The following is a 55,881-nucleotide window of genomic DNA, read 5'->3' as shown; positions in this document are numbered from 1 at the left end:
TCCCGGAACGGGCCGAAGAAGGCCGAGGCGTACTTCGCGGCGTACGCCAGGATCGCGACGTCCTGGTGCCCGGCGGCGTCGAGCGCCCGGCGGACCACGCCGACCTGGCCGTCCATCATCCCGGACGGCCCGACCACGCCGACCCCGGCGGCGGCCTGGGCCACCGCCATCTCGGCGTACGCGGCCAGCGTGGCGTCGTTGTCCACCCCGCCGTCGGGGGTGAGCAGCCCGCAGTGCCCGTGCGAGGTGAACTCGTCCAGGCAGAGGTCGCTCATCACCACCGTGGCGTCGCCGACCTCGGCGACCACGTCGCGGATGGCGACGTTCAGGATGCCGTTCGGGTCGACGCCCCCGGAGCCGGTGGCGTCGCGCTCCGCCGGCACCCCGAAGAGCATGATCCCGCCGACCCCGGCCTGGACCGCCTCCACCGCCGCCTTGCGCAGCGACTCCCGGGAGTGCTGGAGCACCCCGGGCATGGAGGCGACCGGCCGGGGCTCGGTCAGGCCCTCCCGGACGAACATCGGCAGGACCAGGTCCGACGGTGCGACCCGGGTCTCGGCGACCAGCCGCCGCACGGCCGCGTTACGGCGCAGCCGGCGGGGGCGGATCTCGGGGAACGGCATGACGGCTGCCTCCTGTGGCTAGCGGAACCTCAGGGCGGTCGGTCCCTGCACCTTGGAGCCCCGGCGCTGCTTGGCCGGCATCGCGGCCAGCTTCTCCCGCAACTCCACGGCGTAGGCGGCGAGCGCCTCCACCAGGTCGGGCACCGAGGCGTGCGGCGGCTGCACGTCGACCCGGAGGCCGAACTCGGTCGCGGTCTCCGCCGTCTTGGGCCCGATGACAGCAACCACGGTACGCGCGTGCGGCTTGCCGGCGATACCGACGAGATTGCGCACCGTGGAGCTGGAGGTGAAGAGCACCGCGTCGAAGCCGCCCGACTTGATCGCGTCCCGGATCTCGGCGGGCGGCGGGGCGGCCCGGACCGTCCGGTAGGCGGTGACGTCGTCGACCTCCCAGCCCCGCTCGGTCAACCCGGCGGCGAGGGTCTCGGTGGCGATGTCGGCGCGCGGCAGCAGCACCCGGCCCACCGGGTCGAGGATCTCGTCGTGCGGCGAGAACTCGGCCAGCAGCCCCTCGGAGGACTGCTCCCCCGACGGGACCAGCTCCGGCTGGATGCCGAACGCGCGGACCGCGTCGGCGGTCGCCTCGCCGATACAGGCGATCTTGACGCCGCCGAAGTGCCGGGCGTCCAGGCCGTGCTCGGCGAACTTCTCCCAGACCGCCCGCACCGCGTTGACCGAGGTGAAGATCACCCAGGCGTACCGGCCGTCGACCAGGCCCTTGACCGCCCGCTCCATCTGGGCGGGGGTACGGGGCGGCTCGACCGCGATGGTCGGCACCTCGCACGGGATCGCCCCGTACGCCCGCAGCCGAGCGCTCATCACGCCGGCCTGCTCCTTGGTCCGGGGGACCAGCACCTTCCAGCCGTACAGCGGGCGGTTCTCCCACCAGCTCAGCTTGTCCCGCTGGCCGACGCCCTCCCCGACGGTGAGCACGACGCGGCCGGTGAAGCCGAGCGCGGCGGCGACGAACGAGTCGACGGTCGACGTGGTGGTGTACTGGGTCTCCCCGGTGCCGTCCCCGGTCACCCCGACGCCGGTGGTGCCGTCCACCCCGGCGGCGAGCAGTCCGTCGCGGATCGCGGCGAGGTCACCGGCGTCCACCGCCAGCGCCAGCGAACCCCGGCCGATGGCCGCGGCGAGCGCCTCGAAGTCCAGCGTCGCGACGTCCTCGACGTCGGCGGCGGTCCGGACGCCCGGCAGCGGCACCCCGGCGTAGGTGGCGACGCCCTCGGCCTGGCCGACGCCGGGCACCACCTCGAAGTGCGCGGCGGTACGTGCCACCGCCTGCACCTCCTTGACCACGGAGTCGTGCCCGAACGGGTCACCGGCGACCAGGTGCACCGCGTTCAGCCCGGATCGGGCCGCCGAGATGAGCACCTTCGCCACGTCACCCGGCGCCCCCTCGGCCGGAGTTAACTGGGCGTCGGGGCGGGCCTGGGCGCGGACGGCGTCGAGCAGCGACTCGGGTACGCCCCGGTCGTACACCACCTGGTCCGCGTCGACCAGGGCGTCGTGCGCCCGACGGGTCAGCAGGCCCGGGTCGCCGGGTCCGGCCCCGACGAACGCGATGTGGCCTACGGGCTTACGGGTGCGGGTCATTCTGTGCTCCCAAATTGCTGGGTCCCCGGGCCGGCGTGGTCTGGTTGGCCGAGGATCGAGTCGGCGCCACGGGCGAGGAGTTCGGCGGCGAGCGCCTTGCCGATCTCCGCCGCGTCGGCGGGCGTACCGGTGCGGGACAGCCGGATGTCTCGGGTGCCGTCCGGGCTGATCACCGCCCCGCGCAGGTAGATCTCATCACCGGTGTCGCCCTCGGCGACCTCGGCGTAGGCGGCGACCGGAGCGGAACATCCGGCCTCCAGGGTGGCCAGCAGCGCCCGTTCCGCGGTCACCGCGGCCCGGGACGGCGCATGGTCGAGCACGGCGAGCAGCTCGACCAGGTCCGAGTCGTCGGTCCGGCACTCCACGGCCAGCGCGCCCTGGGCGGGCGCGGGCAGCATGAGCATCGGGTCGAGCGTCTCGGTGATCTCGTCGGTCCGCCCCAGCCGGGCCAGCCCGGCGCGGGCGAGGACGACCGCGTCGAGATCGGCGTCGGGCCCGAGCACCCGGCCCAGGCGGGTGTCCACGTTGCCGCGGATCGGCACGACGGTCAGCTGCATCCCGAGTGCGTGCAGCTGGGCGACACGACGCAGCGCGCCGGTCCCGACGGTGGCCCCGGACGGCAGTTCGGCCAGCGTACGGCCGTCGCGGGCGACGAGCGCGTCCCGCGGGTCCTGCCGGGGCGGCACCGCCGCGATGTGTAGCCCACCGGGTTCGGCGGTGGGCAGGTCCTTGTACGAGTGCACGGCGAGGTCGATCTCGCCGGCGGTGAGCGCGTCGCGCAGCGCGGAGACGAAGACGCCGACCCCGAGCCGGTGCACCGGCGCGGAGGAGCGGTCACCGGCGGTGACGATCTCGACCAGTTCGACCGGCCGGCCGGTCGCGGCCGTGAGCGCGTCGGCGACGTGGCCGGACTGGGCCATCGCCAACGCGCTGCCCCGGGTGCCGAGGCGCAGGGGGGCGGTCATCGCTCTCCTTGGTCGGAAGTGATGTCGGGCACCGTGTCGACCGGGGAGGTCTGCGGCACCTGGAGGTCGAAGAGTTCCCGCAGCAGGGCGGCGTACTGGTCGCCGCCGGGTTCGGCGGCGAGCTGCCGGACCCGCACGGTGGGCTGGTGCAGCAGACGCTGCACCACCCGGTGGACCGTCCGGGCCACCTCGGCCCGCTGGTCGTCGGTGAGGTCCGGACGGCGTTGGGCCAGCCGGGCCAGTTCGGCGGCGACCACGTCGTCGGCGCGGCCACGCAGGGCGGCCACGGTCGGCGCGACGTCCGCCCCGCGCAGCCAGGTCAGGAAGGACTCGACCTCGCCGGTGACGATCCGGTCGACCGCCGCCGCGTCGGTGGCGGCCGGGCCGCCGGCCAGCACCGTGGCCATCCGGTCGATGTCGATCACCTCGACCCCGGGCAGCTCCGCGACCCCCGGCCCGACGTCCCGCGGGACGGCCAGGTCGAGCAGGACCAGCGGCCCCCGACCGGCACCCCGGCGGGCGAGCGCCTGCCGCACCACCGGTTCGGTGAGGACCGGTTCGGTGGCCGCCGTGGCGGCCACTACGATATCCACTGTGGAGAGCGCGTCGGCCAGCTCGGTCATCGGGACGGCGCTGGCCCCGTACGACTCGGCCAGCCGCTCGGCGCGGTCGGTGCCCCGGTTGGTGACGGTCAGCGGCCCGGCGCCGAGCCGGGAGAGGGTGGCCACGCCGAGCGCCCCCATCGCGCCGGCCCCCACGATCAGCGCCGGGCGACCCGCCAGGGTGCCGTCGAGCTGTTCCGCCGCCAGGTTCAACGCGGCACTGACCACGCTCTGGCCGGCCCGGTCGATCCCGGTCTCGGCGTGAGCACGCTTGCCCACCCGCAACGCCTGCTGCATCAGCTCGTGCAGCAGGCGTCCGGCCGAGTCGGCGCCGGCCGCCCAGTGGTAGGCGTCCCGGAGCTGGCCGAGGATCTGCGCCTCGCCGACGACCATGGAGTCCAGCCCGGCGGCGACCCGGAAGACGTGGTCGACCGCGGCGGCGTCGTAGTGCACGTAGAGGTGGTTGGCGAGGGTGGCGGGCGACGCGCCGGCCTGCTCGGCGAGGACGGCGCAGATGTCGCCGAGGCCACCGTGGAAGCCGGAGACGGCGGCGTACACCTCCACCCGGTTGCAGGTGGAGACGAGCACCGCCTCGCTGACGTACGGCTGGGCGACCAGACGGTCCAGGGTTCGGGTGAGTTCGGCCGGGGCCACCGCCAACTGCTCCAGGACAGCGACCGGAGCGGTGCGGTAGGACGCGCCGACGGCGAGCAGTTTCACGTGCCGATCGCCTCCTGGGGGTCGGTGGTGGGGGCGCCGCCGGCGAGGGTGGTGAGGGTGGACGGGCCGGTGCCCGGCAGGGCGGTGAGCGACGCCTTACGATGCTCGTGGAAGGACAGGATCTGCAACTCGATGGCGAGATCGACCTTGCGCACGTCGACCCCGTCGGGCACCGCCAGGACGCACGGCGCGAAGTTCAGGATGCTCGTCACACCGACCGCGACGAGCTGGTCGGCCACCGCCTGGGCGGCCCCGGCCGGGGTGGCGATGACCCCGATCGCGAGCTGTTCCTCGACCGCGATCCGGGGGAGCTCGTCGATGTGCCGCACGACCAGCCCGTTGATCTCCTCGCCCACCCGGGAGGGGTCGGCGTCGAAGAGTGCGGCGATCCGGAAGCTGCGGCTGGCGAAGCCGGCGTAGCCGGCCAGGGCGTGACCGAGATTACCGACGCCGACCAGGGCGACCGCCCGTCGCTGGGTGAGCCCGAGCACCGACTCGATCTGCTCGATCAGCAGCCCGACGTCGTAGCCGACCCCCCGGGTGCCGTACGAGCCGAGGTGGGACAGGTCCTTGCGGAGCTTGGCGGAGTTGACCCCGGCGGCGGCGGCGAGCCCCTCGCTGGACACCGTCTCGTGCCCGGTCTCGGCGAGGTGGTGGAGGGCGCGGAGGTACTCGGGGAGCCGCGCGACGGTCGCTTCCGGCAGGTCCGGAAGCGCCGGTACGGCACCGGCGCGGCTGGGCGCGCCTGGGTGACGGTGCTGACTCATGAGACTCCGTGCGGTGCGATCCTGGACCAGCTCCGGTCGCCGGCCGTTTCGGGACTCCCGCTGGCGACCGATCTTGCCGGCTGTGCTAGCAGGGCGCGTCGGAACTACACAGTAGGCGCTTGTGAAGACGTGCACAAATCGCGATCTTGCAAATGCACGACGCGACAACACCAGGCCCCTCCGTTTCGCACCCGCCATTGAGCGGGCACTGCGGCACCGCGTCGCGATTATTGCTTAATTCCGACTTCTCTGACCAATTGCGCTCAGGACCCGGTCGACGTGTCCTGCGAGGTAGGGCCAGCCCCACCCCCGGTTGGCCGGTGTACGGGATGGGTCGGCACCACCCGCCCTGCCTAGCCTCTAACCCATGACCTCGGCCAATCCCGCCGCCGGAGCGGCGGCCCGCGCACCGGGCCTTCCCCGACGCCTCCTCACCGATTCCGGATACGTCCTGCTCGGTCTGCCGCTGGCGCTGGCCAGCCTCGTGGTCCTGCTGGTGGGGCTGGCGTTGGGGCTGGGACTGGTGGTGCTGGTGGTCGGCCTGCCGGTCCTCACCGGGACCCTCTACGCCGCCCGGGGACTGGCCGACATCGAACGGCTGCGCCTGGCCGCCGTCCGCCGGCAACCCCGGATCCGACCGCGCTACCGACTCCCGGAACCCGGCGCGACCGCCTGGCGGCGGATCTTCCTGCCGATGCGCGACATCCAGTCCTGGCTCGACCTCGCCCACGGCATCTTCCGGCTGCCCGTGGCGATCGTCACCTTCGTGCTGACCATCACCTGGTGGGCGGTGGCCCTCACCGGCACCCTCTACCCCACGTACGACTGGGCGATCCCGCACCCTCCGGAGAACGTCGACCTCAACGAGCTGCTCGGGCTCGGCGACACCACCCGGGCCCGGGTCGGCGTGCACACCGCCATCGGGCTGTTCTTCCTGCTCACCCTGCCGATCGTGGTCCGGGGCTGCGCGCTGGTCCAGGCCGGCTTCGGTCGGGCGATGCTGACCGGGGTGGCCGAGATGCGCGACCGGATCACCGTGCTGGAGGAGCAGAAGCGGGCCGCGGTCTCCGCCGAGGCGTCGGCCCTGCGCCGGCTGGAACGGGACATCCACGACGGCCCCCAGCAGCGCCTGGTCCGGCTGGCCATGGACCTCGGCCGGGCCCGGCAGCAGCTCGCCAACGACCCGGAGGCGGCCGGCCGCACCCTGGACGAGGCGCTCGACCAGACCCGGGAGACCCTGGCCGAACTGCGTGGCCTCTCCCGGGGCATCGCCCCGCCGATCCTGGTGGACCGGGGCCTGCCCGGCGCCCTGGCCGCCCTGGCGGCGCGCGGGCTGATCCCGATCGAGCTGCGGGTCGACCCGGACCTCGGCTCCCCCGACGGCCGGCCCGAGGCGGCGGTGGAGCACGCCGCCTACTTCGTGGTCGCCGAGGCGCTGACCAACGTGGCCAAGCACGCCCGCGCCAGCGAGTGCCGGGTGACCGTCGACCGGCGGGACGGGCACCTGGAGATCAGCGTGGTCGACGACGGGCAGGGCGGCGCGCACCTGGCCAAGGGACACGGCCTGGCCGGCATCGCCGACCGGGTCCGGGCCGGCGGGGGCGTCCTGGAGGTGACCAGCCCCACCGGGGGCCCCACCGAGATCCGCGCTCTCCTGCCCGGCTGACGCCGCCGGGCGCTCCGGCGACCCCGACGTGGTAGACAACAGCCATGCGGGTGGTGATCGCCGACGACGCCGTACTGCTCCGGGAGGGGCTCATCCGGTTGGTGACCGAGAACGGCCACCAGGTGGTGGCCGCCGTCGGGGACGGCGACGCGCTGGTGGAGGCGGTGACGACGCACCGGCCCGACGTCTCGATCGTGGACGTCCGGATGCCGCCGTCCCACACCGACGAGGGGCTACGGGCAGCGGTGACCGCCCGCCGGCTGGTGCCGCGTACGCCGATCCTGGTGCTCTCCCAGTACGTCGAGGTGTCGTACGCCGACGATCTGCTCGCCACCACCGGCGGCGCCGGCGGCGGGATCGGCTACCTGCTCAAGGACCGGGTCGCCGCGATCGACGAGTTCCTGGACGCGCTCGCCCGGGTGGCCGCCGGTGGCACGGTGCTGGACCCGGAGGTGGTGGCGCAGTTGCTCGTCCGGCGGCGGCGCGACGACCCGCTGCGGGAGCTGACCCCCCGGGAACGCGAGGTGCTGGCCCTGATGGCCGAGGGGCGCTCGAACACCGCGATCGCCCGGACGCTGGTGGTCAGCGACGGCGCGGTGGAGAAGCACGTCCGCAACATCTTCACCAAGCTCGACCTTCCCCCGGACAGCCACCACCTGCACCGGCGGGTCCAGGCCGTCCTCACCTACCTCCGCACCTGACCCGCTCAGCGCAGGGTGGCGGCCAGCCCGACGGCCTCGGTGAGGGTCTCGGCCACCGGGTGGCGGGAGGACCGCAGGCGGGCGGCGTCGGTGAAGCCGCCGGTGTAGAGGACCGCCCGGCCGCCGACCGCCTCGGCCGCGTCGGCGTCGTCCAGCGAGTCCCCGATCAGCACCACCGAACCGCCGTCGACGCCCAGCTCGGCGAGGTGCTGCCGGAGGGACTCCGCCTTGCGGTCGCCGCCCACCTCGGCCCGCAGCCCGTCGACCCGGCTGAAGTGCCCGGTCAGCCCGTACGTGTGCACGGTCGGCACCAGCTCGTCGTGGAACCACATGGACAGCAGCGACTGGCTGCCGGACCAGGCCGCGATGGCCGAGCGGGCGTCCCCGGCCAGCTCGCAGGTGGTCAGGCCGACCCGGTACGCGTCGTGGAAGATCTTGTCCAGCCGGCCGAACGCCTCGTCGTCGACGGCCCGGCCGAGCACCTCGGCGTAGTAGTCGGCGATCGGGCGGCGGAACCGCACCCGGTGCTCGTCGGCGCTGACCGCCGGGCCGCCGACGCTGGCGAAGGCCGCGTTGGTGCAGGCCAGCACGAGGCTGAAGTCGTTGAGCAGGGTGCCGTTCCAGTCCCACACCAGGTGGGTGCGCGCAGGAGTCATCCGGTCACGATAGCCAGCGTCGCGCCGACGGTGGGCGGCCCGGCGGCGGTCAGAGCTGCGGGGTGGTGAGGTCGCGCAGCAGCCGCTCCTCCTCGACCCGCCAGTAGCCGTGCTCCCGACCGTCGAGGAGCACCACCGGCAGCCGGTCGCCGTACTCGCGCTCCAACTCCAGGTCCCCGGTGACGTCGCGTTCGGTCCACCGGTCGCCGGTGACCGCGACCACCCGGGCGAGCGCCTCCCGGGCGTCGTCGCAGAGGTGGCAGCCGGGCCGGGTGATCAACATGAGCCGGGCGTCAGTGGACATCGGAACCTCCGTGGGCGTCTCCGGCGGCGGGCGGCCGGAGCAGGGTCTTGCGCACCTTGCCGATCGCCGAGTGCGGCAACGCGTCGACGAACTCGACCGACGTCGGGCACTTGAACCGGGCCAGGTGCCGGGCGCAGTGGGAGAGCAGCTCCTCGGCACCCACCGTACCGGCCTCCGCCGGCACCACGTACGCCCGGACGGTTTCGCCGGTGCGCGGGTGCGGCACGCCCAGCACCGCCGACTCCGCCACCGCCGGATGCGCCTGGAGCACCAGCTCCACCTCGTGCGGGTAGACGTTGAACCCGTTGACCAGGATCACCTCGCGCAGCCGGTCCACCAGGAACAGGTCGCCGTCGGCGTCGGCGTAGGCGACGTCCCCGGTGGCCCACCAGCCGTCCGGACCCGGCCCGCCGCGTCCGTCCGGCCAGTAGCCGGCGAAGAGGTTCGCGCCCCGGACCACGATCTGCCCGGGGTCGGTGCCGGGCGAGGAGACGTCGAGGTCCATCTCGTCGGCGTCGTCCTCGGGCGTGGCCAGGCCGTCCCGCCACAGGTCGGTGCCGTCCGGCGCGACCAGGCGGAGCTCCACCCCGGGCAGCGCCCGCCCGATCGAGCCGGGCTTCGGTTCCCCGCCGACCAGCGTGGAGGTGAGCACCGGGGCGGTCTCGGTGAGGCCGTACCCGACGTGCACCGGGCGGCCGGCCACCGCCGCGAAGCGCGCCGCGACCGTCGGCTCCAGCGGCGCCGCGCCGCAGACCGCGGCCCGGACCGACGCCGTCGCCGCCGCGACCGCCTCGCCGGCCGCCGCCCAGGCCTGGAACATCGACGGTACGCCGACCAGCACGCTGACCCGGTGCCGGGCGATCTCGTCGAGCGCCCCGACGGTGGTGAACTCGTCGACGAGCACGCCGGTCGCCCCGTGGTGCACCACCGACCCGAGCCCGGTGTTCAGCCCGTACGCGTGGAACAGCGGCAGGGCCAGCAGCACCGTGTCGTCCGGCCCGACCACCGGCGGGGTGATCCGGTCGACCTGCTCGTGGTTGGCGGCCAGCGCGCGGTGCGACAGCATGGCCCCCTTGGGCTGCCCCTCGGTGCCGGAGGTGTAGAGCAGCACGGCGAGGTCCTCCCCGCCCCGCGTCGACGACACCGGTGCGCCCGGCTCGTCCGGCACGGTCGTGTGCACGGCGGTGAGGGCCGGCAGGTCCGTGGCGATCCCGGCGACCAGGTCGGCGACGGTCGGCGTGGCGATCAGCACGGCGGCGCCGGAGTCGGCCAGCACGTGCCGCAGTTCGGTGGCGGTGAGTCCGGGGTTGAGCGGCACGGCGACCAGCCCGGCACGGAGCGCGCCGAGGTAGCCGAGCACGAAGTCCGGGCAGTTGGGCAGCGCTACGGCGACCCGGGCCGGCGACCCGCCGGCGGTCGGGTCGGCCGCCGGGACGGCCCGGGTGAGGGCGCGGGCCACCCCGTCCACCGCCGCGTCCAGTTCGGACCAGGTCGTCGTCCGGTCGCGCCAGTGCAGTGCGACCCGGTCGGGACGACGTTCGGCCGCCCGGCGTACCCGGTCGGCGAGGTTCGGCGCTGAACTTCCCGCTGTCTGCTGCTGCACGGTCGCTGAGTCTGGCACAGTGGGCGGTCGACAGACCATGCCCGTCGATAGGTTGCGCGGCGGACGGGGCGCACGGACCCGCCCGACAGGCCCGCTACCTGCGGTTTCGCCCCTAACCACCTCCTCCGGCGAAAGTCAACCGGCGCCGACGGACAAACCGTCCGGCGACGGTGCGACACGGCGGTAAATACTTCGGCTCTGTGTAACGGACTTGCCACGCATGGGTGACGTTGGCCCTATCATCACTCGGGTCGACTCACCCCATTTGCCGTGAGTCGACACCCCTCAGCCCGAGGAGGCCGCCGTGCCTGTGACCGTATTGGACCAGCACCCCACCGGGGTCTGCCGTCAGCCGGCGGCCCCCGGAGCAGCACCGACCGTCCGGATCGGAGGCGAAACCGCCTCGATCGCCCGGCAGCGGGCCGACCGGACGGCGTCCCCCGGCTGGAGGGAGGCCCGGTGACCACTTTCGGTTACGCAGAGCAACCGACGGGACTGGCCCCGCTGCGCCAACTCGACGACACGTGGGGTCTCGGGGAGGGCGACGACGGGACGGCCAGACGAACGCGCAACCGGCCGCACCCGAACGAACCACCCCCCCGCCCGGTACCGCCCGGCGGCAACGCGAAGCCGGCCGGGGGCCGGGTCACCGTGCAGCCGGCCCGGCCGAGCATGCCGGCGCAGGGCCGCCGGCCCGGTGACGAGGCAGAGCCGGTCGACCCGGCGGCGGCCGAGACCGCGCTCCTGCCGGCGGTCCCGGCCGCCGCCGTGGAGCCCGAACCGCCGACCGTCCCGCCGAGCCGTCCGGACCCGTCCGACCCGGCGACCGAGGTGTGGTCGCTGGTGGAGCGCGCCAAGGCCGGCGAGTCGGAGGCGTTCGGCCTGCTCTACGACCGGTACGTCGACACCGTCTTCCGGTTCGTCTACTTCCGGGTCGGCAACCGCCAGCTCGCCGAGGACCTCACCTCCGACACCTTCCTGCGGGCGCTCAAGCGGATCGGCAGCTTCACCTGGCAGGGGCGGGACCTCGGCGCCTGGCTGGTGACGATCGCCCGCAACCTGGTCGCCGACCACTTCAAGTCCGGCCGGTACCGGCTGGAGGTGACCACCGGCGACGTCATGGACGCCGACCGCGAGGACCGGGGCCCCGAGGGGAGTCCGGAGGCGGCCGTGGTCGAACACATCACCAACGTGGCCCTGCTGACCGCCGTCAAGCAGCTCAACCCGGAGCAGCAGGAGTGCATCGTGCTCCGCTTCCTCCAGGGGTTCTCGGTCGCCGAGACGGCGAAGGCGATGGGCAAGAACGAGGGAGCGATCAAGGCCCTCCAGTACCGCGCGGTACGCGCCCTGGCCCGCCTGTTGCCGGACGGCTTCCAGCCCTGATCAGGTCGACGCGTCGACACCGACGGGTCACCCCTCCGGCAGGCAGTGATGGCCGTCACTTCCGCTCATTCTCGGCACTCCCGGCCCGTAACCACGGCCCGGCACCGACCGTTTCTCCGGGTGCAACCGGTGTTCGCCCGGAAAGCTCCCAGACCCGCGGCACGGGCGACCATGCCCCGCCACGACTCACGCCGACCGGCATCCCACCGGTTCCCGCCGCCGTCACCGGCGGCGGGAACCGCACAGCCGTCGTCGACGAGCCGGCCGCGCCGGTCCTTGGCACCGCCGAGAACCGGTCGGCCGACGGGTGACCAGAACGGCCGGACGACCGTGACCAGTGAGAGGAGATGCCTGCGGTGGACAGCAACCTCTTCTCCCGTCGGCGTGCCGAGCGTTTCGCGCAACTGCTCGACGAGGCCAACGGCGGCCGTCGGCACCACGTACGCTCCCGGGTCGACGACCGGCTCGGCGGCCTGGTCGGCCTCGGCCGGCAACTCGGTGCCGCCGCCCCGCCGGTCGAGGTCGACGCGGACTTCCGCACCGGCCTGCGGGCGATGCTGGTGGCCGCCGCCGAACGGGAGGGCGTCGGCGCGACGGCCACCCCGGCGGCCGGGGCCGAGCCGGCCGGTCGGCGGTCGTCCGCCGGGGCGTCCCCGCGCGGTCCGCTCGTGCCCTCGGTCACCGCCCGTCGGGCCCGCGCCCGGGGGGCCATCCTGGTCGGGGTCGCCGCCGGCGCGGTGGCCGTCTCCGGCATCTCGGCGGCGAGCGAGAACGCCGTCCCCGGCGACGCCCTGTACGGCATGAAACGCTCCACCGAACGCGCCCAGCTCGCCCTGGCCAACTCGAACCTGAGCCGGGGCCAGCTCTTCCTGGACTTCGCCCGGACCCGACTCGGCGAGGCGAGCGAGGTGCGGGGCGACCGGGCGGCCTTCGAGGCGATCCTCGACGACATGGACGAGGACACCCGGCAGGGGGTACGCCTGCTGACCTCCACGGCGGTGGAGCGCGCCGACGCCGCCGGCCTGGACGCCGTCGACACCTTCGTCACCGGGCAGCGCCGGGCGGTGGCCGCCCTGCTCGACGGGGCGTCCCGTGCCGAGCGGGACCGGGCCCGTGGCTCCCTGGCGCTGCTCGACGCGGCGCGGCAGCGTTCGGACGCGCTACGGGCGTCCCTGACCTGCGGTGCCCCGCAGGCGGGTGCGGCCGACCTCCTCGGCCCGACCGCCGGCCCGTGCCCCACCGTCCGCTGACCGCCACCGACGGCAAACGCCGCAGCACCGGTCGACCACGATCCTCCTTGGCTAGTCTCGCGGAGGGCAGACGTCGCACCGCTGGTGGTGGGCGTCGTGCCGGACCGGCCCGCCGCACCCCCTGCGGCCGGCACGTCGAGCGGAGGGAGTTCTGCGTGGCCCGGACCCGGAAGGTGACCGTCAGTACGGACGCCCACGGGCACACCGCAGGTTGGGCCCCCACCGAACTGGAGCCACCCGGCAGCCCCGCTCCCGATCCGACCGCCGCGGCCTTCTTCGACATCGACAACACGATGATGCAGGGCGCCTCGATCTACTGGTTCGCCCGGGGTCTCGCCGCCCGGAAGTACTTCACCACCGGCGACCTGGCCCGGTTCGCCTGGCAGCAGCTCCGGTTCCGGCTGCTCGCGACCGAGCACGCCGGGGACATGACGCACGCCAAGGAGGCCGCCCTCGCGTTCGTCGAGGGCTGGCGGGTGGACGACGTCGAACGGCTCACCGAGGAGATCTTCGACGAGCTGATGGCCCCACGGATCTGGGCCGGCACGCGCGAGATCGCCCTACGTCACCTCGCGGACGGGATGAAGGTCTGGCTGGTCAGCGCCGCGCCCGTGGAGATCGGCCGGGTGATCGCCGCCCGGCTCGGCCTGACCGGGGCGATCGGCACGGTCGCCGAGATCGTCGACGGCGCGTACACCGGACGGCTGGTCGGCGACCTGATGCACGGTCCGGCCAAGGCCGAGGCGGTCGCCCAACTCGCGGCGGTGGAGGGGCTGACCCTGTCGCGGTGTGTCGCCTACAGCGACTCCGCCAACGACCTGCCGATGCTCTCGACGGTCGGACGGGCGGTCGCGGTCAACCCGGACGGTGTGCTGCTGCGCACCGCGCGGGAGCGTGGCTGGGAGGTCCGGGACTTCCGTACCGGCCGCCGGGCGGCCCGGATCGCGGTGCCGTCGACGGCCGCCGCCGGGCTGCTGGCCGGGGCGGTCAGCGCCGGGGTGGCCCTGCACCGTCGACGGCGACTCCGGTGACCCAGCGCCGGTGGCCGGCGACGGCACGGCTTCCGGGCCCGGCCCGGCGGTACCGTCCCGGGCTGGCCGGGCTCGTCGTGGCGGTCGCCGCCGGCACCGCGCTGGTCACGTTGCCGCAGGCCGGCCCCCGGCCCGTCGAACCGGCGCCGCCACCGGCCCGGATCGAGCAGGAGTGGCCCGAAGCCGTACGGCGGGAGCTGCCGGCCCGGCTCGCCGACGGTACGGCGTACACCCCGGTCTGGTTCCTCGACCCGGACGTCTCGATCGGCACCGCGCCCAGCCCCGACGGACGTCACCTGCGGCTGGTGCGGCGCACCGCCGACGGCACCGTCCACCAGTTACGTCGGCTGCCCGCCGCCGGCAGCCCGCAGTACGCCGGGTTCACCGGCTCCGGCCCGGTGCTGGCGTGGGCGGAGACCACCACCGGCCCGGACGGTCGGGGGCGTACCGAGCTGTGGACGGTGGAACCGGGCGCGGACCGGCCGGCCCGACGGGTGGCCACGGACGGCGGTGACGTCCTCCTCGTCAACTCCCGACACGACCTGGTGATCGGCTCAGGTCGGCTGCACTGGGTCGCGGCGGCTCCCGGAAGGGCCGTGGCGACCGAGGTGCGCTCGGTGCCGCTGGGCGGGGGTCGGGTCACGGTCCGGACCGAGCCGGGGGCCTGGACGCTGTCGGCGTGGCCGTGGCTGGTCAGCGCGGCGACCGGAGGCACCGGCCCGGTGCGACTGCGCCACCTCGTCGACGGTACGGAACGTACGGTGCCCGCCGGCCGGGACGAGTTGCTCAGCTGCGGTCCGGTGTGGTGCCGGGCGCTGGTGCCGGCCGGGGCGGGACCGGGCCGGCTGGACCTGTTCCGCCCGGACGGCCGGGACCGGCACCGGGCGGCCGGCGGGGACGCCAGCGCCGCGCTGGTCGACGTGGCGGTGCGGGACCGGTTCGAGGTGCTCCTGGGCACCGGTCCGGCGGGCACGGTCGGCGACGGGGCCCAGCTGCGGCTCTACGACGTCGACCGGCGGCGGACGCTGGTGGCGGCGGACGGGGTGGGGCTGGTGCTCTGCCGGGGCGACGTGCTCTGGTGGTCCACCGGCGGGCGTGAGGTGACCGGCTGGCACGCCTTGGACCTGCGTTCCCTGACCTGAGCCGCACGGTGCCCTGCGCTGGTCAGACGTTCACGTGGAAGTGCACCGCGAAGTAGCCCGTGTTCGCCGTGACGTTGGACGCCTCCACGCCGACCCACCCGTGGAACGTCCCGGTGTCGCCGATCACCTGGAGCTGCGGCTTACGGTGCGATCCGCCGGTGTAGCAGGTGCTCGACGTCAGGCAGGTGCACCAGTGCTCGTAGAAGTTCCGCCGGCCCGCGCCCGCCAGGTAGTAGCGGATCGGCGAGGAGGTCGCGCCGTTCGGGCAGGACGAGCAGGTGGCGGTCGGCGGGCTGAGCCAGCTCAGGCAGTTGCCGTTGCACCGGGCGAACGACCGGAGGTCCATCCCGCTGGGGCCAGCGGCGCCGGTGCTTCCGCTGTAGCCGGCGTACCGGCCGGTGTACTGGGCCAGCGGGATGTCGCTGACCGGCGTGTACGCGTCGTTCGAGGCGGAACTGCCGAAGCCCCAACCGACCGTGACCCCGTAGTTGGAGCTGACGAAGTCGAGTCGGGCCAGGTCGCTGGCGGGCTCGCTGACCCGCCAGGTCTCCTGGACGCCCCCGCTCCAGGAGATGGTGATGCTGTCGCCGGAGTTGGTGTACGTGCCGCTCAGGGACTTCACGGTGCCACCGGGCTGGAACCCGGTGGCGGTACGCACCTCGCAGTCGTGGCCGGTGCAGCCGGTCGTCCGGACGCCCGTGCCGGCGGCCCCGACGGCGGTGGCCCGGTCCCAGTACCAGAAGCTCTCGGTGACCGTGCCGTTGCCGAAGAAGTAGTAGGTCGCCAGCCGCACCCAGACCGGACCGGTGGCGGGCGTGCCGGCGGCGGGGACGGCCCCGAGCGCGACGCTGTAGATACGTCGTCCGCCGGGATAGTCCACCGCCTGCGCGGGCGCCGGCGCGAGGACCGCGCCCATGGTCAGCGCCAGCAACGCGGCGGCGAGATGCCGCCAGGCGAACCTCCGTCGACCACCCATACGTCACTCCCCCTATGACCGATCAGCCGACATATCGTAACTGATCAATATCATCGGGCGCGGGACGCCACGTCGGGGGTCAGGGGCCGAACGGGTCGGGCCGGCGTTCCAGGAGCTGGTGCAGGGTCTGCTGGATGGTCTCCCGGACCTGGTCGGCGAGGTTGAACACGACCAGCGGGTCGTCGGCCGAGTCGGTCAGGTGCGCGGTGGGGATCGGCGGGCAGAACTCGATCAGCCACTTGCTCGGCAGCGGCACCAGGCCCAGCGGCCCGAGCCACGGGAACGTCGGGGTGATCGGGAAGTAGGGAAGCTTGAGCAGACGTGCGAGCGGCTTGATGTCGGCGAGCATCGGATAGGTCTCCTCGGCACCGACGATGGCCACCGGGACGATCGGGGTGCCGGTACGCAGCGCCGCCGAGACGAACCCGCCCCGACCGAACCGTTGCAGTTTGTACCGGTCGGAGTAGAGCTTGCCGATGCCCTTGAACCCCTCCGGGAAGACGCCGACCAGTTCGCCGTTGCGCAGCAGCCGCTCCGCGTCCGGGTTGCAGGCGACCGTACCGCCGGACTTGCGGGCCAGCTCGGAGACGACCGGCATCCGGAAGACCAGGTCGGCGCCGAGCAGCCGCAGGTAACGCTGGGCCGGGTGCTGGTCGTGCAGGGCCGCGGAGAGGATCAACGCGTCCAGCGCGACGGTGCCGGAGTGGTTGCCGACCACCAGGCCCGCCCCGTCGACGGGTACGTGCTCCAGACCGCCGACCTCGGTGCGGAACCAGTCCCGGTAGAGCAGGCGCAGCAACGGGTGGAGGACCGCCCCGGTCAGCTCCGGGTCGAAGCCGAACTCGTCGATCTCGTAGTCGCCGGCCAACCGGCGACGCAGGAACGCCAGGCCCTGGGCGACCCGGCGGTCCCACTGGTCGACCGGGCGGTCCGGCACGGCGGGGGGATCCGGGTGGTGGCCGTTGCGGCGGGCCGGTCGGGTCAGGTCGGCGGCGTCCGGTGGCTCGAACGGCCGACCCACCGGCACGTCCCGGTCGGTCCCGTCGGGCCGGCTCACGACTGCTCCCGCACGGCCGCCCGGACCTGTCGGATGCCGGCGAGAACGGCCTGCTCGGCGGCGGCGAGCTGGTCGCGGGTCACCACCACGCCACCGTGGTGGGCACGGAGGAAGTCGTCGAAGGCGGCGGCGGTGGAGCGCGGGGTGAAGCCGTACTCGGTGACCAGCCGACTGGTGTCGACCACCCGGCCGTGCACGAAGAGGTCGACCTGGTCGAGACCGAGTCGGCCGTATCCGAGCGTCCGGGCGAGCGCGACCGCTCCGGAGAGCCCCGGTTCCAGCACCGGCACCTCCAGCCGTCCGGCCCGGCGGATGGCCTGGGAGAGCGACAGCACGCCCGGACCGGCGACGTTGTAGGTGCCGGGATGGTCCTCGACGACCGAGCGGTGCAGCACCTCCAGGGCGTCGTCGAAGTGGAGGAACTGGAGGCGGGGGTCGCGGCCGAGGACGGTGGGCACCACCGGCTGGCGGAAGTACCGGGTCAGCGTGGTGTCGGCGGTGGAGCCGATGAACGGCGCGAAGCGCAGCACGGTGGCGGTGACGTCGGGGCGGCGACGACGGAAGCCGCGGACGTACCCCTCGATGTCGAGGATGTCGCGGCCGAACCCGCCGCGTGGCACCTCGCGCGGCTCGGTCTCCTCGGTGAAGACCGCCGGGTCGCGGAAGGAGACGCCGTAGGCGGCGGTCGACGACCGGACGACGACCTTGCGCAGCCGGGGCGCCCGCTGGCAGGCGGCGAGGAGCTGCATGGTGCCGATGACGTTCTGTTCCTTCATCGCCGCCCGGCCGCCCTGCTGCCGGTCCGGGGCGGTGACCAGGGCGAGGTGGGCGACCGCGTCGACCTCCAGGTCGGCGAGAAGGTCACCGAGCGAACCGACGTCGACGCGCACCCGCTCGACCCGGTCGAGCAGACCGGCCGGCTCCGCCGTGCCGGGCGGGTCGACGCCGATGACGCGGTCGATCCTCGGGTCGGCGGCGAGCCGGGCGGCGACGTGCGCGCCGAGGTAGCGACTGACCCCGGTCACGACGACGACCCCCGGAGCACCCGAGGTGCCACCGGGGGTCATGTCGCGCACCCTGACCGGCAGGCCGGATCATCGAGCCGGGACGTCCACGGCCTTCTCACCTGAGCCTCCGGGAGTCGACAGATGGCAAGTGGTACGCGGTGCCGGGTCGCGCCCGGCACCGGTCACTTGCCGAGACGGCGACGCTGGACGCGGGTCTTGCGCAGCAGCTTGCGGTGCTTCTTCTTAGCCATGCGCTTGCGGCGCTTCTTGACCACCGAGCCCATACGACAGCCTTTCGATGCAACGTGCGGGGCGGACCGGAGGCACCACGACATGGTGCTGGTACCGCTTGCGGACAACGGACCGGACCTGGTGGGTGGCATCGCGGCGCACCGCTGGGTGGTCACGGTCGGGATCCAGGGTAGCCGGAGAGCATCAGCAGGACCAACGCGCCCCCGTCGATGCCCGTCACGGCGTACCCCGGGAGGTACCCGGCGCACCCCGGCCGGTGGACCCGGCGGACGCCCGTCAGGCGGTCTCGGAGAACGCCCCGCGCAGGTACTCGTGCACCGCGTGTTCGGGCACCCGGAACGACCGTCCGACCCGGACGGCGGTGAGTTCACCGCTGTGCACGAGCCGGTAGACCGTCATCTTCGACACCCGCATGACCGCCGCCACCTCGGCGACGGTGAGGAACTTGACCTCCGACAGCCGTCCGTCGGACTGCGACCCGGCCATGGCTCACCGACCCATCCCATGCCCAGCGCGGCCTGCGACGGGTTCGTCCCGCCACGAGGGCAACGCGCGTGTTACCAGTACGGTAACGGGACGGCTGTGAACGGCGCGATCCCTTCGCGCATTTGATCTCGTCGGGAGTCCGCTTCCACACCGTTGAGCTGCGGCGGAAGGCGCCCGGTGGCTCCGGTGGCACCACCGGGGCCACCGGGCGGGCGCCCCGGGCCGATTGCGGACACGGTCCGGGGCTCCGCACTGGGAGCGCAGTCAGTGTCTCAGACCCCACCGGCCGCCCGGACGGCGGTCGATCATGGCGGCCCACCTCGGCGTGAGCTGTCGTCGGACACCCCACGGCGGGCGGACCGCGCCTACGCCACGAGGGGACGGAGCTGCCCGGGTCGGGCGCCCCGCACGCCCACCACGGGGCGGACCGGTCAACCGGCCACGCCGCGCACCTGGGCGACGCAGTCGTCGTGCAGCTTCGACCACGGCTCGCCGTAGATCTCCTGGGCAGCCTCGGCCACCGGCCGGCGGTCGTGCACCACCGCCGCGAAGAAGTCGAGCAGGCGCTGGGTGCCGTACCGGTCCACCAGGTGACGTACCGCCAGGTAGCCGACGCCGTAGCTGGCCGCGACCCGGTCGGCGGGAGCGTCGGCGGCGGGAGCGAGGGTGTCGAGTCGGCCGTCCCAGCCGCCGCCGGTCACCAGTCGCCGGACGTCGTCCAGCCCGGCGTACCGGCCCACCGGTCGGCCCGCCGCTCCGGCCAGCTCGGCCGTCCCCTCCACCAGCCACCAGGCGTGCCGGTCGGACCAGCCGCCGGCGGGCAGCGACGCGGCGTGGGTCAGCTCGTGCCGGAGCAGGTCGGCGACGCCGCCCGTGCGCAGCGCGTCCGCGTTCAGGACCACCTCGTGGTGTCCGCCGCCGACGGTCACCACGTATCCGCCGGTCCAGGCCGGGCGGCCGCCGCCGTACCAGCGCCGCCACCCGTCCCGGCCGGCGTAGAAGATCCGGTACCGGTCCGGCCGGACACCGTCCACGGCGTACCGGTCGGCGACCGCCGCCGCGGCCTCCGCCTCGGCGAGCAGGCCGGGGAGGCGGGACCGCAGGTCGGGCGTGGTGGCCACCACGGTGCGCGGACCGACGGCGGCCACCAGTTCGCTGACCTCCCACGGCCGGGTGCCGGTCTCGGCGGAGGCGGAGGGCTCGACGGCGACCAGGCGGGGCCCCTCGGGCGTCTCCCGCCACCGGGTGGCGGCCAGCACCGGACTGGGGGTGCAGTCAGGCTCGACGAGGCAGTACCGGTAGGTGACCGCCTGCCGCCACCGGCCCGGCTGGCCGGGCTCCGGGGTGGGCTGCCCGCTGGGCTCGGCCCGCCAGACCGCGATCCGCAACGCGCGCAGGGAGGTGAACCGCCGGGTGAGGTCGACGCGGGCAGTCGGCTCGGCGACCGCGAGGAAGGCGTCCCGGTCACCGCGCAGCAGTGCCCCGGCCTGTCGCCCGAGTGCGGTGTCGATCGCGGCGGCCAGCCGGGCGGCCGGCCCGCCGGGACGGGACGCCGGGTCACCGGTCGGGCGGCTCGCCGTCTCCCGCACCACCGCCGCCACCAACGCCGCCGGCAGGAGGCAGCCCACTGCCACGGCCACCACGGCGACGGCGGCCCAGAGAAGCCCGCGCCGCCTGCGCCGCGACCGGTGCCGCTCGTCCTCCACGGCGGGGAGAGTACGCCATTCGGCTGGCCAGACTGCCGTTTGCGCCGGCTGGTCGGGGCTTCCGGCTTACCTAGACTCCGGACATGGCGCGTACCGGCCCCCGGCTCACCCCGCAGACGGTCGAGGTTCTGCGGCTGCTCCTCGCCGCGCCGGACTGCCCCCGGTACGGCCGGGACATCGCCCGCCAGACGAAGCTGAAGACCGGCACCCTGCATCCGATCCTGGCCCGGCTGGAGCTGGCCGGCTGGGTGGAGAGCTTCTGGGAGGACCCGGCCGCGCACGAGGCCCAGGGCCGGCCACGCCGCCGGTACTACCGGCTCACCACCGACGGGGCACGGGTGGCCGGCGCGGCCGTCGCCGACCCGCGGGCTGGCGCCGCACCGCCCGCCCTGCGCCCGAACCCCGGCTTCTGACCGCGCGGACCGGGGCACCGCCTTCGGTCAAGAGCCACCGGGCCACATTGGCAACCCGCGAAAGAAAAACTCACAACCAGGCCGGTCAATGTCTAGCTAGGTAGTTTTCAGGGAGCGCTCGCCGACCGGACACGTCGGCCGGGTCCCGGCCGGTCGGCCACCGGGCCCTGCCGACTCCCCCGGCACGCCGACCCGCCGGAGAACGGGGGCGGTGGGTCGGGCGAGCGCGCCCACCCGGGCCCCACCGGACGCCCGGTGTGGCGCGGGCCGGCGGACAAGGGGTCTCCGCCGGCCCGCTCCGCGCCCGTCAGCGGTTCCCGGCGGTCCGCCGCGGTCCGCGACGGTCCCGGCGGGGCGCGACGGTCCCGGCGGTCCGCGACGGTCACAGCGAGGGCGCGACGGTCACGGCGGCCCCGGGCGGGTCGCAGCGGGTCCCGGCGGTCACCGCCCGCCCGTGGTCACTTCCGGGAGAGCAGGGCGCGCCCGAAGAAGGCGAGGTTGGCCGGGCGCTCGGCGAGCCGCCGCATGAGGTAGCCGTACCACTGGTCGCCGTAGGGCACGTACGTCCGGACCGTGTACCCGGCGGCCACCAGCCGGGCCTGCTCCTCGGGGCGGATGCCGTAGAGCATCTGGAACTCGAAGCTGCCCGGCCCCCGGTCGAACCAGCGCGCCCGGTCCTCCCCGATCGCGATCAGGCGGGGGTCGTGGGTGGCGAGCATCGGATAGCCGGCTCCGGACATCAACACGTTCATGCAGCGGACGTAGGAGCGGTCCACGTCCCGGGCGGACTGGTACGCGACCGACTCCGGCTCCCGGTACGCGCCCTTGCAGAGCCGGACCCGGGAACCGGCGGTGGCCAGGTCCCGGCAGTCCGCCTCGGTCCGCCGGAGGTACGCCTGGAGCACCGCCCCGGTGCCGGGGTGGTCCTTGCGGAGCTTGGACAGGACGTCCAGCGTCGAGTCGGTGGTGGTGTGGTCCTCCATGTCCAGGGTGACCGTGGTGCCCGCCTCCTCGGCGGCGACGCAGATGGCCCGCGCGTGGTCGTAGGCGAGCTGCTCGTCGAACTTCTGGCCGAGCGCGGAGAGCTTCACGCTCACCTCGGCGGCCGGGGTGAGGCCGGCCCCACGCAGTGCCCGCAGGAGGGTGAGGTACCCGTCCCGGGTGGCGGTGGCCTGCTCGGGCTTGACGGTGTCCTCGCCGAGGTAGTCGAGGGTGACCGTGAGGCCGTCACCGACGAGTCCGCGGGTCACGCGCAACGCGTCGTCGGTGCCGGCGCCGGCGACGAACCGGCGGACGACGTCCCGGGTGTAGGGGGCCGTCTCGACGAGCCGCTCGACCTGGGATGACCGGGCCGCGGCGAGGATGACCGAACGGAGCATGAGCCGAGGGTAACGCCCGGCCCGGGAACCGCGCCCGGCAGCGGCCACCTCCACCGACGGTCCGTTTTGCCCCGACAAGGCCCCCCGAAAAGCGATGACCAGGGCCGTTTCCGTGCACGACCGGGGGACGACGGGCTGGCGGTCATCCGCTACAACGAACGGGTGGAAAACCGCTCCCCTCGCCGGCTCCGGTCGGCCACCGTGCAACTCGGCACGCTCACCGTGCTCGCGCTGGCCCTCTCCGGGTGCAACATGACCTCGGACGACGACGATGACGACTGTGCCCTCGGCCCGGGCGGCGGAGGCGGCACCGTGGCACTGGCCCTCCAGAAGCCCGCTCCGGCGACCGGAGTGGCCGCCCCGGAGCCGGCCCCGGCGGCCGTCCCGGAGCGCGGCGGCTTCGGCACCCACCTGGCCGACTGCGGCGGCTGACGTGCGCCGGGAGACCCGCACGCCCCGCCCCGACTGGCAGGCGACGATCCGCGAGCAGGGGCTGGTCTACGCCGAGACCGAACTGCCCGACGGCGAACTCATGTCGTACTGGGACGAGAGCGCCGCGTACGCCTTCGACCTGGCCGAGGTGCTCCGGCTGGAGGAGGCCACCGAGGAGCTGCACCGGATGTCGGTGGCCGCCGCCGAGCACGTGGTGGCCCGCAACCGGTACGCCGACTTCGGCATCCCGGCGTGGGCGGCCGAGGCGGTGGCGCGGTCGCTGCGCGAGCGCCCGCCCAGCCTCTACGGCCGGTTCGACCTCTGGTACGACGGATCCTGGCCGCCGAAGCTGCTGGAGTACAACGCCGACACCCCCACCTCGCTGGTCGAGGCGGGCATCATCCAGTGGTACTGGCTGGAGCAGACCCGACCCGACCTGGACCAGTGGAACAGCCTGCACGAGCGGCTGGTCGCGGCCTGGCACCGGATCGGCCGGGAGCTGCACGACCCGACCGTGCACGTGTTCTGGTCCCGGGAGGAGGACTCCGGCGAGGACCAGATGACCGCCGGCTACCTCGCCGAGTGCGCCCGGCAGGCCGGACTCAAGGCCGAGCTGATGCCGATCCAGGAGATCGGCTGGGACGGCCGCCGCTTCGTCGACCGGTTCGACCGGCCGGTCACCACCTGCTTCAAGCTCTACCCGTGGGAGTGGATGGTCGCCGAGCCGTACGGCCGGCTCGCCCTGGAACCGGGCACCCCGACCACCTGGATCGAGCCGGCGTGGAAGCTGCTGCTGTCCAACAAGGCGCTGCTGGCCGTCCTCTGGGAGCTGTACCCCGGGCACGAGCTGCTGCTCCCGGCGTACCTCGACTCGCCCCGGGGGATGTCCGAGTACGTCGTCAAGCCCCTGCTCGGCCGGGAGGGCGGGTCGGTCCGGATCGTCACGGCCGACGGCGCCGAGATCAGCAACCCGGGCATCTACGGCGACGAGGGCTGGTGCTACCAGGAGTTCCGCGCCCTGCCGGAGTTCGCCGGCAACCGGGTGGTGCTGGGCAGCTGGATCGTCGACGGCGAGTCGGCCGGGGCGGGCATCCGGGAGAGCGCGAGCCTGATCACCGATGGATACGCCCGGTTCCTGCCTCACTACATCGATGCGCCACGCGCTTCCTGAGTCGTCTACCGTTGGGGTGTGAACTTCGACGCGTACGCCCGAAACGGCGTTGACCTCGTCAACGCCCGCCTGGACGACCTCGACGACCTGCGGTCCCTGCTCCCCGGTGCAGATGCGGGGCTGCGCGAAGAGATCACGGAACGGGATCTGGCGACCTTCCGCCGGGCCCGGAAACGGCTGCGCGGCGTCTTCGAGTACGGTGCCTCCGGCCAGGACGCCGAGGCGGTCGCGGAGCTGAACGCCCTGCTGGAGTCGTACCCGGTGCACCCGCACATCTCCGGGCACGACTCCAGCGACTGGCACATGCACCCGGCGAGCCGGGGCGCCTCGATGGCCGTCGACTACCTGGCCGGCGCGGTCTGGGGGTTGGCGGTCTGGCTCTGCGAGTACGGCAGCGCCCGGTTCGGGGTCTGCGCCGACGAGCGGTGCGGCAACGTCTATCTCGACACGTCGTCGAACTGCTGCCGGCGGTTCTGCTCGGAGCGGTGCGCCACCCGGTCGCACGTGGCCGCCCACCGGGCCCGCAAGCGCGCCGCCACCGCCGACCAGCCGCTCGCGCCGGTCAGCTGAGCCCACGCCCCACGGCGGTGGGGGTCCGGGTGGCAGGCTGCGCCCCAGCGCGGACGGGACCGCCCGCTCCGGTCGGCTCCGGCACGAGGGCGACCGCCCGTTCCGCGGTCGGCTCCGGCACGGGACGATCGCCCGCTCCGGTCGGCTCAGGCGTCGACCGGAGACGGGGCGGCGAGGTGCTGGCGGGCGAATTCGAGGGCGGCGCGCAGGTCGGCCTCGCGGACCGCGCGACTCTTCGCGCCCCGGGTGGCCACCTCCACCGCCACCGAACCGGTGAAACCGCGACCGGCCAGCGAGGAGAGCAGCTCGGCGCAGGGCTGGTTGCCCCGTCCCGGCACCAGGTGCTCGTCACGCCCCTCGCCGGTGCCGTCGCCGAGGTGGACGTGGGCCAGCCGGTCAGCCATCCGGTCGGCCATCGCCAGTGCGTCGGTGTGCGAGGCGGCGCAGTGCGACAGGTCGAGGGTGTACGCGTCGTACCCGGTGTCGGTCGGATCCCAGCCGGGCAGGTACGGCACGAACTGCCGGCCCGCCATCCGCACCGGGTACATGTTCTCCACCGCGAAGCGCAGTCCACCGTGCCGCCGGCCGATCTCGGCCATGCCGTCGGCGAAGCCCCGGGCGTAGTCGCGCTGCCAGGTGAAGGGCGGGTGGACGACCACCGTCGGTGCCTCCAGGCTCTCGGCCAGCTCCGCCGCCTTCCGGAGCCGCTCCCACGGGTCGGGGCTCCACACCCGCTGGGTGACCAGGAGGCAGGGCGCGTGCACCGACAGGACCGGCACGCCGTAGTGCGCGGCGAGACCGCGCAGCGCGCCGACGTCCTGGCTGACGGCATCCGTCCAGACCATCACCTCGACGCCGTCGTAGCCGAGCGCCGCAGCCAGTTGGAACGCCGCTGCGGTCGGCTCGGGGAAGACCGAGGAGCTGGAGAGGAGCACCGGGACTCGGGAAGTCACACGAACCAGGGTAGCCCGCATCGATGACGGCATCGTGACGAGCAGTCGCAAACCGCCCGTATCCTCCGGATCTGATCACCCGCTGGCCGGCCGGTCACACCGGTCCGAGCTGGTCCAGCCGGCGGAGGATGACCCCCTCCCGCAGCGCCCAGGGGCAGACGTCCAGCGCCTCGACGTCCAGCCGGCGGAGCACCGCCTCGGCCACCACCGCCCCGGCCAGGAGCTGGTGCGAGCGGCCGGCGCTGACGCCCTCCAGTTCGGCGAGCTGGACGGGCGGGATGTGCCGGATGAAGGTGAGCACCTGCCGCAGCCCGGTCCGGGTGAGCCGGCGGGGCGCCCAGAGACCGGCGCTGGACGGGGCCGCGCCGGCCAGCCGGGCCAGCGTGCGGAACGTCTTCGAGGTGACCACCGGCCGGTCCCAGCCCACCCCGGCCATCTGCTCGACCACCGGGTCGAGCGTCTTGTCGACGTACTCGCGCAGGTCCTCGACTACCTCGGCGGGGGGCGGGGTGGCGGTGGTCGGATCCACCCCCAGACGTTCCCGGGTCAGCCGGCCCGCGCCGAGCGGCAGCGAGACCGCCACGGCCGGGTCCTCGTCGATCCCGGCGGCCACCTCCAACGAACCGCCGCCGATGTCCAGCACCAGCAGCCGGCCGGCGGACCAGCCGAACCAGCGCCGCACCGCGAGGAAGGTCAGCCGCGCCTCGTCCGCCCCGGCGAGCACCTCCAGTCGTACGCCGGTCTCCTCCCGGACCCGGGTGAGCACCTCGGCGCCGTTGGTGGCGTCCCGGACGGCGGAGGTGGCGAAGGCGATCAGGTCGTCGGTGGCCAGACCGACGGCCGCCTGCCGGGCCATGCCCACCGCCTCGACCAGCGCGTCCGCACCCGCCCGGGTCAACGCGCCGTCCGGGCCGATCTGCTCGGCGAGGCGGAGCACCACCTTCTCGGAGTGCGCCGGCCAGGGGTGGGCACCGTGGTGCGCGTCCACCACCAGCAGGTGCACCGTGTTGGAACCGACGTCGAGAACACCCAGTCGCATGATGAAGACCCTAGAGCCCGCCCGCGTACCCGGCTCGCCTGCCGGTCGGCCGCACCGGGCGTAGGCTGGCCGGATGGAGATCCGAGTGCTGGTGGACGAACCGGCTGACCCGCGCAGCCGGGAGGTGCCGCTGGATTTCCCCCGCGAGTGGGTCGAGTTCGTCGACCCGGCTGACGACCGGCATGTCGTCCGCGCCGACCTGACCTGGCTGCTCTCCCGCTGGACGTGCGTCTTCGGCCGGGGCTGCCACGGCATCGTCGCCGGCCGGGCCGCGGACGGGTGCTGCTCGCACGGCGCGTTCTTCACCGACTCCGACGACGAGAAGCGGGTCCGGGCCGCCGCGAAGCGGCTGACCCCGCAGACCTGGCAGCACCACCGGCGCGGGTTCAAGAACTGGACCGAGATGGACACCGTCGACGGCAAGAACCCGGCCCGGCGGACCGCCACCCAGAGCATCGACGGCCCGTGCGTCTTCCTGAACGACGCCGACTTCCCGGCCGGGGGCGGCTGCGCGTTGCACGCCCAGGCGTTGCGGGACGGTGCGCACCCGCTGGAGTACAAGCCGGACGTCTGCTGGCAGTTGCCGATCCGGCGGGACCAGGAGTGGAGCAAGCGGCCGGACAACACCAAGGTGCTGGTCACCTCGCTGGCCGAGTTCGACCGGCGGGGCTGGGGCTCCGGCGGGCACGACCTGGACTGGTGGTGCACCTCGTCGCCGGAGGCGCACGTCGGCGGTGAGCCGATGTACCTGTCGTACGGGCCGGAGCTGACCGCGCTGATCGGCGAGCCCGCGTACGTCAAGCTCGCCGAGCTGTGCGCGGCACGCCACCGGCAGGGCCTCGTCGCCCCCCACCCGGGTGGTAGCAGGGGCCCCCTGTTACCGCCTGGTGATGAGCAGGGGACCCCTGCTACCACCTGAGCCGGGCGGGCCTACGGCTCGAACTTGTAGCCGAGGCCACGCACGGTGATGATGTAGCGCGGCGCGGACGGTTCCGGCTCGACCTTCGAGCGCAGCCGCTTGACGTGCACGTCGAGGGTCTTGGTGTCGCCGACGTAGTCCGCGCCCCAGACCCGGTCGATCAGCTGCCCCCGGGTGAGTACCCGGCCGGCGTTGCGCAGCAGCAGTTCCAGCAGCTCGAACTCCTTGAGCGGGAGCTGCACCGCCGCACCGTCGACGGTCACCACGTGCCGTTCGATGTCCATCCGGACCGGGCCGGCGGCCAGCGTCGGCCCACCCGCCTCGGTCGCCTCGACGCTCTGCCGACGCAGCACCGCCCGGATCCGGGCGACCAGCTCACGCGGCGAGTACGGCTTGGTGACGTAGTCGTCCGCCCCGATCTCCAGGCCGACCACCTTGTCGATCTCGCTGTCCCGGGCGGTGACCATGATGATCGGCACGTGGGAACGCTGGCGGAGCTGGCGGCACACCTCGGTGCCGGACATCTCCGGGAGCATCAGGTCGAGCAGGACGATGTCCGCACCCGTCCGGTCGAACTCGGTGAGGGCGGAGGTCCCGGTCGCGGCGACCGACACCTCGAAGCCCTCCTTGCGGAGCATGTACGACAGGGCGTCGGAGAAGGACTCCTCGTCCTCGACCACCAGAACGCGGCTCACCAGGGGTTTCCTTTCGGTACGGTCAGACCTGCCGGAGCTCGGCCGGGCCGGCCTCGATCCCAGCGGACTGGAGTGTCGCCGCCAGGTCGTCCGGCGGACGGGCGGGCAACCGGAGGGTGAACGTCGAGCCACCACCAAGAGTGCTCGACACGTCGACCCGTCCGCCATGGTTGCTCGCGATGTGCTTGACGATGGCCAGACCCAGGCCGGTGCCGCCGGTCGAGCGGGAACGAGCCTGGTCAGCACGGTAGAACCGCTCGAAGATCCGGTCCACGTCGGTGGGGGCGATACCGATCCCCTGGTCCGCCACGGCCACCTTGACGTACTCGTCGTCACTACTGACGGTGACGGTGACGGTGGTGTCCGCGCCGGAGTAGATGATCGCATTCTCGACCAGGTTCGCCACGGCCGTCGCGATCTGGTTGTCGTTGCCGTACACGGTCAGGCTCCGCTCGCCCTCGACGGCGATGGCCACCCGCCGGGCGGCGGCCGTGGTGCGGGTCCGGTCGAGCACCTCGGCGACCACCCAGTCCACCGCCACCGGCTCGGGGGCGGGCTGCGGCTCGGCACCCTGCAACCGGGTCAGCTCCAGCAGTTCGTGCACCAGCCGGCCCAGCCGGGTCGACTCGTGCTGGATGCGTTCGGCGAACCGCCGGGCGGCCGCCACGTCCTCGGAGGGGTCCGCGACGGCCGGGCCGCCCGCCGCACCGCCGGGCAGCGCGACGGTGGCCGTTGCCGGTTCGGTGGCGTCGAGGAGCGCCTCGGCGAGCAGTTGGAGCGCGCCGATCGGGGTCTTCAGCTCGTGGCTGACGTTGGCCACGAAGTCGCGGCGGACCCGGGCGAGGCGGTGCGACTCGGTCACGTCGACGGCCTCGACGGCGACGTGCCCCCCGCCGATGCCCATCGCCCGCAGGTGCACCCCGAGCGGGTCCGGGCCGACGTTGTCGCGGCCCCGGGGCAGGTCGAGCTCGATCTCGCGGCGCACGCCGGTGCGCCGCACCTGCCCGGCCAGGGTACGGATCAACGGGTGGGCGGCCATCGACCCGGGGGTGGTGCCGGTCCGGAGCAGCCCCATCGCCCGGGCCGCCGGGTTGACCAGCACCGGCTGGTCGTCGGAGTCGAGCACGACCACGCCGGCCCGGAGTGAGTCGATGGTTCTGCGGCCGAGGCCGGAGAGACCTGCCTGCTGGTCGTCGGGCATCGCGGGCCTTCCTGCCGTGTTCCACCCGGATCCTGCGGTGCTCGTGCGCGGGGCGCGCGACCGGAGGGCGTACCGGGCCAGCAGGAGCCCGGCGGCCAGCCCGATCACCAGGGCCAGCGCCACGCCGACCGTCGTTGCCCAGTCCACCCGGCGATCGTAGGGTCATTGTTCACCTGGCAACCGCGCAGAATGGGGCGAATCACTCTCACTTCCGGGAGTGTTCACCATCCTGACGGTGGGCGTTCACCGAGGTTAACCCCGACTCCGCCGCCCGCCCCTACGGTTGGGCGCGCACCCACCGGCCACCCCGCCGACGGGACAACCACCCACCCGCGCCGCCGAGGATCCAGGGCGGCCACCGACCACAGGACGTGACCATGCGCGACGAGTTCCGGGCCGAACTGCAGACCGTCAGCCAACTGCTGGTGGACATGGCCGGGGGGATCCGGGCCGCCATGCGGCAGGCCACCCGGGCGCTGCTCACGGCCGACCGGAAGTCGGCCGAGGTCGTGATCGCGCGGGACGCCGAGATCGACGGCCTCTACCGCGACGTCGAGGAGCGGGTCTGCGAACTGCTCGCCCGACAGGCCCCGGTCGCCTCGGACCTGCGGGCGGTGATCACCGCGCTGCACGTCGCCGCAGACCTGGAGCGGATGGGCGACCTCGCCGACCACGTCGCCAAGACCGCGCTACGGCGGCACCCCTCCCCCGCCGTCCCCGCCGAACTGCGGCCCATCTTCACCGACATGGCCGAGATCGCGGACCGGATGGCAGCGAAGATCGCCTCGGTGCTGGCGGACCCGGACGCGGACCTCGCCGCCGAACTGGACCGTGACGACGACGCCATGGACGACCTGCACCGCAGCCTCTTCGGGGTGCTGCTCGACGACGCCTGGCCGTACGGCGTGGAGACGGCAATCGACGCGACGCTGCTCGGCCGGTTCTACGAGCGCTTCGCCGACCACGCGGTGAACGCCGGCGAGCACGTGGTCTACCTGGTGACCGGCGAACCGGTCTGAGCGCGCCGCCGTCCGCCTCTCCCGCCCTCCCCGCCTTCCCGGGCGGTGGGGGGCGGGGTGGGGTGGGGTGGGGTGGGGTGGGGTGAGGTGGTTGCAGGGGTCCCCTGCTACCCAAAAAGCGGTAACAAGGGGCCTCTGCTAACACCACAACTGCCGACGCGCGACACCCGCACGCGACGCGCGTCCGGTCGCGCGTCGGCTGTGGGGCGGCTGCCGGTCGGGCGGACGAGGGTGGTCAGCGACCCTGGTTGGCCACGGCCGCGGCGGCGTCCTTGGCGGCGGTCGGGTCGAGGTAGGTGCCGCCCAGGGTCAGCGGTCGCAGCTGCGGGTCGAGGTCGTAGCGCAGCGGGATGCCGGTGGGGATGTTCAGCTTGGCGATCTCCGCGTCCGAGATCTGGTCCAGGTGCTTGACCAGTGCCCGCAGCGAGTTGCCGTGCGCGGCGACCAGGACCGTCCGGCCGGCGAGGATGTCCGGCACGATCGAGTCGTACCAGTACGGCAGCATCCGCTCGACGACGTCCTTGAGGCACTCGGTCCGGGGCATCAGCTCGGTCGGCAGCAGCGCGTACCGGGGGTCGCCGGCCTGGGACCACTCGTCGGCGTCGTCGATCGGCGGCGGCGGGGTGTCGTACGAGCGACGCCAGAGCGTGAACTGCTCCTCGCCGTACTCGTCGAGGGTCTGCTTCTTGTTCTTGCCCTGGAGGGCGCCGTAGTGGCGCTCGTTGAGCCGCCACGACCGACGCGCCGCGATCCAGTGCCGGTCGGCGGCGTGCAACGCCAGCTCGGACGTACGGATCGCCCGACGCAGCAGGCTGGTGTGCACGACGTCGGGGAGCAGGTCGTGCTCGCGCATCAGTTCGCCGCCGCGCCGCGCCTCGGCCTCGCCCTTGGCGGTCAGGTCGACGTCGACCCAGCCGGTGAAGAGGTTCTTGGCGTTCCAGTCGCTCTCGCCGTGCCGCAGCAGGACCAGCGTCCCGACGGTGGGCCCTTCGCTCGCAGTCATGGGGATCATCCTGCCCGAACCGGGGACGGGACACGCGGCAGGAGGTGGTGACGACCACCACGTGGAAAAGCGGGTGACCTGCGCCGGGGCCCCGGACTAGGTTGCGTAAGGCACTTGGACAACGATCGGTCATTACGGGCAACGGGGGCGCGGGCGTGCGGACGGTACGGGGCTGGTTCCGGGAGACGACCGGCGGCCTACCGGCCACCTTCTGGTATCTCTGGGCCGGGACCCTGATCAACCGGCTCGGCTCGTTCGTCCTGATCTTCCTCGCCATCTACCTGACCCAGGAGCGCGGCTTCTCCGAACTCCAGGCCGGTCTGGTGCTGGGGCTCTGGGGCGTCGGTGGCGCGGTCGGCACGACCGTGGGCGGCATGCTCACCGACCGCTGGGGGCGCAAGCCGACCCTGCTCACCGCGCACGTCGGCGCGGCCAGCATGATGCTCGCGTTGGGCTTCGCCCGGCCGCTCTGGGCGGTGGCCGCCGGGGCGCTGCTGCTCGGCCTCTTCGCCGAGGCGGCCCGGCCGGCCTTCGGGGCGATGATGATCGACGTGGTGCCGGAGCGGGACCGGCTCCGGGCCTTCTCCCTCAACTACTGGGCCATCAACCTCGGGTTCGCCAGCGCCGCCGTGCTCGCCGGCTTCGCCGCCGAGGTCGACTACCTGCTGCTCTTCGTCATCGACGCCGTCACCACGCTGACCACCGCCCTGGTCATCTTCGTCAAGGTACGGGAGACGCGGCAGCCGAAGGTCAGCGTCCCCGCCGGCGTCGGCGGCGCGACCGTTCCCAGGAGCGCCCTGCGCACCATCCTCAGCGACCGGATCTACCTCGGCTTCGTGGCGCTCAACCTGCTCAGCGCGCTGGTCTTCCTCCAGCACATCTCGATGCTGCCGATCGCCATGGGCGAGGACGGCCTCTCCACCTCGACGTACGGTTCGGTGATCGCGCTCAACGGCGTCCTGATCGTGGTGGGCCAGCTCTTCGTCCCCCGGTTGATCCGCGGACGCAGCCGGTCCCACGTGCTCGCCCTCGCCTCCGTCGTGATGGGCGTCGGCTTCGGGCTGACCGCCTTCGCCGAGGCGGCCTGGTTCTACGGGCTCACCGTGCTGATCTGGACCCTCGGCGAGATGCTCAACTCCCCGTCGAACTCCACGCTCATCGCCGAGCTCTCCCCGGCCGAGCTGCGCGGGCGCTACCAGGGCGTGTTCTCGCTCTCCTGGCAGGTCGCCGGAGCCGTCGCGCCGGTCCTCGGCGGCCTGGTCCGGCAGGAGGCGGGAAACGTCACGCTCTGGCTGGGCTGCGCCGTGATCGGTGCGGTCATCGCCGCCGTCCACCTGCTCTCCGGGCCGGCCCGGGAACGCCGGGCCGTCGCGCTGCGCCCGCTGACCGTCCCGCCGGTCGAGCCGGCCACCGCCCTCGTGCCACCCGCCCCGCAGGCGGCGGAGGCTGCGGCGACCGCACCCGCCGAACCCTCCACGACCCGCTGACGCGGACGCGAAAGCGGGCGTCCTGCCCGACCTGGTCGGATTGGACGCCCGCATCGCTCACCCGGCGGCGGCGGGCGACACTCACCCCCGTAAGCGTCGCCCGCTCGCGCCGCCGGTTCAACAGGTGGGCGCCGTCCCCCAACGGCGATGGTCCACCCGTCCCCCTACGTCACGCCTGGTGCGCGGATCTGCTCGATCCGCCGCTCCCCCGAACGTTTCCAAGCGCGGCGTAGGGCAATAAAGCTAGTTCGGTCAGTATCCGAAGACAACCGTTTCGGGCTGTCTCGCCGGTCACAGCCGGTTACCTGACTCCACCGTTGACAACGTCGGCATACCCGCCCCGCATTCCGGTAAACGGATCACGCGTCTTCCCGATCGGGTGATTCGGTCCGGAAGAAGTTGCTGGGCCGGCCGTCCCGCAACTGCTCCTGGTAGATCAGGTTCAGCCGGCGCTCGTCGAAGGTGCGGAACCAGTCGTTCCAGGTGATCTGGCGCAGCCGGCGGCTCTCCCGGTAACCGGGCAGGTCGAACGTCAGCACCCCGACCCGACCGTCGCGCTCGGTGCCGGTGATGGTGGCCGGCTTCGCCCCGCGCGCCCGCGCCCAACGTTGGATCACGTCGTGGTTGGCGGTGACCAGACTGCGCCCGGGGCGCTCCGGCCGGTCCGCGATCGACTCGATCCGCTGGGACGAACTCACCGACCGGGACGAGGCCCGCCCCGTACGGGTGGCCGCCCGGGTCGGCTTCGCGGTCGCCCGGGCCTTCCGCTCCGCCCTGCCCTGCCCGGCACGGGTGGACGTGGTGGACGCCGCCCGCGCCGGCGCGCTCCGCCGGCCGCCCGCAGCCGCCCGTCCGGACGGACCGGTGCTCCGCTTACCGGCTCCGCCCCGACGCTCCGCCTTCACCAGCGCCTGCACCAGTTCCGGCTTGCGCAGGCGGGAGACACCCGAGACCCCGTGCGCCCGCAGCCGCGCACGGATCTCGTCCACCCGCAGTTCCGCGAGATCGGACGCGGAGGTCTGCCGACCCCCCGTCCGCCGCCTCGTCGTCGCGGTCCCGCCGCGACCAGAGCTGTTCCGCTGGGCCATGGGACGCTCACGCTCCTCGACAGTCCGTCGTCGCGGCGGGTCCCCGTGCCGCACCGCGCGGTGCGGCATACCCGCCAGGCGGGTTCCGAACCGCCGGACGCCCCGGAACCGTCAGGTCCCGGTCACTCCGCCCGGTCGTCGTCGGCGCGGACCGCCGGTCGGTCGCCCGTCGTCGCCGGGTCGTCACCGTCACCGGACGGCGGACGGTCGCCATCACCCGATGCCAGCGGACGACCGGCACCGCCCGACGACGGCGGTCCACCGACGCCGGACGACGGGACGAAGAGGTGGGCGAACGCGGCGAGGTTCGCGGTCGACTCGCCCCGCTTGACCCGCCACTCCCACTCGCGGCGGATCGCCGTGCCGAAGCCGATCCCCAACATCGTGTCGAACGACTCGTCCGCGTAGGTCAGCACCGCGCCGAGGAGACGGTCCAGCTCGTCGGCGTCCAGCCCGGCGAGGTTGACCCGACCGGTCAGATAGACGTCGCCGACCGTGTCGACGGAGAAGGCCACGCCGTACATGCGGGCGTTGCGTTGCAGCAGCCAGGCCCAGAGTTCCTCGCGCCGCTCGTCCGGTTGGCGCATGACGAACGCCTCGACGCGCAGCGCGTGGTCGCCGACCACCAGGTTGCAGATCGTCTTCAGCTTGTGGGTGCCCGGCAGGGTGACCGCGTACGACGCCGGCCCGGTCGCCTCGTGCTCCAGCTCCCGCTCCGCGCAGTACGCCTCGATCAGGGCGGCAACCTCGCTCTTCGCGCTCATCGACCCCACTCTACGACCGCCTGTGGCGGCCCGCCCCGGTCCACCGTCCCGGGCTCCGGACGGGTGCGCGGGTCCGAGCCGGTCGGCCGATCCAGCCGGTCGGCCGTCCAGCCAGTCGGCCGGCCCAGCCGGTCAGCGGGTCAGCGGGTCAGCGGGTCAGCCGCAGGAGAGCACCGCGCCGTCGGCGGCCAGCTCGGAGGTGAGCCGGTCCCGGTAGTCGGCGATCGTCTCCCGGTAGACGGCGAGCAACCCGTGCACCGTCCGGTCCCAGGAGAAGTGCGCGGCGTGGCGCACCGCCCCCCGGGCCAGGGCCGCCAGCCGGGGCCGGTCCGGCAGGAGCTGCCCGATCGTGCCCGCCCAGGCGGTCGGGTCGTGCCCGTCGACCAGCACCCCGCTGACCTGGTCGCGCACCGCGGTCACCAGACCGCCGACGGCCGCCGCCACCACCGGCGTACCGCAGGCCTGCGCCTCCAGGGCCACCAGGCCGAACGACTCGTTGTACGACGGCACCGCGACCAGGTCGGCGGCCCGGTACAGGGCCGGGAGGTCGTCCCCGGTGCGCGGCGGCAGGAAGCGGACCCGGTCGGCGACCCCGAGGGTGTCGGCCAGCTCGATCAGCGAGGTCGGCCGGTCCAGGCCGCTCCCGCTGGGACCACCCACGATGGCCACGGTCACCTGGTCGGCGAGGAACGGATCGCGGGCCCGCAACGCGGCGACCGCGCGCACCAGCACGTCCGGCGCCTTCAGTGGTTGGATCCGGCCGACGAAGGCGACCACGTACCCCTCGGTGGGCAGGCCGAGCCGGCGGCGGGCGGCACGCCGGGCGAGGACCGGGTCACCCGCCGCCGGGCGGAAGCGGTCCAGGTCGACGCCGGGTTCGACCACGGTGACCCAGGCGGGTACGGCGTCGTACCGGTCGATCAGGTCGCGGGCCTCGACGCGGGTGTTGGCGACCAGCCGGTCCGCCTCGGCGACGACCTGTTCCTCGCCGATCACCCGGGCCTTCGGTTCGGGCCGGTCCCCGGCCGCGAGCTGGGCGTTCTTCACCTTGGCCAGGGTGTGCGCGGTGTGCACCAGCGGCACCCCCCAGCGCTCCTTGGCCAGCCAGCCGACCTGGCCGGAGAGCCAGTAGTGGGAGTGGATGAGGTCGTACCAGCCGGGCGGGCGGGCCGCCTCGGCCCGCAGCACCCCGGCGGTGAAGGCGCAGAGCTGGCCGGGAAGCTCCTCCTTGGTGAGCCCCTCCAGCGGACCGGACGTGACGTGCCGGACGTGCACGCCGGGGGCCATCTCGACCACCGGCGGCAGGTCACCGGAGGTGGCCCGGGTGAAGATGTCGACCTCCACACCGGCGGCGGCGAGCCGGCGGGCGACCTCGACGATGTAGACGTTCATGCCGCCCGCGTCGCCGGTGCCCGGTTGGTGCAGCGGCGAGGTGTGCACGGAGATCGTGGCGATACGCCGGGGCCACGGACGGGCACCACGCTGACGACCGACACCGGTGTGCATCTCCGCCACGTCCGCTCCCTCAACCCACGGTGAATGCCGTCCGCACGACCGGCGCTTCTCGGTCAACCCGCACGCCGGATCCCATCTTCCCGATCAGCGTCGGGAAATGTCTCGGAGCGTCCGGTGAGCGTGACGGACCTCATCGGTGACGGAGGTCATCCGCCGTCGGACGGACAGTTCCGGGCCGCGACGGGCACGTCGCACGTGCCGGGGACGACAATGGCCGGATGACCCCTGTCGCCATCGTCACCGGAGCGTCCAGCGGGATCGGCGCGGCCACCGCCCGCCGGCTCGCCACCGAGGGCTTCCACGTGCTCGCCGCCGCCCGCCGCGCCGACCGGCTGGCCGACCTGGTCGCCGGGATAGCCGCCGCGGGCGGCTCGGCCACCGCCGTCACCTGCGACGTCACCTCCGACGAGTCCGTCGCCGGGCTGGCCGCCGCCGCCGAGCGGGCCCCCGGACCGGTCACCCTGCTGGTCAACAACGCCGGGGGCGCCCGTGGGCTCGACCCGGTGGAGTCCGGCTCGGTCGGCGACTGGCAGTGGATGTACGACGTGAACGTGCTCGGCACTCTCCGGGTGACCCAGGCGGTGCTGCCGGCGCTGGAGCGCTCCGGGGCGGGCACGATCGTGATCGTCAGCTCCACCGCCGGCCTCGGCGTGTACGAGGGCGGCGGCGGGTACACCGCGGCGAAACACGCCCAGACCGCGGTCGCCGGCACGCTCCGGCTGGAACTCTGCGGCCGTCCGGTCCGGGTGGTGGAGATCGACCCCGGCATGGTGCGGACCGACGAGTTCTCCCTGGTCCGGTTCGACGGCGACGCCGAACGCGCGGCGGCGGTCTACGCCGGGGTGGCCGAGCCGCTGGTCGCCGACGACGTGGCGGACTGCATCGCCTGGTGCGCGACCCGCCCGCAGCACGTCAACGTCGACCGCCTGGTGGTCCGGCCGCTGGCGCAGGCCGCCCAGCACAAGGTGCACCGGGTGGGCTGAGTGGCACAGCGGCCCCAGGGCGTGGTCACCCGGGGGACGACCAACCCGAACCGGCTCCGCCGGGTGGACAACTGGATCGTCGCGACCTGCGGCGACCGGCTCCGCGCGGCGGCCGATCCGCTGGTCGTCGACCTGGGCTACGGTGCGACACCGGTCACCGCCGTGGAACTGCGGGCCCGGCTGGCCGCCGGGGTCCGCGCCGACGTACGGCTGGTCGGACTGGAGATCGACCCGGCGCGGGTGGTCGCGGCCGCCCCCGCCGCCGACCCGCCCCGGCTCACCTTCGCCCGGGGTGGTTTCGAGCTGGCCGGACTCCGGCCCGCCCTGGCCCGCGCGTTCAACGTGCTCCGCCAGTACGACGAACGCGACGTGGCCGCCGCCTGGCGGACGATGACCGCCGCGCTCGCGCCGGGCGGGTTGCTGGTCGAGGGGACCTGCGACGAGCTGGGCCGGCTCGGCGGCTGGGTGCTGCTCGACGCCGACGGCCCACGCTCGCTCACCCTGGCCGCCCGGCTCTCCGCCCTGGACACCCCGGCCACGCTGGCGGAGCGGCTGCCCAAGGCGCTGATCCACCGCAACGTCCCCGGTGAACGGGTGCACGACCTGGTCCGGGCGCTCGACGAGGGTTGGCGGGCGACGGCGGCGTACGCGCCCTTCGGCCCCCGGCAACGCTGGCTGCGGACGGTGGCGGGCCTACGCGAGGCGGGCTGGCCGGTGCTGGACCGTCCCCGCCGTTGGCGGCTCGGCGAGCTGACCGTCCCGTGGTCCGCCGTGGCCCCCGCCGGGTGGTAGCAGGGGTCCCCTGTTACCGCTTTTTGAGTAACAGGGGACCCCTGCTACCACCCCAGCCGGCCCTGGGCAGCCTCACACGACGCAGTTGACCAGGACGGGCTCCGGGCGCAGGGTGACCCCGAAGCGGTCGTGCACCCCGTCGCGGATCTCCCGGGCCAGGGTGATCAGGGCGGCCGTGCTGGCGGTGCCGGAGCGGTTGGTGAGCGCCAGGGTGTGCTTGCCGGAGATGGCCACTCCCTCCGGTCCCGGGTGCCCCTTGACGAAGCCGGCCTTGTCGATCAGCCAGGCGGCGCTGACCTTGACCACGTCTCCCGCGCCCGGCCAGGACGGCGGCTCGCCCAGGTCGGCGGCGCGCTCCCGGAGCAGTTCGTACGCGGGGCGGTCGAGCACCGGGTTGGTGAAGAAGGAACCCACCGAGCGGGTGTCCGGGTCGGTCGGGTCGAGCACCATGCCCTTGCCGGCGCGCAGTCGGCGTACGGTGTCCCGGGCGTCGGCCAGCGGCACCCGGTCGCCGACCTCGACCCCGAGTGCCCGGGCCAGTTCGGCGTAGCGGACCGGGGTGGACAGGGGTGAGCGGTGCAGTCGGAAGTCGACGGAGAGCACCACCCAGCGGTCGCTGTACCGGAAGACGCTGGACCGGTACGCGAACCCGCAGTCGGCCGCGTCGATCCGGCTGACGCTGCCCTCGTGGCAGTCGTACACCTCGACGCCGGTGATCGTCTCGGCGACCTCCTGGCCGTACGCGCCGACGTTCTGGATCGGGGTGGCGCCGGCCGAGCCGGGGATGCCGGAGAGGCACTCCACCCCCGCCCATCCGTTGGCGACGGTGGTGGCCACCAGGTCGTCCCAGGGTTCTCCGGCGGAGACCCGGAGGGTCACCGTGTCGGCGTCCTCGGCGACGACCCGGAAGCCCCGGGAGCGGACCAGGACGACGGTGCCGTCGAACCCGACGTCCCCGATCACCAGGTTGCTGCCTCCGGCGACCAGGAGGACCGCTTCGTCGCGCCGGTGCGCCTCGCGCACCCTCTGTACGATTTCCTCGGCGCTGACAGCGGTCACGAGCCGGTTCGCCGCACCACCGAGCCGCAGGGTGGTGTATCTCGCCAGGGAACGGGCGTCGGCGGAATCGGTGTCTGCTGTCGGCTGGGCGTAGGCGTCTGACACGCCTTTCACCCTAGGCTGGGCAACAACCGTGACATGGCACAGGTGGCACGGTCACCCCGGGAGGATCGCGATGAGCAGACCGCACGTCAGCAAGGATTTCTGGATCGGCGCGCTCCGGACAGAGGGCCCGGCGTTCGCCGCCGCCGTGGCCGAGGCGCCGCCGGAGACGCCCGTCCTCTCCCGCCCCGGCTGGACGGTCACCGATCTCGTCCTGGATCTCGCCGGGGTCTACCGGTTCGCGCACGAGCGGGTCGCCGCGGGGCAGGCCGTCGCCCCGGCGGTGCCGCGCCCGGAGCGGCCCGAGGTGCCCGCCGGCGCCACCCCGGTACAGGTCTGGCAGGAGTCGTACGACCGGCTGCTGGCGATCTTCGACGGCCTGGACCCGGAGGTGCCGGCGTGGAACTGGGCGCCGCAGCCGAAGCGGGCCGGGTTCTGGCTGCGCCGCACGGCGCACGAGACCGCGATCCACCGCTGGGAGGCGCAGCTCGCCATCGCGGCAGGTGAGCCGATCGAGGCGAAGCTCGCCGCCGACGGGGTGAGCGAGGTGCTGGACACCTTCCTGCCGGCCGGCCGGCGTCCGGCGCCGGGGCAGTGGCGCGGGGTGGTGCAGCTGGTGGCGACCGACGCGGGGCAGGAGTGGTTCCTGCGGCTGCGTGGCGAGGGGGTGGCGCTGCTGGACACCGGCACCATCCTCGACCACGACGACCACCACGCGCGGGCGCACGCGGTGGGCACCGCCAGCGACCTGCTGCTGGCGCTGCGGGGCCGGGTGGACTTCGACACCCTGAAGGTGACCGGGGACCGCTCGCTGCTGGCGGGGCTGCGGGTGGTCTGACCGCCGGGTCGGCGGTGGAAGGCGGGGGCGATTCGCCCCCGCCTTTTTCGGTACGGCGAGGGAGAGCGCTCTCTTGACAGCGGGTCGCGGGACCACCACCCTTGCGAGAGAGCGCTCTCTCACCACCACCAGAACCGGCTCACCGCCGCAGCACATACCGACCTGAGAGGGGTCCGATACAGATGGGTGCCAATCCGCGCCGCCTCGCGGCGATCGCCCTGGTCGCGGCCACCGCGTTGCTCGCCCCCACCGCCTGCGGCGGGAGCGACGAGCCCGCCGAGGGCGGCAAGATCACGCTGACCGTCGACGTCTTCGGCCAGTTCGGCTACGAGGAGCTGTACCGGGAGTACGAGGCCGCCAACCCCAACGTCAAGATCGTCGAGCGGGGCACCGGCGGCAACCTCGACGAGTACTCGCCGAAGCTGACCCAGTGGCTGGCCGCGGGCAAGGGCGCCGGAGACGTGGTCGCCATCGAAGAGGGGCTGATGGTCGAGTACAAGGCCAACCCCGACAACTTCGTCAACCTGCTCGACCACGGCGCCGGCGAGCTGAAGGGCAACTTCCTGGAGTGGAACTGGAACCAGGGCCTCACCGCCGACGGCAAGCACCTCATCGGTCTCGGCACCGACGTCGGCGGCATGGCGATCTGCTACCGCAAGGACCTCTTCGCCAAGGCCGGACTGCCCACCGAACGGGACGAGGTCTCCAAGCTCTGGCCGACCTGGGCGGACTACATCAAGGTCGGTGAGCAGTACAAGGCCAAGAACACCGGGGCGTCCTTCCTCGACGCGGCCACCAACATCTTCAACACCATCGTGCTCCAGGCCGCCGGCAACGGGCCGGGCTACCACTACTACGACACCAGCGGCAAGCTGGTGGTCGACAGCAACCCGGCGGTCCGCCAGGCCTGGGACACCACGATGGACATCGTCGACTCCGGGCTCTCCGGCAAGTACGGCTCCTGGTCGGAGGAGTGGGTCTCCGCCTTCAAGCAGGCCAAGTTCGCCACCATCGCCTGCCCGGCCTGGATGACCGGGGTCATCGAGGGCAACGCCGGCCCGGCCGCCAAGGGCAAGTGGGACATCGCCCGGGTGCCCGGCGAGGGTGGCAACTGGGGTGGCTCGCACCTGGCCGTGCCGAAGCAGAGCAAGAACCAGGCCGAGGCGATCAAGCTGGTCAAGTTCCTGACCGACGCCAAGGGCCAGATCGGCGCGTTCAAGACCAAGGGCCGGCTGCCGTCGTCCACCCAGGCGCTGACCGACCCGGCGATCCTCGACGCGAAGAACCCGTACTTCTCCGACGCCCCGGTCGGGCAGATCTTCGCCGAGGGCGCCAAGACCCTCAAGCCGGTCTACATGGGCCCGAAGAACCAGGCGGTCCGGACCGAGGTGGAGAACGCCGTCCGCACCGTCGAGCTCGGTCAGCGCAGCCCCGAGGAGGGCTGGAAGGACGCGGTGAACAACGCCAAGAAGGCCGCCGACAAGTGACCGTCGGACTCCAACGGCCACCGGTGGGGGCCCCGGCGCCCCCACCGGCCCGGCCCCCGAAGGGGGTACGCCTCAGCCGGCTCGACCAGCGCTGGTCCCCGTACCTCTACATCGCACCGTTCTTCCTGCTCTTCGGGGTCTTCGGGCTCTATCCGCTGGGCTACACGTTCTGGGTCTCGCTGCACGACTGGGACCTGCTCGGCAGCGACCACCCCTTCGTGGGCATGGAGAACTACACCAAGCTGATGGCCGACGCGGACTTCTGGCACGCGGTGGTCAACACCCTGGGGATCTTCGTCATCTCCACCGTCCCGCAGCTGCTCGCCGCGCTCTGGCTGGCGAACCTGCTCAACCGGCAACTACGGGCCCGGACCCTGTTCCGGATGACCGTGCTGGTACCGAACGTGACCTCCACCGCCGCCGTGGCGATCGTCTTCGGCGTGCTCTTCGGCCGCGAGTTCGGCATGGTCAACTGGCTGCTCGACCTGGTCGGGGTGGACCCGGTCGGCTGGAAGTCCGACCGGTTCGCCTCCTGGGTCGCCATCTCGGCCATGGTCGACTGGCGGTGGACCGGCTACAACGCCCTGATCTTCCTGGCCGCGATGCAGGCCATCCCCCGCGACCTGTACGAGTCGGCGGCGATCGACGGGGCGAACCGGGTCCGGCAGTTCTGGTCGATCACCGTACCGCTGCTCAAGCCGACCATCATCTTCACCGTCATCATCTCCACCATCGGCGGGCTGCAACTCTTCACCGAGCCCCGCCTGTTCCACTCCGGCACCAACCCGATCCGTGGCGGACCGATGCGGGAGTCGCAGACGGTGACCATGTACATGTTCGAGAACGCCTTCGCCCCGCACTACAACTTCGGCTACGGCTCGGCGGTGGCCTGGCTGCTCTTCGCGCTGATCGCGGTCGTGGCGGCGATCAACGTGCTCATGCTGCGCCGGCTCGCCGGGGGCGGACGGAAGAAGGAGGGTGGCCGGTGAACAAGCTCTGGTCGGCCAGCCGGCTCACCTACGCGGCGCTGATCCTCGCCGGATTCCTGTCGATCTTCCCGATCTACTGGATGTTCGTGGTGGCCAGCCGCTCCAGCGACGCGATGGGGCAGGTTCCGCCGCCGGTCACCCCGGGCGGCAACCTCGGGGCGAACATCGCCCGGCTCTTCGACAACACCGACGCGTACTTCCTGGCCGGTCTGATCAACTCGGCGATCGTGGCCACCACGGTCACCGTCTCGGTGGTCTTCTTCTCCACCCTGGCCGGGTTCGCCTTCGCCAAGCTGCGCTTCAAGGGACGCAACGCGCTGCTGCTGGTGATCGTGGCGACCATGATGGTCCCCACCCAGCTCGGCGTCATCCCGCTCTACCTGTTGATGACCAAGCTGAACTGGAACGACCGGCTGCCGGCGGTGATCGTCCCGGCCCTGGTCACCGGCTTCGGCGTGTTCATGATGCGGCAGTACGCCGGCCAGGCGGTCAGCACCGAGCTGATCGAGGCGGCCCGGATGGACGGCTGCAGCACCGCCCGGGTCTACTGGAACGTGGTGCTGCCCGCGCTCCGGCCGGCCGCCGCGGTGCTGGGGCTGCTCACCTTCATGACCACCTGGAACGACTTCCTGTGGCCGTACGCGGTACTCAACGACCCGGAGAACCCGACCGTGCAACTATCGTTGCGGGCACTGTCGGACGGTTACTACCAGGACATGTCGCAGGTGTTCACCGGCACGGCGATCGCCACCCTGCCCCTGCTGCTCGTCTTCGTCCTGTTCGGCCGCCAGATCATCGGCGGAATCATGGAAGGTGCGGTCAAGGCTTGAACACGCTGCGATTTCCCGAGGGGTTCGTCTGGGGAGCGGCCACCGCCGCGTACCAGATCGAGGGCGCGGCCCACGACGACGGTCGCACCCCGTCGATCTGGGACACCTTCAGCCGTACGCCGGGGAAGGTCTTCCAGGGGCACACCGGTGACGTGGCCTGCGACCACTACCACCGCTACCGCGACGACGTGGCGCTGATGGCGGACCTGGGGCTGCGGGCGTACCGCTTCTCGGTCTCCTGGCCCCGGATCCGGCCCGACGGCACCGGCCCGGTCAACCCGCGTGGCCTGGACTTCTACGACCGGCTGGTGGACGCCCTGGCCGAGCGGGGCATCGACCCGATCGTCACGCTCTACCACTGGGACCTGCCCCAGATCCTGGAGGATCGGGGCGGCTGGACCAACCGGGAGACCGCCGAGCACTTCGCCGAGTACGCCACCGCCGTCCACGCCCGTCTCGGCGACCGGGTGCGCACCTGGACCACGCTGAACGAGCCGTGGTGCTCGGCGTACCTCGGCTACGGCAGCGGGATCCACGCGCCCGGGGTGCAGGACGCCGGTGCGGCCTTCACCGCCGTGCACCACCTGCTGCTCGGGCACGGCCTGGCGGCCCGCGCGCTCCGCGCGGCCGGCGCGCAGACCGTCTCGATCACCCTCAACCCGGCGGACGTCCAGCCGGCCGACCCGAACAGCGCGGCCGACGCCGCCGCGGTCCGCCTGGTCGACGGGATGCAGAACCGGATCTTCCTGGACCCGCTGACCGGCGCGGGCTACCCGGAGGACATGCTGACCCACATCGCCCGGCACGTCGAGCCGACCTTCATCCGGGACGGCGACGAGAAGACCATCGCCGCGCCGATCGACCTGCTGGGCATCAACTTCTACCAGCCCACCTACGTGGCCGGGCGGCCCGACGCGGCCGGCGGTGGCGGGACCTGGCCGGGCACCGAGGGGGCGGTCGAGTTCCTGCCGGCGGCCGGTCCGCTCACCGAGATGGGCTGGTCGATCGAGCCGGCCGGGCTGGCCCGCCTGCTGGAGCGGATCCACACCGACTACCCCGGCCTGCCGATGATGATCACCGAGAACGGCGGGGCCTTCCCCGACCCGGTCCGCCCCGCCGACGGCCTGGTCGCCGACGACGACCGGATCGCCTACCTCGACGGGCACCTGCGGGCGGCGCACGAGGCGATCAGCCGGGGCGTGGACCTGCGCGGCTATCTCGTATGGTCGTTGCTGGACAACTTCGAGTGGGCCGAGGGCTACCGGAAGCGGTTCGGGATCGTCCACGTCGACTACCTGACCCAACGGCGCACACCGAAGGCCAGCGCCCGGTGGTACCAGGAGGTGATCTCCCGGAACGGGCTGTGACGAGGCGGTGGTGACGGGGATGACGACGGCGCAGCGACCCACGCTGGAGGCGGTGGCCCGCCGGGCCGGGGTGTCGCGGGCGACCGTGTCGCGGGTGGTCAACGGCTCCACCACGGTCGCCGAACCGATCCGGGCCGCCGTGCACCGGGCCGTGGCCGAGCTGGGGTACGTGCCGAACCTGGCCGCCCGCAGCCTGGTCACCCAGCGGACCGACTCGATCGCGCTGATCATGCCCGAGGCGGCCACCCGGGTCTTCTCCGACGACCAGGTCTTCCCCGGCATCATCCGGGGCGTCAGCCAGGAGTTGGAGGCCGCCGACAAGCAGCTCGTGCTGATGCTCGCCGGCTCGCCGGCCGGGCGGGAGCGGGTGGAGAGGTACACCACCGGCCGCCACGTCGACGGGGTGCTCTTCGCCTCGCTGCACGGCGCCGACCCGCTCCCCGCCCGCCTCGCCCGGCTGGGCATCCCGGTGGTGTGCAGCGGGCGCGGGCTCGGCGACTCCCCGGTCCCGTACGTCGACGTCGACCACGTCGGCGGAGTGACCCGCGCGGTGCGGTACCTGGTCGAGAACGGCCGGCGGCGGATCGCCACCATCGCCGGCCCGCAGGACATGGTCGCCGGCATCGAGCGCCTCACCGGCTACCGGGACACCGTCGCCGCCGCCGGCCTGCCCGAGCTGGTGGCGTACGGCGACTTCACCCGGGAGTCCGGGTCGGCGGCGATGCGCGAACTCCTCGCCGCCGACCCCGACCTGGACGCCGTCTTCGCCGCCAGTGACCTGATGGCGCACGCCGCCATGCGGACGCTGCGCGAGGCCGGTCGGCGGGTGCCGCAGGACGTGGCCGTGATCGGCTTCGACGACATCGAGACGGCCGCCTACACCGAGCCGCCGTTGACCACCGTCCGGCAGCCGATCCTGGAGTTGGGCCGGGCCGGCACCCGCCAGGTGCTGCGCCTCGCCGCCGGCGAGACCGTCGAGCCCGCCCTGGTCCTCCCCACCGAACTGGTGCTGCGCGCCTCCGCCTGACCCTCTCCCTTTCCCGCATCCGCCGCGCCCCGGCCACGCGCCTCGACATACGGCAGGTCGGGGTGTCCGTGCCGGGCGACACCCCGACATGCCGCAATCCGTGTCGATCATGCGGGCCGGGGAGGGACAACTCCGTGGCCTGGGCGGCGAGGCGGACGTACGGTACCGGGGTGACTGCCCCACCAGCTCCGGCCCTGGTCCGCGCCGCCCGCCCCGGGGACGCGGCGGGTGTCGTCGCGCTCCGCGCCCTGGTGCACCCGTACCTGGTCCGGGGCGTCGAGTCGACCCGGCGGATGATCAGTGAACCCCCGCCCGGGGAGGACTGGGCCGCCTTCGTGGCCGAGGTCGACTCGACGGTCGTCGGCTGGGTGTCGGCGTACCGGCACGGCCACACGTCGACGGCGGGCTCCGGTGAGATCGCCATGCTGCACGTCCATCCCGGGCACCGGGGGCGCGGGCTCGGCACCGCCCTGTCGGAGGCGGCGCTCGGGCACCTCGCGCCACTCGGTCTCCACCGGCTGCGCACCTGGGTCTCGGCCGATTCGCTGCCGTTCGCCGAGAAGCGGGGTTTCGTGCCGAGTCGGGCGGTCCGCTACGCCCGGTTCGACCTGCGGACGCCACCGCCGGCACCGGCCCCGCCCACCGGGGTACGGACACCCGCGCTGACCGGGTTGGAGCCGCGTCGCCTGTACGGGGCTTACGTGGCCGCGAGCGCGGACGAGCCGGGCGACGTGGCCGTCGACGCGCTCGGTTACGAGACCTGGTGCTACGAGGTCTGGGACAACGTCGGGCTGGACCGTCACGCCAGCTCGGCGGTGGAGGTCGACGGCGAACTGGTCGCCTTCAGCCTGGTGAAGCGGGACGGCGACCGGATCTGGTCGGACATGACCGCCACGCTGCCGGCGTACCGGGGACGAGGGCTGGCCCGGCTGGCGAAGCTCGCCGCGCTGCGCCGGGCGGCCGCCGCCGGTGCGACCCGCGCGTACACCTCGAACGACGAGGCCAACGCGCCGATGCTGGCGATCAACGCGCGACTGGGCTACCGGCCGGTGGCGACGCTCTGGTCCTGCCTGCGCGTCCTGCCGCCGGCCGGCTGACCGGACCGTTCAACGGCCCGTTGTCTAGCCGGCCACCCGCTCGGCGGCGTGGAAGGTGGCGGCACCGAAGAGCACCAGCCGGGCCTCGGTGACGGTGGCCGGGGTCGCGGCGCGCAGCACCGACAGCGCCTGCCCGACGGCGTCGTCGACGGGCCAGCCGTAGATGCCGGCGGAGACCAGCGGGAAGGCGACCACGGACGCGCCCAGCTCGTCGGCGACCCGGAGGCTGTTGGCGTAGCAGTCGCGCAGCAGCGCCGAACGGTCCTCGGCGGCCGACCAGACCGGGCCGGCGGTGTGGATCACCCAGCGGGCGGGCAGGTCGCCGGCGGTGGTGGCGACCGCCTGCCCGGTCGGCAGGCCGCGACCGTACCGCGAGGCGCGCAGCGCCCGGCACTCGGCGAGGATGGCCGGGCCGCCCCGGCGGTGGATCGCGCCGTCGACGCCCCCACCGCCGAGCAGGGAGGAGTTCGCGGCGTTGACGATCGCGTCGACCCGCTGCCCGGTGATGTCCCCCTCGACCAGGGTGATCCTCACGGGTGCACCTCCTGGACGGGCTGGCCGAGGAGGCGTCGGGTCAGCAGCGCCGCGCCGGCCACCGCCGCCGGCATGATCAGCACCGCGCCGAGCGGGATCAGGAAGCAGACGAAGACCGCCACCCCGAAGCCGAGCGAGGTCGGCAGGTCGGCCCGGAGCACCTGGCGGCGGTCCGGCAGCCGCATGCCGCGCCGGTAGAAGGGGGCACCGACCAGCTCCAGGGCGAGGAACCAGCCGCCGACGACCGCCCCGACCACCGGGACGACCGTCTGCCCGACCACCGGGACGAATCCGGCCGCGAAGAGCGGGAGACCGATCAGCACCGAGATCGCGACCAGCCGCAGCGAGTCGGCGACGCTGCGACGCAGGGAACTCCAGAAGGGCACCTCGACCTCGCCGGGGGTGCCGCCGTACCGCTGCTCGACCCGCTCGGAGATCTTCTCGTAGAACGGGTCGCCGACGACCAGGGTGACCGCGGTGAAGGTGAGCACCCCGACCAGCCCGCCGATGCCCAGCAACGCCAGCCCGGCCATCACCCGCACCAGGTTGCGCGCGGTCGCCGACCAGTCGTCGGCGAACGGGGTGACCAGCGCGGCCAGGTCGTCGACGAAGTACGCCAGCGCGGCGAAGGCGGCCAGGAAGAGCGCGCCGGTGATCAGCGCGGGCAGGATGCCGAGCAGCATCAACCGGGGGTTACGGGCGTACAGGCCGAGACCGCGCAGGAGCAGCCCGGCCCCGGAGAAGAACCGGCCGACGGCGCTCGCGGTCGGCGCGGCGACCCTGGGTGTGTCCACGCACCGGAGCCTAGCCGCCGCCGTCGGGGTCCACCGGTCGGCCGACCCGCTGGTGTCCACGGTGGCCGACCGGCCGCACCGGGCAGGATGGCCGGGTGCGCGCGTCCCGGTTGATCTCACTGCTCCTGCTGCTCCAGTCGAGGGAGGCGATGACCGCCGCCGAGCTGGCCCGGGAACTGGAGGTCTCCGAACGGACGGTGTACCGGGACGTGCTGGCGCTCTCCGCCGCCGGGGTGCCGATCTACGCCGACCGGGGACGGACCGGCGGGTACCGGCTGCTCGGCGGGTACCGGACCCGGCTGACCGGGTTGACCCGGCAGGAGGCGGAGGCGCTCTTCCTCGCCGGGCTGCGCGGGCCGGCCGGGGACATGGGGCTGGCCGACGCCGTCGCCGCCGCCGAGCTGAAGGTGCTGGCGGCGCTCCCGCCGTCGCTGCGGGACGCGCCGGCCCGGACCGGGCAGCGTTTCCACCTGGACGTGCCGGGCTGGTTCCGGCACGCCGCGCCGCCGTCGTGGCTGGCCGAGCTGGCCGGCGCGGTGTGGCGGGACCGGGTGGTGGAGCTGCGGTACCGGCGCGGGGAGCGGGACGTCGTCCGCACGGTGCAGCCGTACGGTCTGGTGCTCAAGAGCGGCACCTGGTACCTCGTCGGCCGGATCGGCGCCGCCTACCGGACGTACCGGGTCGACCGGGTGGTCGACGTGCGGGTGGGTGACGACACCTTCGACCGGGACGACGGGTTCGACCTGGGCGGGTACTGGCGGGAGCAGGCCGAGACGTTCCTCCGGCAGATGCTCGCCGAGCGGGTCACCGTCCGGCTCACCCCGGCGGGACTGCGCGCGCTGCGACACGTGGCACACGCCCCGTTCGCGTACGACGAGGCGGTCGCCGGGGCCGGCGAACCGGACGGGCAGGGCCGGGTGGTGACCCGGTTGCCCGTCGAGTCCGTCGAGGTGGCGTACGACATGCTGCTCGCGCTCGGGCCCGAGGTGGAAGTGCTCGACCCGCCCGACCTGCGGGCCCGGATGGCCGCCGCCGCCGACCGGCTGGCCGCGCTCTACCGCGACGACCGCCGGTCGGACGGGACCAATCGGCCCTCGCCGTCGAGATGCGGAGACGGCACGGCCCCCGCCGCCGGGGACCGTGCCGGCGGGCCGGACGACGGTCAGCGGTAGCCGGTCACGTCGGCCGGCTTGCCCGCGTCCTGTACCTCCACCACGTACCGCCAGGCGTCCGGCCGGCTGCCGTCGACGTCGGTGAAGCCGTACACCCGGGCCAGTTCGCCGCTGGAGACGGAGCTGCCGTTCCAGCGGGCCCGGTCCGGGTCGGCGGCCAGCGCCGCGACCGCCCGGCCGACGAGGGCCGGCGTCTCGGAGATGGCGAAGTGCGGCTCCTTCTCCAGTGCGTCCCGCCAGTTCTCCTCGGTGACCCCGTAGTGCGCCAGCATCATCTCCGAGCGCAGCCAGCCGGGGGTGAGCGCGACCGCGGTGGCGCCGTGCGGCTTCAGCTCGTGGGACTGCGCGAACGCCAGCCGGTTGACCGCCACCTTGGCGAGGTCGTAGAAGAGCGAGAGGCGGTAGTTGTCGTCGTTGTACGCGGTGGTGCCGTCGCCGACCTCCACCACCAGCCCACCCGGCCGACGGATCAACAGGGGCAGGGCGAAGTGGCTGGTGGTGATGTGGGTGTCGATCGCCAGCCGGAGCGTACGGAGACCGGCGTCGAGCGGCTGCTCCCACACCGGCGTGTCCCAGGTGATCAACGGATCGGCGCCCCAGACGTCGTTGACCAGCACGTCGAGACGCCCCTGCTCGGCGTCGATCCGGGCGACCAGGTCACGTACCTGCTCGGGTACGAGGTGGTCGACGCGGACGGCGATGCCGGTGCCCCCGGCGGCGGTGACCAGCTCGGCGGTCTCCTCGATGGTCTCCGGCCGGTCCAGTTCCGAACGGCCAGCCCGGCTGCTCCGGCCGGTCGCGTAGACCGTCGCACCGGCCGCGCCCAACTGCACCGCGATCTGCCGGCCGGCGCCCCGTGTCGCCCCGGCGACCAACGCAGTCTTTCCGGTCAGTGGTTTCGTCGTCATGCCCCGACCCTGCCAGGATTACCTGACACGTCAGGTCAGCTTTTCCGCACCGATCGCCGACGGGAAGCAGATCGCTCGTGGGAAGCCGATCGCTGGGGAGAAGTGGTCAGTCGTTGAGGAAGGTCGAGATCCGGTCCCGGAGGTCGGCGCGGTCGGTCCAGAGCACGCCCGGCCGGTCGTACACGTGCAGGGTGGCCTGGGGCAACGCGGCGGCCAGCGTCTCGGCGACCTCGACCGGGTGTCGGTCGTCGCCGGCGCAGCCGATCACCAGGGCCGGCGCGCTGACCGCTTCGAGGGCCCGCGCGTCCCGCAGTGGAGCCTGTTCCAGCAGCCCGGTCAGCTCGGCCGCGAGACCGTCGCGGAGCAGGTGGTCCAGCCGTTGCCGCAGGTACGCCCACCCGGCCGGGGTGTTGCGGACGGCCGGGGGCAGTTCGACCGAGACGACGTCCGCCACGGCCGAGGCCTCCCCGCTCTCGACGGCCGTCAACAGGTCGGCCAGCCACGAACGGGCCCGCGTGTCCCGGGGGCGGTCCAGCACCGCCGGCAGGAAGAAGACCAGCCGCTCGAAGCGTTCCGGGCTCTCCACCAGCAGCCGGCAGAGCGCCCCCGCCCCGAGGCTCACCCCGAACGCCCGGGTCGCCCCGCTCAGGTCGGCGACGGCCCGCAGGTCACGGGCGAGGTCGAGGTAGCTCCACGGCCCGGGCGGCGTGTCGGAGCGGCCGTGGCCCCGGAACTGGAAGAAGACCCGGCGGCCGGCGACCGCGCTGCCGAACGGCCGGGTGGTGGCGATGCCGTTGGCGAGGCCGTGCGCGAAGACGGTGGTCGGCTCCCCCGACCCGGTGACCAGCCGCTCCAGCCGGATGCCGTGCGGGGTGGTGACCATCTCGGTCTCCGGCTCCGGCAGGGCCGGTCGGCCGGTACGTGGGGCACCCGGGCCGGGCCCCCACGTGCGTGGCCCGCCGTCGGGCGGCGGAGGCCAGCGGAAATCCCTCACCAGAAGCCCTTGCCGTCGGAGAGGTCACGCAACCCCGCCCGGACGTCCAGCAGGTAGATGAGCCCGGCGGCGATGCCGATCAGACCGAAGAGGCTGATCGGGCCGAACCCGAGCAGGGTGAGCGCCAGGCAGACCGCCAGGATGGCGATCCACCCGCCCTTGGGGAGCGTGCCGATCGCGGGGAACGCGTCGGCGCGCTGGGTGATCGCGTGCACCAGCGCGACGCCCTGCACGATCAGCGCGAAGACGAGCAGGATCAGCTCGATCACGTAGCGGACATCGAGGAAGAAGATCGGCGCGGCGTTGGCCATGTGGGCAAGCTTATGCCGGCGACCCCGGAATCGTCCGACAGGACTCTTCCGGGGTCGCCGGTGGTGGGACTGTCCGGTCACCGCCGAGAGGTCGTGCCCGGTGGCGGTCACCGAGGCCCGCACGCGGTGGCGGACCGGTCTGCCGGGTCGACGGGCGGACGGCTCCGCGCTCAGTCGACGGCCGGACGGCTCCGCTTGGTCGCCTTGGGCAGCTTCGCCGACGGGGTGTCGGTGGTGCCGGTCCGGGTGGCCCGGGTCCGCTTGACGGCCGCCGGCTTGGCCTGGGCCACCTCGGCCACGTCGGCCGGGGTGGCGGTCACCTCGGACGTCGCGGCGGCAGCCGGAGCGGGGGCGGCCCCGGTGGCCGCCGGGGTGGCCGGGGCGGTGGCCGCCGGGGCCACGGTGGTCGCCTCGGTGGTCTCGATGTCGGCGTTCACGGTCTCGGCGGCCTCCAGCACGCCGGCACCGACCACCCGCTCACCCCGGGCGACCAGGGCGCCGTACGCGGCCAGTGCCCGCTCCTGGGCGGCCTGGGCGCCGGCCAGCACGACGGCGGCGTTCCGGCCGGCGAGTCCACGCAGCCGGTCCAGGTCGAGGTCACCCACGACCGCCTTCTCGCGGAGGCCGGTGGCGGTCAGGTTGGCGGTCTTCAGCGTCTCGGTGGCCTTCTGCCGCAACTCGAATCCGGTCACCACCGCCTTGCCCCCCAGGTCGTTGACCACCCGACCGCTCAGGTCGCTGACCACGGACGGGAGCTTGCGGAGCTGCTCCAGCGCCAGGTCACCGGCACCGGCGGCGGCGTAGATCGGAGCGGGGATGCGGCTGGTCTTCGGCTGGCTCATGACGGGTTCTCCTCCTCGACCGCCGGGGCGGTCGCCTTCTTCGTGGTCTTCCGGGGGGTGGTGCGCACGCGCGTCCGTCCGGTCGGGCGGGTGCCGGGGGCGGGAGCGGGCCCGGCCTCGGTGACGGCCACCGACTCCAGCACCGCCTCGGTCGGGGTGCCGGCCTCGGTGGTCGGGCCGGTGGCCGCCGGGTTGACCGTGGCCGCCGCGTCGGCGAGGGCGGGATCGGCGGCGGTGGCGAGGGACGCTTCGGCGGCGTTCCGTTCGGTGGCGGTGGGGTCCGCTTCGGCGGCGTTCCGTTCGGTGGCGGTGGGGTCCGCTTCGGCGGCGTTCCGTTCGGTGGCGGTGGGGTCCGCTTCGGCGGCGTTCCGATCGGTGGCGGTGGTGGAGCCGGGAGTGTTCTGCCCGGTGGTGGAGCCGGGAACGTTCTGCTCGGCGGCGGCGGTCGCCTCGGCGAGCCGGACGTTCTCCCGACGGAACGTCTCGTAGATCTGGGTGAGCGACTGCTTCTGCGCCATCGTCAGGTCCGGGTCGACGGCGATGGCGGCGAGCACGCCCTGTCCCTCGCGGTCGTCGAGCAGCCCGGCCCGCAGGTACATCGCCGGGGTGGAGACCCGCAACGCGCTGGCTAGCTGCTGGAGCACCTCGGCGCTGGGCTTGCGCAGGCCGCGCTCGATCTGGCTGAGGTACGGGTTGCTCACCCCGGCCTGCTCGGCGAGCTGCCGGAGCGAGATCTTCGCGTTGCGTCGCAGGTCACGGATGAAACCGCCGACGTCGCGGGGAAGGTCCTTCGGGGTGGGCATGCCCCGACGCTAACCCCCTCGCGCTAGCTCCTGCAAGCAGAACGCTAACCAGAGTTAGCGACGTCTCAGATCGTTTCGGCAGGGGTGTCCGGAATCCGGGCCGCTCGCCCGATGCCGGGGCCGGATGGACCGGTCCGGTAACGTCCCCCGGTGGCCATGATCGAAGTGAACGGCACCCGTCTCGGGTACGGCGACACCGGCAGCGGCTCCCCCGTCCTCCTGTTGCACGCGGGGATCGCGGACCGACGGATGTGGCGGGAGCAGTTGTCCGCCCTCGCCACCCGACACCGGGTGATCGCCCTCGACCTGCGCGGATACGGCGAGTCGGAGCTGCCCCCCACCCCCTTCGCCCACCACACGGACGTGGTCGGCGTCCTCGACGCGCTGGACGTCGGACGGGCCGCCCTGGTCGGCTGTTCGTTCGGCGGCGCGGTGGCGATCGACACCGCGCTGACCCACCCGGACCGGGTGTCCGCGCTGGCGCTCCTCGGCACCGCCGTCACCGGGCACGAGTGGTCGGACGAGACGAACGACCTGTGGGACTCCCTGGTCGGCGAGGTCGACCCGGACGACTACGCGGCCAGCGCCGCCGCCGAGGTGCGGTTCTGGGTGGTCGGCCCGGACCGGCGGCCGGAGGACGTCGACCCCGCGCTGCTGCGCTTCGCCGAGGAGATGGACGAGCGGGCGCTCGCCACCGAACACGTGCTCAGCGCGATCGACGTGACCGTCCCCGAGCCCCCGGCGATCGAACGCCTGCACGAGCTGCGCATGCCGGTGCTGGCGGCAGCCGGCGCGGCGGACCTGCCGGACATCAGCCGGCTCGCCGACCTGATCGCCACGACCGCACCGGACGCGGTACGCCTCCCCGACGTACCGGACGCCGCCCACCTGCTCCCGCTGGAACGACCCGCCCCGGTCAACGCCGCCCTGCTCGACTTCCTGGGCTGAAGCCGCGACACCTCCGGTCCTGATCCGCGACGTCCTGCCCTGGCCGAATGTCCCTGGCCAGGGCAGGAGCGGTCCCGGCCAGGGCAGCGTCCCGGGTCCGGGTGTCCGGGTCCGGGTGTCCGGGTCGCTACCAGGTCGGGCGGATCGCGCCGACCGGCACGCCGCCACCGAGCAGCGGGAGTTCGGCGTACTCGTGCAGGATCGGGGCGTCCTGGCCGAGCCGGCGCAGCGCGGAGACCAGCACGGGCATCCGGGCGCGGGTCGCCCCGTCATCGATCTTGACGGCGACCGAGCCGACGCCGGGCAGGCCGGCGGCGATGATCCCCTCCGCGCCGATCTTGGCGAGGGTGCCCGGCAGGCCACGCATCAGCCGACTGTCCTCCGCCCGGGTGCCCCCGACGATCTCGGGGTGAGCCCGCATCGCGTCGGCGACGGTTCGCTCCGGCGTCCCGGGTTCCGCCTGCACCAACCGCAGGAAGGCCCGGGCCAGCCCGGTCAGCGAGACCGCGAGCACCGGAGCCCCGCAGCCATCCACCCCGGCCGCCGCGACCGGCTCACCGGTGATCTCCTCGACGGTGGCCCGGATCCGCTGTTGCAGCGGGTGCTCCGGGTGCGGGTACCCCTCGGTGGGCCAGCCGGCCGCGCGGCAGGTGAGCACCATCCCGGTGTGCTTGCCGGAGCAGTTCATCCCGATCCGGTCCGGCCCGCCGCCGGCGGCCAGCACCGCGTTCCGGGCCGCCTCGTCCAGGGGCAGGTCGGGCGGACAGGCCAACGCCGACCCGTCCAGCCCGGCGGCGGCGAGCAGCGCGGTGACCCGGGCCAGGTGGAAGTCCTCCCCGGCGTGACTGGCCGACACCAGGGCGAGGTCGGCCGGATCGGTCAGCCGCAGCCCGGCCCGGAGCATGCCGATGGTCTGCATCGGCTTGCTCGCCGACCGCGGGAAGATCGGGCCGTCGACGTCACCTGCGGCGGCGACCACCTCGCCGGACGCGTCCAGCACCACCACCGAGCCGTGGTGGAGGCCCTCCACGAATCCGGACCGGACCACCTCGGCGAGCAGCGCGCCACCTGCGTACGTCGTTCCCACGGGGTGGAACGGTACCCGGTCGCGATCTTCACCGCCCAGCCCTCACCTGCGGCTACATCCCGAGCAGCTGCCGGGCCTCGGTCGGGGTGAGCGGCGGACGCTGGGCGAGCTGGGCGGCGGCGACCGCCCGGGCGACGAGTTGCATGTTGGACTCGACCGGCTGCCCCTTGGCGTAGGTCACCGTGTCCTCCAGGCCGACCCGCAGGTGCCCGCCGGTGGCCAGCGAGGACAGCATCACCGGAATGGTGCTGCGACCGATGCCGGTGGCCGAGAAGGTGGTGCCCTCCGGCAGGTCCCGCACCGCCTGGCGGCACGCCACCAGCGCCTCGGTGGTGCCCGGCATGCCGCCCGGCACCCCCATCACGAAGTCGACGTGCACGTGCCCGCCGGCCGGCAGCCCGTACTTGCCGAGCAGGCGCTGGAGGGCGGTGAGGTGACCCAGGTCGAAGATCTCATACTCGGGGACGACGCCACGTTCCTGCATCCGGGTGTGCAGGTCGACGACGAACTCCCAGCGGTTGAGGAAGACGTCGTCGCCGAAGTTGACCGTGCCCATGGTGCAGGAGGCCATGTCCGGTCGGGCGTCGAGCACGGCCAGCCGGGCGGCCTCCGGGTCCGTCACCGCGCCACCGGTGGAGAGCTGCACGATCAGCCCGGTGTTCTCCCGCAGCGCGGCGACCGTGTCGCGCAGCCGTCCCGGGTCGAGGGTGGGCTTCGCCTCGTCGTCGCGGATGTGGACGTGGATCACGGCGGCGCCCAGCGCCTCGCACTCC

At 73.5% G+C, this 55,881-nt stretch carries 57 protein-coding genes (2 of these 57 running past the window's edge); 24 read left to right on the top strand and 33 right to left on the bottom strand.

What is annotated here, in order from left to right; all coding sequences use genetic code 11:
- The 5 genes in view from hemB to QSK20_RS16585 are tightly spaced (at most 18 nt apart) and all read right to left on the bottom strand, a layout consistent with a single transcriptional unit that may run on beyond the window.
- Positions 1–623: the 5' portion of a porphobilinogen synthase gene (gene hemB, locus QSK20_RS16605; protein ID WP_285789485.1), read on the bottom strand. 361 nt of this gene lie to the left of the window's left edge; 623 of the gene's 984 nt are visible here — the first part of the coding sequence; its start codon is at positions 621–623; its stop codon lies off the left edge, out of view.
- An 18-nt stretch (positions 624–641) separates the two neighbouring features.
- Complete coding sequence (locus QSK20_RS16600) at positions 642–2,222, bottom strand: bifunctional uroporphyrinogen-III C-methyltransferase/uroporphyrinogen-III synthase (protein ID WP_285789484.1); 1,581 nt, start codon at positions 2,220–2,222, stop codon at positions 642–644.
- Positions 2,219–3,187: a hydroxymethylbilane synthase gene (gene hemC, locus QSK20_RS16595; protein ID WP_285789483.1), complete on the bottom strand. Its 969-nt coding sequence runs from the start codon at positions 3,185–3,187 to the stop codon at positions 2,219–2,221. Before hemC ends, QSK20_RS16600 begins: the two co-directional genes overlap by 4 nt.
- Positions 3,184–4,509 (bottom strand): glutamyl-tRNA reductase, encoded by a 1,326-nt coding sequence (locus QSK20_RS16590; protein ID WP_285789482.1) that lies wholly within the window; start codon positions 4,507–4,509, stop codon positions 3,184–3,186. Before QSK20_RS16590 ends, hemC begins: the two co-directional genes overlap by 4 nt.
- Positions 4,506–5,276, bottom strand: coding sequence for a redox-sensing transcriptional repressor Rex (locus QSK20_RS16585; protein WP_285789481.1), 771 nt, complete (start codon positions 5,274–5,276; stop codon positions 4,506–4,508). The genes QSK20_RS16590 and QSK20_RS16585 overlap by 4 nt, the downstream gene beginning before the upstream one ends.
- Before the next feature lie 367 nt (positions 5,277–5,643).
- On the opposite strand from QSK20_RS16585, the gene QSK20_RS16580 reads away from it, so the two are divergent.
- Positions 5,644–6,942, top strand: a complete 1,299-nt coding sequence (locus QSK20_RS16580) for a sensor histidine kinase (RefSeq protein ID WP_285789480.1) — start codon at positions 5,644–5,646, stop codon at positions 6,940–6,942.
- Positions 6,943–6,986: 44 nt separating this feature from the next.
- Positions 6,987–7,643, top strand: a complete 657-nt coding sequence (locus tag QSK20_RS16575) for a response regulator transcription factor (protein ID WP_285789479.1) — start codon at positions 6,987–6,989, stop codon at positions 7,641–7,643.
- A gap of 5 nt (positions 7,644–7,648) precedes the next feature.
- Here the strand turns inward: QSK20_RS16575 and QSK20_RS16570 are convergent, their stop codons facing one another.
- The 3 genes from QSK20_RS16570 to QSK20_RS16560 are packed head-to-tail and all read right to left on the bottom strand — an operon-like array spanning position 7,649 to position 10,206.
- Positions 7,649–8,299: an HAD family hydrolase gene (locus QSK20_RS16570; RefSeq protein WP_285789478.1), complete on the bottom strand. Its 651-nt coding sequence runs from the start codon at positions 8,297–8,299 to the stop codon at positions 7,649–7,651.
- Positions 8,300–8,348: 49 nt separating this feature from the next.
- Entirely contained in the window at positions 8,349–8,603 is a 255-nt protein-coding gene (locus QSK20_RS16565) for a glutaredoxin family protein (RefSeq protein ID WP_145837066.1), read from the bottom strand.
- A complete protein-coding gene (locus tag QSK20_RS16560) occupies positions 8,593–10,206 on the bottom strand; it encodes an AMP-binding protein (RefSeq protein ID WP_285789477.1) in 1,614 nt (537 codons plus the stop codon). The genes QSK20_RS16565 and QSK20_RS16560 overlap by 11 nt, the downstream gene beginning before the upstream one ends.
- 459 nt (positions 10,207–10,665) lie before the next feature.
- Here QSK20_RS16560 and QSK20_RS16555 point away from each other — a divergent pair, with 459 nt between their 5' ends.
- From QSK20_RS16555 to QSK20_RS16540, 4 genes are all read left to right on the top strand, one after another.
- Entirely contained in the window at positions 10,666–11,589 is a 924-nt protein-coding gene (locus QSK20_RS16555; RefSeq protein ID WP_285789476.1) for an ECF subfamily RNA polymerase sigma factor, BldN family, read from the top strand.
- 356 nt (positions 11,590–11,945) lie between these two features.
- Positions 11,946–12,839: a DUF5667 domain-containing protein gene (locus QSK20_RS16550; RefSeq protein ID WP_285789547.1), complete on the top strand. Its 894-nt coding sequence runs from the start codon at positions 11,946–11,948 to the stop codon at positions 12,837–12,839.
- Between the two features lie 155 nt (positions 12,840–12,994).
- Positions 12,995–13,870 carry an HAD family hydrolase gene (locus QSK20_RS16545; protein ID WP_285789475.1) on the top strand — a complete coding sequence of 292 codons (876 nt, stop codon included), beginning with the start codon at positions 12,995–12,997 and terminating at the stop codon, positions 13,868–13,870.
- On the top strand, positions 13,867–15,012 hold the full coding sequence (locus QSK20_RS16540; RefSeq protein ID WP_285789474.1) for a hypothetical protein: 1,146 nt from the start codon (positions 13,867–13,869) through the stop codon (positions 15,010–15,012). The genes QSK20_RS16545 and QSK20_RS16540 overlap by 4 nt, the downstream gene beginning before the upstream one ends.
- A gap of 22 nt (positions 15,013–15,034) precedes the next feature.
- Here the strand turns inward: QSK20_RS16540 and QSK20_RS16535 are convergent, their stop codons facing one another.
- The 6 genes from QSK20_RS16535 to QSK20_RS16510 form a co-directional block, all read right to left on the bottom strand.
- The gene (locus QSK20_RS16535) at positions 15,035–15,988 is read right to left on the bottom strand and encodes a hypothetical protein (RefSeq protein WP_285789473.1); all 954 of its coding nucleotides are present in this window, start codon (positions 15,986–15,988) and stop codon (positions 15,035–15,037) included.
- 79 nt (positions 15,989–16,067) lie between these two features.
- Complete coding sequence (locus QSK20_RS16530; protein ID WP_285789546.1) at positions 16,068–16,973, bottom strand: lysophospholipid acyltransferase family protein; 906 nt, start codon at positions 16,971–16,973, stop codon at positions 16,068–16,070.
- A 68-nt stretch (positions 16,974–17,041) separates the two neighbouring features.
- Positions 17,042–18,112, bottom strand: a complete 1,071-nt coding sequence (locus QSK20_RS16525; protein ID WP_285789472.1) for an NAD-dependent epimerase/dehydratase family protein — start codon at positions 18,110–18,112, stop codon at positions 17,042–17,044.
- A gap of 122 nt (positions 18,113–18,234) precedes the next feature.
- Positions 18,235–18,336 (bottom strand): 30S ribosomal protein bS22, encoded by a 102-nt coding sequence (locus tag QSK20_RS16520; protein ID WP_007465623.1) that lies wholly within the window; start codon positions 18,334–18,336, stop codon positions 18,235–18,237.
- Positions 18,337–18,580: 244 nt separating this feature from the next.
- On the bottom strand, positions 18,581–18,790 hold the full coding sequence (locus tag QSK20_RS16515) for a helix-turn-helix domain-containing protein (RefSeq protein WP_088981934.1): 210 nt from the start codon (positions 18,788–18,790) through the stop codon (positions 18,581–18,583).
- Positions 18,791–19,221: 431 nt separating this feature from the next.
- Positions 19,222–20,496: a hypothetical protein gene (locus tag QSK20_RS16510; RefSeq protein WP_285789471.1), complete on the bottom strand. Its 1,275-nt coding sequence runs from the start codon at positions 20,494–20,496 to the stop codon at positions 19,222–19,224.
- 83 nt (positions 20,497–20,579) lie between these two features.
- Between QSK20_RS16510 and QSK20_RS16505 the strand changes: the two genes are divergently transcribed.
- Positions 20,580–20,909: a PadR family transcriptional regulator gene (locus QSK20_RS16505; RefSeq protein WP_285789470.1), complete on the top strand. Its 330-nt coding sequence runs from the start codon at positions 20,580–20,582 to the stop codon at positions 20,907–20,909.
- A gap of 458 nt (positions 20,910–21,367) precedes the next feature.
- Here QSK20_RS16505 and QSK20_RS16500 read toward each other — a convergent pair whose 3' ends face one another.
- A complete protein-coding gene (locus QSK20_RS16500; protein ID WP_285789469.1) occupies positions 21,368–22,288 on the bottom strand; it encodes a proline dehydrogenase family protein in 921 nt (306 codons plus the stop codon).
- 162 nt (positions 22,289–22,450) lie between these two features.
- Here QSK20_RS16500 and QSK20_RS16495 point away from each other — a divergent pair, with 162 nt between their 5' ends.
- The 3 genes from QSK20_RS16495 to QSK20_RS16485 are packed head-to-tail and all read left to right on the top strand — an operon-like array spanning position 22,451 to position 24,461.
- Complete coding sequence (locus tag QSK20_RS16495; RefSeq protein ID WP_285789468.1) at positions 22,451–22,720, top strand: hypothetical protein; 270 nt, start codon at positions 22,451–22,453, stop codon at positions 22,718–22,720.
- A gap of 1 nt (position 22,721) precedes the next feature.
- Positions 22,722–23,891 carry a glutathionylspermidine synthase family protein gene (locus tag QSK20_RS16490; RefSeq protein ID WP_285789467.1) on the top strand — a complete coding sequence of 390 codons (1,170 nt, stop codon included), beginning with the start codon at positions 22,722–22,724 and terminating at the stop codon, positions 23,889–23,891.
- An 18-nt stretch (positions 23,892–23,909) separates the two neighbouring features.
- Positions 23,910–24,461 carry a CGNR zinc finger domain-containing protein gene (locus tag QSK20_RS16485; protein WP_285789466.1) on the top strand — a complete coding sequence of 184 codons (552 nt, stop codon included), beginning with the start codon at positions 23,910–23,912 and terminating at the stop codon, positions 24,459–24,461.
- A gap of 146 nt (positions 24,462–24,607) precedes the next feature.
- On the opposite strand, the gene QSK20_RS16480 is transcribed toward QSK20_RS16485, so the two are convergent.
- Complete coding sequence (locus QSK20_RS16480) at positions 24,608–25,414, bottom strand: sugar phosphate isomerase/epimerase family protein (RefSeq protein ID WP_285789465.1); 807 nt, start codon at positions 25,412–25,414, stop codon at positions 24,608–24,610.
- Between the two features lie 94 nt (positions 25,415–25,508).
- Positions 25,509–26,453, bottom strand: a complete 945-nt coding sequence (locus tag QSK20_RS16475) for a Ppx/GppA phosphatase family protein (protein ID WP_285789464.1) — start codon at positions 26,451–26,453, stop codon at positions 25,509–25,511.
- A 73-nt stretch (positions 26,454–26,526) separates the two neighbouring features.
- Between QSK20_RS16475 and QSK20_RS16470 the strand changes: the two genes are divergently transcribed.
- A complete protein-coding gene (locus QSK20_RS16470) occupies positions 26,527–27,372 on the top strand; it encodes a DUF3109 family protein (RefSeq protein ID WP_285789463.1) in 846 nt (281 codons plus the stop codon).
- A gap of 11 nt (positions 27,373–27,383) precedes the next feature.
- Here QSK20_RS16470 and QSK20_RS16465 read toward each other — a convergent pair whose 3' ends face one another.
- On the bottom strand, positions 27,384–28,067 hold the full coding sequence (locus QSK20_RS16465) for a response regulator (protein WP_285789462.1): 684 nt from the start codon (positions 28,065–28,067) through the stop codon (positions 27,384–27,386).
- A 22-nt stretch (positions 28,068–28,089) separates the two neighbouring features.
- Positions 28,090–29,415, bottom strand: coding sequence for an ATP-binding protein (locus QSK20_RS16460; RefSeq protein WP_285789461.1), 1,326 nt, complete (start codon positions 29,413–29,415; stop codon positions 28,090–28,092).
- Between the two features lie 230 nt (positions 29,416–29,645).
- Here QSK20_RS16460 and phoU point away from each other — a divergent pair, with 230 nt between their 5' ends.
- Positions 29,646–30,287 (top strand): phosphate signaling complex protein PhoU, encoded by a 642-nt coding sequence (gene phoU / locus QSK20_RS16455; RefSeq protein ID WP_285789460.1) that lies wholly within the window; start codon positions 29,646–29,648, stop codon positions 30,285–30,287.
- A gap of 235 nt (positions 30,288–30,522) precedes the next feature.
- Here the strand turns inward: phoU and QSK20_RS16450 are convergent, their stop codons facing one another.
- On the bottom strand, positions 30,523–31,290 hold the full coding sequence (locus tag QSK20_RS16450; RefSeq protein WP_285789459.1) for a phosphoglyceromutase: 768 nt from the start codon (positions 31,288–31,290) through the stop codon (positions 30,523–30,525).
- Positions 31,291–31,445: 155 nt separating this feature from the next.
- Here QSK20_RS16450 and QSK20_RS16445 point away from each other — a divergent pair, with 155 nt between their 5' ends.
- Positions 31,446–32,777, top strand: a complete 1,332-nt coding sequence (locus QSK20_RS16445) for an MDR family MFS transporter (protein ID WP_285789458.1) — start codon at positions 31,446–31,448, stop codon at positions 32,775–32,777.
- A 359-nt stretch (positions 32,778–33,136) separates the two neighbouring features.
- Here the strand turns inward: QSK20_RS16445 and QSK20_RS16440 are convergent, their stop codons facing one another.
- The 3 genes from QSK20_RS16440 to mshA form a co-directional block, all read right to left on the bottom strand.
- Positions 33,137–33,865 (bottom strand): hypothetical protein, encoded by a 729-nt coding sequence (locus QSK20_RS16440; RefSeq protein ID WP_285789457.1) that lies wholly within the window; start codon positions 33,863–33,865, stop codon positions 33,137–33,139.
- Between the two features lie 122 nt (positions 33,866–33,987).
- Positions 33,988–34,629, bottom strand: a complete 642-nt coding sequence (locus QSK20_RS16435; RefSeq protein ID WP_285789456.1) for a type III secretion system chaperone family protein — start codon at positions 34,627–34,629, stop codon at positions 33,988–33,990.
- 156 nt (positions 34,630–34,785) lie between these two features.
- A complete protein-coding gene (gene mshA / locus QSK20_RS16430; protein WP_285789455.1) occupies positions 34,786–36,144 on the bottom strand; it encodes a D-inositol-3-phosphate glycosyltransferase in 1,359 nt (452 codons plus the stop codon).
- A gap of 218 nt (positions 36,145–36,362) precedes the next feature.
- On the opposite strand from mshA, the gene QSK20_RS16425 reads away from it, so the two are divergent.
- On the top strand, positions 36,363–37,127 hold the full coding sequence (locus QSK20_RS16425) for an SDR family NAD(P)-dependent oxidoreductase (RefSeq protein ID WP_285789454.1): 765 nt from the start codon (positions 36,363–36,365) through the stop codon (positions 37,125–37,127).
- The gene (locus tag QSK20_RS16420) at positions 37,128–37,919 is read left to right on the top strand and encodes a class I SAM-dependent methyltransferase (RefSeq protein ID WP_285789453.1); all 792 of its coding nucleotides are present in this window, start codon (positions 37,128–37,130) and stop codon (positions 37,917–37,919) included.
- A 72-nt stretch (positions 37,920–37,991) separates the two neighbouring features.
- On the opposite strand, the gene QSK20_RS16415 is transcribed toward QSK20_RS16420, so the two are convergent.
- Entirely contained in the window at positions 37,992–39,083 is a 1,092-nt protein-coding gene (locus tag QSK20_RS16415) for a UDP-N-acetylmuramate dehydrogenase (RefSeq protein WP_285789452.1), read from the bottom strand.
- A 70-nt stretch (positions 39,084–39,153) separates the two neighbouring features.
- Here QSK20_RS16415 and QSK20_RS16410 point away from each other — a divergent pair, with 70 nt between their 5' ends.
- From QSK20_RS16410 to QSK20_RS16380, 7 genes are all read left to right on the top strand, one after another.
- Positions 39,154–39,918, top strand: coding sequence for a maleylpyruvate isomerase N-terminal domain-containing protein (locus QSK20_RS16410; protein ID WP_285789451.1), 765 nt, complete (start codon positions 39,154–39,156; stop codon positions 39,916–39,918).
- 182 nt (positions 39,919–40,100) lie between these two features.
- Entirely contained in the window at positions 40,101–41,405 is a 1,305-nt protein-coding gene (locus tag QSK20_RS16405; protein WP_285789450.1) for an ABC transporter substrate-binding protein, read from the top strand.
- Positions 41,402–42,394 (top strand): carbohydrate ABC transporter permease, encoded by a 993-nt coding sequence (locus QSK20_RS16400; RefSeq protein WP_285789449.1) that lies wholly within the window; start codon positions 41,402–41,404, stop codon positions 42,392–42,394. Before QSK20_RS16405 ends, QSK20_RS16400 begins: the two co-directional genes overlap by 4 nt.
- Positions 42,391–43,224, top strand: a complete 834-nt coding sequence (locus QSK20_RS16395) for a carbohydrate ABC transporter permease (RefSeq protein WP_285789448.1) — start codon at positions 42,391–42,393, stop codon at positions 43,222–43,224. Before QSK20_RS16400 ends, QSK20_RS16395 begins: the two co-directional genes overlap by 4 nt.
- Complete coding sequence (locus tag QSK20_RS16390) at positions 43,221–44,591, top strand: GH1 family beta-glucosidase (RefSeq protein ID WP_285789447.1); 1,371 nt, start codon at positions 43,221–43,223, stop codon at positions 44,589–44,591. The genes QSK20_RS16395 and QSK20_RS16390 overlap by 4 nt, the downstream gene beginning before the upstream one ends.
- 19 nt (positions 44,592–44,610) lie before the next feature.
- Positions 44,611–45,618 (top strand): LacI family DNA-binding transcriptional regulator, encoded by a 1,008-nt coding sequence (locus QSK20_RS16385; RefSeq protein ID WP_285789446.1) that lies wholly within the window; start codon positions 44,611–44,613, stop codon positions 45,616–45,618.
- A gap of 170 nt (positions 45,619–45,788) precedes the next feature.
- The gene (locus QSK20_RS16380; RefSeq protein ID WP_285789445.1) at positions 45,789–46,715 is read left to right on the top strand and encodes a GNAT family N-acetyltransferase; all 927 of its coding nucleotides are present in this window, start codon (positions 45,789–45,791) and stop codon (positions 46,713–46,715) included.
- 24 nt (positions 46,716–46,739) lie between these two features.
- On the opposite strand, the gene QSK20_RS16375 is transcribed toward QSK20_RS16380, so the two are convergent.
- Positions 46,740–47,249, bottom strand: coding sequence for an O-acetyl-ADP-ribose deacetylase (locus QSK20_RS16375; protein ID WP_285789444.1), 510 nt, complete (start codon positions 47,247–47,249; stop codon positions 46,740–46,742).
- Complete coding sequence (locus QSK20_RS16370) at positions 47,246–48,043, bottom strand: EI24 domain-containing protein (protein WP_285789443.1); 798 nt, start codon at positions 48,041–48,043, stop codon at positions 47,246–47,248. Before QSK20_RS16370 ends, QSK20_RS16375 begins: the two co-directional genes overlap by 4 nt.
- 95 nt (positions 48,044–48,138) lie before the next feature.
- On the opposite strand from QSK20_RS16370, the gene QSK20_RS16365 reads away from it, so the two are divergent.
- Positions 48,139–49,215, top strand: a complete 1,077-nt coding sequence (locus QSK20_RS16365) for a helix-turn-helix transcriptional regulator (RefSeq protein ID WP_285789442.1) — start codon at positions 48,139–48,141, stop codon at positions 49,213–49,215.
- On the opposite strand, the gene QSK20_RS16360 is transcribed toward QSK20_RS16365, so the two are convergent.
- The 5 genes from QSK20_RS16360 to QSK20_RS16340 form a co-directional block, all read right to left on the bottom strand.
- Positions 49,206–50,123: an SDR family oxidoreductase gene (locus QSK20_RS16360; protein ID WP_285789441.1), complete on the bottom strand. Its 918-nt coding sequence runs from the start codon at positions 50,121–50,123 to the stop codon at positions 49,206–49,208. The genes QSK20_RS16365 and QSK20_RS16360 overlap by 10 nt on opposite strands.
- 106 nt (positions 50,124–50,229) lie before the next feature.
- On the bottom strand, positions 50,230–51,117 hold the full coding sequence (locus QSK20_RS16355; RefSeq protein WP_285789440.1) for an alpha/beta fold hydrolase: 888 nt from the start codon (positions 51,115–51,117) through the stop codon (positions 50,230–50,232).
- Complete coding sequence (locus QSK20_RS16350) at positions 51,114–51,428, bottom strand: DUF2516 family protein (RefSeq protein WP_285789439.1); 315 nt, start codon at positions 51,426–51,428, stop codon at positions 51,114–51,116. The genes QSK20_RS16355 and QSK20_RS16350 overlap by 4 nt, the downstream gene beginning before the upstream one ends.
- Before the next feature lie 170 nt (positions 51,429–51,598).
- Complete coding sequence (locus QSK20_RS16345; RefSeq protein WP_285789438.1) at positions 51,599–52,270, bottom strand: hypothetical protein; 672 nt, start codon at positions 52,268–52,270, stop codon at positions 51,599–51,601.
- Positions 52,267–53,073, bottom strand: coding sequence for a helix-turn-helix domain-containing protein (locus QSK20_RS16340; RefSeq protein ID WP_285789437.1), 807 nt, complete (start codon positions 53,071–53,073; stop codon positions 52,267–52,269). Before QSK20_RS16340 ends, QSK20_RS16345 begins: the two co-directional genes overlap by 4 nt.
- A 156-nt stretch (positions 53,074–53,229) precedes the next feature.
- Between QSK20_RS16340 and QSK20_RS16335 the strand changes: the two genes are divergently transcribed.
- Entirely contained in the window at positions 53,230–54,021 is a 792-nt protein-coding gene (locus QSK20_RS16335; protein ID WP_285789545.1) for an alpha/beta fold hydrolase, read from the top strand.
- A 127-nt stretch (positions 54,022–54,148) separates the two neighbouring features.
- Here QSK20_RS16335 and QSK20_RS16330 read toward each other — a convergent pair whose 3' ends face one another.
- Both QSK20_RS16330 and QSK20_RS16325 read right to left on the bottom strand, forming a co-directional pair.
- Entirely contained in the window at positions 54,149–55,108 is a 960-nt protein-coding gene (locus QSK20_RS16330) for an asparaginase (RefSeq protein WP_285789436.1), read from the bottom strand.
- Positions 55,109–55,160: 52 nt separating this feature from the next.
- Positions 55,161–55,881, bottom strand: partial view of a beta-keto acid cleavage family enzyme gene (locus QSK20_RS16325; protein ID WP_285789435.1) — the 3' portion only. 107 nt of this gene lie beyond the right edge of the window; only the last 721 of its 828 coding nucleotides appear in the window; its start codon lies off the right edge, out of view — the gene reads right to left on this strand; its stop codon occupies positions 55,161–55,163.

This window comes from Micromonospora sp. NBRC 101691 (assembly GCF_030269285.1).
In the GTDB taxonomy this organism is placed as follows: Bacteria; Actinomycetota; Actinomycetes; order Mycobacteriales; family Micromonosporaceae; genus Micromonospora; species Micromonospora echinospora.
The sequence above is the reverse complement of the archived record's forward strand: the minus strand, read 5'-3'. Positions and strand labels throughout refer to the sequence as shown.

Excerpts from the sequence above, each read along its gene's own strand:
- QSK20_RS16580 (WP_285789480.1), top strand. The coding sequence starts at position 5,644 with ATGACCTCGGCCAATCCCGCCGCCGGAGCGGCGGCCCGCGCACCGGGC.
- QSK20_RS16470 (WP_285789463.1), top strand. The coding sequence starts at position 26,527 with ATGGAGATCCGAGTGCTGGTGGACGAACCGGCTGACCCGCGCAGCCGG.
- QSK20_RS16475 (WP_285789464.1), bottom strand. The coding sequence starts at position 26,453 with ATGCGACTGGGTGTTCTCGACGTCGGTTCCAACACGGTGCACCTGCTG.
- QSK20_RS16440 (WP_285789457.1), bottom strand. The coding sequence starts at position 33,865 with ATGGCCCAGCGGAACAGCTCTGGTCGCGGCGGGACCGCGACGACGAGG.
- QSK20_RS16585 (WP_285789481.1), bottom strand. The coding sequence starts at position 5,276 with ATGAGTCAGCACCGTCACCCAGGCGCGCCCAGCCGCGCCGGTGCCGTA.
- QSK20_RS16500 (WP_285789469.1), bottom strand. The coding sequence starts at position 22,288 with ATGCTCCGTTCGGTCATCCTCGCCGCGGCCCGGTCATCCCAGGTCGAG.
- QSK20_RS16565 (WP_145837066.1), bottom strand. The coding sequence starts at position 8,603 with ATGTCCACTGACGCCCGGCTCATGTTGATCACCCGGCCCGGCTGCCAC.
- QSK20_RS16360 (WP_285789441.1), bottom strand. The coding sequence starts at position 50,123 with ATGACGACGAAACCACTGACCGGAAAGACTGCGTTGGTCGCCGGGGCG.
- QSK20_RS16570 (WP_285789478.1), bottom strand. The coding sequence starts at position 8,299 with ATGACTCCTGCGCGCACCCACCTGGTGTGGGACTGGAACGGCACCCTG.
- QSK20_RS16450 (WP_285789459.1), bottom strand. The coding sequence starts at position 31,290 with ATGACTGCGAGCGAAGGGCCCACCGTCGGGACGCTGGTCCTGCTGCGG.
- QSK20_RS16535 (WP_285789473.1), bottom strand. The coding sequence starts at position 15,988 with ATGGGTGGTCGACGGAGGTTCGCCTGGCGGCATCTCGCCGCCGCGTTG.
- QSK20_RS16345 (WP_285789438.1), bottom strand. The coding sequence starts at position 52,270 with ATGAGCCAGCCGAAGACCAGCCGCATCCCCGCTCCGATCTACGCCGCC.
- QSK20_RS16435 (WP_285789456.1), bottom strand. The coding sequence starts at position 34,629 with ATGAGCGCGAAGAGCGAGGTTGCCGCCCTGATCGAGGCGTACTGCGCG.
- QSK20_RS16525 (WP_285789472.1), bottom strand. The coding sequence starts at position 18,112 with ATGACCCCCGGTGGCACCTCGGGTGCTCCGGGGGTCGTCGTCGTGACC.
- hemC (WP_285789483.1), bottom strand. The coding sequence starts at position 3,187 with ATGACCGCCCCCCTGCGCCTCGGCACCCGGGGCAGCGCGTTGGCGATG.
- phoU (WP_285789460.1), top strand. The coding sequence starts at position 29,646 with ATGCGCGACGAGTTCCGGGCCGAACTGCAGACCGTCAGCCAACTGCTG.
- QSK20_RS16520 (WP_007465623.1), bottom strand. The coding sequence starts at position 18,336 with ATGGGCTCGGTGGTCAAGAAGCGCCGCAAGCGCATGGCTAAGAAGAAG.
- QSK20_RS16385 (WP_285789446.1), top strand. The coding sequence starts at position 44,611 with ATGACGACGGCGCAGCGACCCACGCTGGAGGCGGTGGCCCGCCGGGCC.
- QSK20_RS16600 (WP_285789484.1), bottom strand. The coding sequence starts at position 2,222 with ATGACCCGCACCCGTAAGCCCGTAGGCCACATCGCGTTCGTCGGGGCC.
- QSK20_RS16505 (WP_285789470.1), top strand. The coding sequence starts at position 20,580 with ATGGCGCGTACCGGCCCCCGGCTCACCCCGCAGACGGTCGAGGTTCTG.
- QSK20_RS16335 (WP_285789545.1), top strand. The coding sequence starts at position 53,230 with ATGATCGAAGTGAACGGCACCCGTCTCGGGTACGGCGACACCGGCAGC.
- QSK20_RS16575 (WP_285789479.1), top strand. The coding sequence starts at position 6,987 with ATGCGGGTGGTGATCGCCGACGACGCCGTACTGCTCCGGGAGGGGCTC.
- QSK20_RS16350 (WP_285789439.1), bottom strand. The coding sequence starts at position 51,428 with ATGGCCAACGCCGCGCCGATCTTCTTCCTCGATGTCCGCTACGTGATC.
- QSK20_RS16515 (WP_088981934.1), bottom strand. The coding sequence starts at position 18,790 with ATGGCCGGGTCGCAGTCCGACGGACGGCTGTCGGAGGTCAAGTTCCTC.
- QSK20_RS16425 (WP_285789454.1), top strand. The coding sequence starts at position 36,363 with ATGACCCCTGTCGCCATCGTCACCGGAGCGTCCAGCGGGATCGGCGCG.
- QSK20_RS16340 (WP_285789437.1), bottom strand. The coding sequence starts at position 53,073 with ATGCCCACCCCGAAGGACCTTCCCCGCGACGTCGGCGGTTTCATCCGT.
- QSK20_RS16410 (WP_285789451.1), top strand. The coding sequence starts at position 39,154 with ATGAGCAGACCGCACGTCAGCAAGGATTTCTGGATCGGCGCGCTCCGG.
- QSK20_RS16405 (WP_285789450.1), top strand. The coding sequence starts at position 40,101 with ATGGGTGCCAATCCGCGCCGCCTCGCGGCGATCGCCCTGGTCGCGGCC.